At 72.5% G+C, this 57,336-nt stretch carries 48 protein-coding genes, 1 tRNA gene, 1 other RNA gene and 2 riboswitches (1 of these 52 only partly in view); of the genes, 28 read left to right on the top strand and 22 right to left on the bottom strand.

The window, feature by feature from the left end; all coding sequences use genetic code 11:
- The 5 genes from ndk to GB864_RS04420 form a co-directional block, all read right to left on the bottom strand.
- On the bottom strand, window positions 1-262 hold the 5' portion of the coding sequence (gene ndk / locus GB864_RS04440) for a nucleoside-diphosphate kinase (protein ID WP_160423142.1). 158 nt of this gene lie to the left of the window's left edge; the window shows 262 of its 420 coding nt (coding positions 1-262); its start codon is at window positions 260-262; the stop codon falls past the left edge of the window.
- Window positions 259-753 carry a DUF4233 domain-containing protein gene (locus GB864_RS04435; protein WP_160423141.1) on the bottom strand — a complete coding sequence of 165 codons (495 nt, stop codon included), beginning with the start codon at window positions 751-753 and terminating at the stop codon, window positions 259-261. The genes ndk and GB864_RS04435 overlap by 4 nt, the downstream gene beginning before the upstream one ends.
- Entirely contained in the window at window positions 750-2,129 is a 1,380-nt protein-coding gene (locus GB864_RS04430; RefSeq protein ID WP_160423140.1) for a bifunctional folylpolyglutamate synthase/dihydrofolate synthase, read from the bottom strand. The genes GB864_RS04435 and GB864_RS04430 overlap by 4 nt, the downstream gene beginning before the upstream one ends.
- Complete coding sequence (gene ileS, locus GB864_RS04425) at window positions 2,126-5,467, bottom strand: isoleucine--tRNA ligase (RefSeq protein ID WP_160423139.1); 3,342 nt, start codon at window positions 5,465-5,467, stop codon at window positions 2,126-2,128. Before ileS ends, GB864_RS04430 begins: the two co-directional genes overlap by 4 nt.
- 198 nt (window positions 5,468-5,665) lie before the next feature.
- Window positions 5,666-6,316, bottom strand: coding sequence for a TetR/AcrR family transcriptional regulator (locus tag GB864_RS04420; protein ID WP_160423138.1), 651 nt, complete (start codon window positions 6,314-6,316; stop codon window positions 5,666-5,668).
- Window positions 6,317-6,425: 109 nt separating this feature from the next.
- On the opposite strand from GB864_RS04420, the gene GB864_RS04415 reads away from it, so the two are divergent.
- The 6 genes from GB864_RS04415 to GB864_RS04390 all read left to right on the top strand — a co-directional run bounded on the left by GB864_RS04415 (window position 6,426) and on the right by GB864_RS04390 (window position 14,598).
- On the top strand, window positions 6,426-8,084 hold the full coding sequence (locus GB864_RS04415) for an ABC transporter substrate-binding protein (RefSeq protein ID WP_160423137.1): 1,659 nt from the start codon (window positions 6,426-6,428) through the stop codon (window positions 8,082-8,084).
- Window positions 8,085-8,254: 170 nt separating this feature from the next.
- A complete protein-coding gene (locus tag GB864_RS04410) occupies window positions 8,255-9,187 on the top strand; it encodes an ABC transporter permease (RefSeq protein ID WP_419672768.1) in 933 nt (310 codons plus the stop codon).
- The gene (locus GB864_RS04405) at window positions 9,184-10,038 is read left to right on the top strand and encodes an ABC transporter permease (protein ID WP_160423136.1); all 855 of its coding nucleotides are present in this window, start codon (window positions 9,184-9,186) and stop codon (window positions 10,036-10,038) included. The genes GB864_RS04410 and GB864_RS04405 overlap by 4 nt, the downstream gene beginning before the upstream one ends.
- Window positions 10,035-11,699, top strand: a complete 1,665-nt coding sequence (locus GB864_RS04400) for an ATP-binding cassette domain-containing protein (RefSeq protein WP_160423135.1) — start codon at window positions 10,035-10,037, stop codon at window positions 11,697-11,699. Before GB864_RS04405 ends, GB864_RS04400 begins: the two co-directional genes overlap by 4 nt.
- Window positions 11,700-11,779: 80 nt before the next feature.
- Entirely contained in the window at window positions 11,780-14,365 is a 2,586-nt protein-coding gene (gene valS / locus GB864_RS04395; RefSeq protein ID WP_160423134.1) for a valine--tRNA ligase, read from the top strand.
- Window positions 14,365-14,598, top strand: a complete 234-nt coding sequence (locus tag GB864_RS04390) for a hypothetical protein (RefSeq protein ID WP_160423133.1) — start codon at window positions 14,365-14,367, stop codon at window positions 14,596-14,598. The genes valS and GB864_RS04390 overlap by 1 nt, the downstream gene beginning before the upstream one ends.
- 97 nt (window positions 14,599-14,695) lie before the next feature.
- Here the strand turns inward: GB864_RS04390 and GB864_RS04385 are convergent, their stop codons facing one another.
- From GB864_RS04385 to GB864_RS04375, 3 genes are all read right to left on the bottom strand, one after another.
- The gene (locus GB864_RS04385) at window positions 14,696-14,929 is read right to left on the bottom strand and encodes a hypothetical protein (protein WP_160423132.1); all 234 of its coding nucleotides are present in this window, start codon (window positions 14,927-14,929) and stop codon (window positions 14,696-14,698) included.
- Window positions 14,926-15,525, bottom strand: coding sequence for an ArsR/SmtB family transcription factor (locus GB864_RS04380; protein WP_160423131.1), 600 nt, complete (start codon window positions 15,523-15,525; stop codon window positions 14,926-14,928). Before GB864_RS04380 ends, GB864_RS04385 begins: the two co-directional genes overlap by 4 nt.
- Window positions 15,526-15,608: 83 nt before the next feature.
- A complete protein-coding gene (locus GB864_RS04375; RefSeq protein WP_160423130.1) occupies window positions 15,609-15,839 on the bottom strand; it encodes a hypothetical protein in 231 nt (76 codons plus the stop codon).
- Window positions 15,840-16,104: 265 nt separating this feature from the next.
- Here GB864_RS04375 and GB864_RS04370 point away from each other — a divergent pair, with 265 nt between their 5' ends.
- Window positions 16,105-18,135 carry a M3 family metallopeptidase gene (locus tag GB864_RS04370; protein ID WP_160423129.1) on the top strand — a complete coding sequence of 677 codons (2,031 nt, stop codon included), beginning with the start codon at window positions 16,105-16,107 and terminating at the stop codon, window positions 18,133-18,135.
- A gap of 114 nt (window positions 18,136-18,249) precedes the next feature.
- Here GB864_RS04370 and GB864_RS04365 read toward each other — a convergent pair whose 3' ends face one another.
- Window positions 18,250-18,435, bottom strand: a complete 186-nt coding sequence (locus GB864_RS04365; RefSeq protein ID WP_160423128.1) for an SPOR domain-containing protein — start codon at window positions 18,433-18,435, stop codon at window positions 18,250-18,252.
- 12 nt (window positions 18,436-18,447) lie between these two features.
- Between GB864_RS04365 and map the strand changes: the two genes are divergently transcribed.
- Window positions 18,448-19,329: a type I methionyl aminopeptidase gene (gene map, locus GB864_RS04360; RefSeq protein WP_160423127.1), complete on the top strand. Its 882-nt coding sequence runs from the start codon at window positions 18,448-18,450 to the stop codon at window positions 19,327-19,329.
- A gap of 5 nt (window positions 19,330-19,334) precedes the next feature.
- Window positions 19,335-20,105, top strand: a complete 771-nt coding sequence (gene ppgK / locus GB864_RS04355; protein WP_160423126.1) for a polyphosphate--glucose phosphotransferase — start codon at window positions 19,335-19,337, stop codon at window positions 20,103-20,105.
- Between the two features lie 60 nt (window positions 20,106-20,165).
- Here the strand turns inward: ppgK and rnpB are convergent.
- The 3 genes from rnpB to GB864_RS04340 all read right to left on the bottom strand — a co-directional run bounded on the left by rnpB (window position 20,166) and on the right by GB864_RS04340 (window position 22,387).
- An RNA gene (gene rnpB, locus GB864_RS04350) (RNase P RNA component class A) lies at window positions 20,166-20,552 on the bottom strand.
- A gap of 237 nt (window positions 20,553-20,789) precedes the next feature.
- A complete protein-coding gene (locus tag GB864_RS04345; protein WP_160423125.1) occupies window positions 20,790-21,527 on the bottom strand; it encodes a zinc ribbon domain-containing protein in 738 nt (245 codons plus the stop codon).
- The gene (locus GB864_RS04340) at window positions 21,524-22,387 is read right to left on the bottom strand and encodes a Nif3-like dinuclear metal center hexameric protein (RefSeq protein WP_160423124.1); all 864 of its coding nucleotides are present in this window, start codon (window positions 22,385-22,387) and stop codon (window positions 21,524-21,526) included. The genes GB864_RS04345 and GB864_RS04340 overlap by 4 nt, the downstream gene beginning before the upstream one ends.
- A 125-nt stretch (window positions 22,388-22,512) precedes the next feature.
- Window positions 22,513-22,603: riboswitch (glycine riboswitch) on the top strand.
- A riboswitch (glycine riboswitch) is annotated at window positions 22,604-22,705 on the top strand. It begins immediately after the preceding riboswitch.
- A 40-nt stretch (window positions 22,706-22,745) separates the two neighbouring features.
- Here GB864_RS04340 and GB864_RS04335 point away from each other — a divergent pair.
- Window positions 22,746-24,158: an L-serine ammonia-lyase gene (locus GB864_RS04335; protein ID WP_160423123.1), complete on the top strand. Its 1,413-nt coding sequence runs from the start codon at window positions 22,746-22,748 to the stop codon at window positions 24,156-24,158.
- 73 nt (window positions 24,159-24,231) lie between these two features.
- Entirely contained in the window at window positions 24,232-24,849 is a 618-nt protein-coding gene (locus GB864_RS04330; protein WP_160423122.1) for a histidine phosphatase family protein, read from the top strand.
- A gap of 30 nt (window positions 24,850-24,879) precedes the next feature.
- Here the strand turns inward: GB864_RS04330 and hutH are convergent, their stop codons facing one another.
- Window positions 24,880-26,442, bottom strand: coding sequence for a histidine ammonia-lyase (gene hutH, locus GB864_RS04325; RefSeq protein WP_160423121.1), 1,563 nt, complete (start codon window positions 26,440-26,442; stop codon window positions 24,880-24,882).
- A gap of 243 nt (window positions 26,443-26,685) precedes the next feature.
- On the opposite strand from hutH, the gene GB864_RS04320 reads away from it, so the two are divergent.
- Window positions 26,686-27,462: an IclR family transcriptional regulator gene (locus tag GB864_RS04320; RefSeq protein ID WP_160423120.1), complete on the top strand. Its 777-nt coding sequence runs from the start codon at window positions 26,686-26,688 to the stop codon at window positions 27,460-27,462.
- A gap of 95 nt (window positions 27,463-27,557) precedes the next feature.
- Here the strand turns inward: GB864_RS04320 and GB864_RS04315 are convergent, their stop codons facing one another.
- Both GB864_RS04315 and GB864_RS04310 read right to left on the bottom strand, forming a co-directional pair.
- A complete protein-coding gene (locus GB864_RS04315; RefSeq protein ID WP_160423119.1) occupies window positions 27,558-30,044 on the bottom strand; it encodes a M1 family metallopeptidase in 2,487 nt (828 codons plus the stop codon).
- Between the two features lie 181 nt (window positions 30,045-30,225).
- Window positions 30,226-30,298, bottom strand: a tRNA-Val gene (locus GB864_RS04310).
- A gap of 54 nt (window positions 30,299-30,352) precedes the next feature.
- On the opposite strand from GB864_RS04310, the gene GB864_RS04305 reads away from it, so the two are divergent.
- Window positions 30,353-31,099 (top strand): hypothetical protein, encoded by a 747-nt coding sequence (locus GB864_RS04305; RefSeq protein WP_236778873.1) that lies wholly within the window; start codon window positions 30,353-30,355, stop codon window positions 31,097-31,099.
- Between the two features lie 73 nt (window positions 31,100-31,172).
- On the opposite strand, the gene GB864_RS04300 is transcribed toward GB864_RS04305, so the two are convergent.
- Entirely contained in the window at window positions 31,173-31,631 is a 459-nt protein-coding gene (locus tag GB864_RS04300; RefSeq protein WP_160423118.1) for a peroxiredoxin, read from the bottom strand.
- 215 nt (window positions 31,632-31,846) lie between these two features.
- On the opposite strand from GB864_RS04300, the gene aceE reads away from it, so the two are divergent.
- The 6 genes from aceE to GB864_RS04270 all read left to right on the top strand — a co-directional run bounded on the left by aceE (window position 31,847) and on the right by GB864_RS04270 (window position 39,622).
- Window positions 31,847-34,573 carry a pyruvate dehydrogenase (acetyl-transferring), homodimeric type gene (aceE, locus tag GB864_RS04295; protein WP_160423117.1) on the top strand — a complete coding sequence of 909 codons (2,727 nt, stop codon included), beginning with the start codon at window positions 31,847-31,849 and terminating at the stop codon, window positions 34,571-34,573.
- Between the two features lie 11 nt (window positions 34,574-34,584).
- Complete coding sequence (locus GB864_RS04290; protein ID WP_160423116.1) at window positions 34,585-35,787, top strand: PucR family transcriptional regulator; 1,203 nt, start codon at window positions 34,585-34,587, stop codon at window positions 35,785-35,787.
- A 176-nt stretch (window positions 35,788-35,963) separates the two neighbouring features.
- A complete protein-coding gene (locus GB864_RS04285; RefSeq protein ID WP_160423115.1) occupies window positions 35,964-36,884 on the top strand; it encodes an acyltransferase domain-containing protein in 921 nt (306 codons plus the stop codon).
- 25 nt (window positions 36,885-36,909) lie between these two features.
- Window positions 36,910-37,914 (top strand): beta-ketoacyl-ACP synthase III, encoded by a 1,005-nt coding sequence (locus tag GB864_RS04280; protein WP_160423114.1) that lies wholly within the window; start codon window positions 36,910-36,912, stop codon window positions 37,912-37,914.
- A 114-nt stretch (window positions 37,915-38,028) separates the two neighbouring features.
- Window positions 38,029-38,277 (top strand): acyl carrier protein, encoded by a 249-nt coding sequence (locus tag GB864_RS04275; protein ID WP_160423113.1) that lies wholly within the window; start codon window positions 38,029-38,031, stop codon window positions 38,275-38,277.
- Between the two features lie 109 nt (window positions 38,278-38,386).
- Entirely contained in the window at window positions 38,387-39,622 is a 1,236-nt protein-coding gene (locus tag GB864_RS04270) for a beta-ketoacyl-[acyl-carrier-protein] synthase family protein (protein WP_160423112.1), read from the top strand.
- Window positions 39,623-39,773: 151 nt separating this feature from the next.
- On the opposite strand, the gene GB864_RS04265 is transcribed toward GB864_RS04270, so the two are convergent.
- The gene (locus tag GB864_RS04265) at window positions 39,774-40,295 is read right to left on the bottom strand and encodes a DUF3145 domain-containing protein (protein ID WP_160423111.1); all 522 of its coding nucleotides are present in this window, start codon (window positions 40,293-40,295) and stop codon (window positions 39,774-39,776) included.
- Between the two features lie 158 nt (window positions 40,296-40,453).
- Window positions 40,454-42,232 carry a bifunctional 3'-5' exonuclease/DNA polymerase gene (locus GB864_RS04260; RefSeq protein ID WP_202106977.1) on the bottom strand — a complete coding sequence of 593 codons (1,779 nt, stop codon included), beginning with the start codon at window positions 42,230-42,232 and terminating at the stop codon, window positions 40,454-40,456.
- A gap of 185 nt (window positions 42,233-42,417) precedes the next feature.
- Here GB864_RS04260 and GB864_RS04255 point away from each other — a divergent pair, with 185 nt between their 5' ends.
- The 3 genes from GB864_RS04255 (at window position 42,418) to GB864_RS04245 (ending at window position 45,329) form a co-directional block, all read left to right on the top strand.
- Window positions 42,418-43,167 (top strand): hypothetical protein, encoded by a 750-nt coding sequence (locus tag GB864_RS04255; RefSeq protein ID WP_160423109.1) that lies wholly within the window; start codon window positions 42,418-42,420, stop codon window positions 43,165-43,167.
- Window positions 43,168-43,291: 124 nt separating this feature from the next.
- Entirely contained in the window at window positions 43,292-43,768 is a 477-nt protein-coding gene (locus GB864_RS04250; protein ID WP_336603870.1) for a hypothetical protein, read from the top strand.
- A gap of 100 nt (window positions 43,769-43,868) precedes the next feature.
- Window positions 43,869-45,329: a flotillin family protein gene (locus GB864_RS04245; RefSeq protein WP_160423108.1), complete on the top strand. Its 1,461-nt coding sequence runs from the start codon at window positions 43,869-43,871 to the stop codon at window positions 45,327-45,329.
- Between the two features lie 175 nt (window positions 45,330-45,504).
- Here the strand turns inward: GB864_RS04245 and GB864_RS04240 are convergent, their stop codons facing one another.
- Window positions 45,505-45,966: a MarR family winged helix-turn-helix transcriptional regulator gene (locus GB864_RS04240; RefSeq protein ID WP_419672767.1), complete on the bottom strand. Its 462-nt coding sequence runs from the start codon at window positions 45,964-45,966 to the stop codon at window positions 45,505-45,507.
- Window positions 45,967-46,005: 39 nt separating this feature from the next.
- Here GB864_RS04240 and GB864_RS04235 point away from each other — a divergent pair, with 39 nt between their 5' ends.
- The gene (locus GB864_RS04235) at window positions 46,006-46,290 is read left to right on the top strand and encodes a hypothetical protein (RefSeq protein WP_160423107.1); all 285 of its coding nucleotides are present in this window, start codon (window positions 46,006-46,008) and stop codon (window positions 46,288-46,290) included.
- The gene (locus GB864_RS04230) at window positions 46,287-47,588 is read left to right on the top strand and encodes an alpha/beta fold hydrolase (protein WP_160423106.1); all 1,302 of its coding nucleotides are present in this window, start codon (window positions 46,287-46,289) and stop codon (window positions 47,586-47,588) included. The genes GB864_RS04235 and GB864_RS04230 overlap by 4 nt, the downstream gene beginning before the upstream one ends.
- A gap of 32 nt (window positions 47,589-47,620) precedes the next feature.
- Here the strand turns inward: GB864_RS04230 and GB864_RS04225 are convergent, their stop codons facing one another.
- Window positions 47,621-48,244, bottom strand: a complete 624-nt coding sequence (locus GB864_RS04225; protein ID WP_160423105.1) for a TMEM175 family protein — start codon at window positions 48,242-48,244, stop codon at window positions 47,621-47,623.
- Between the two features lie 161 nt (window positions 48,245-48,405).
- Here GB864_RS04225 and GB864_RS04220 point away from each other — a divergent pair, with 161 nt between their 5' ends.
- From GB864_RS04220 to GB864_RS18365, 4 genes are all read left to right on the top strand, one after another.
- Window positions 48,406-49,104 (top strand): TetR/AcrR family transcriptional regulator, encoded by a 699-nt coding sequence (locus GB864_RS04220; RefSeq protein WP_160423104.1) that lies wholly within the window; start codon window positions 48,406-48,408, stop codon window positions 49,102-49,104.
- A gap of 44 nt (window positions 49,105-49,148) precedes the next feature.
- Entirely contained in the window at window positions 49,149-51,605 is a 2,457-nt protein-coding gene (locus GB864_RS04215; protein WP_160423103.1) for a glycoside hydrolase family 3 C-terminal domain-containing protein, read from the top strand.
- 80 nt (window positions 51,606-51,685) lie between these two features.
- On the top strand, window positions 51,686-54,436 hold the full coding sequence (locus GB864_RS04210) for a glycoside hydrolase family 3 N-terminal domain-containing protein (RefSeq protein ID WP_160423102.1): 2,751 nt from the start codon (window positions 51,686-51,688) through the stop codon (window positions 54,434-54,436).
- Window positions 54,437-54,576: 140 nt separating this feature from the next.
- Window positions 54,577-55,323: a phosphatase PAP2 family protein gene (locus GB864_RS18365; protein ID WP_160423101.1), complete on the top strand. Its 747-nt coding sequence runs from the start codon at window positions 54,577-54,579 to the stop codon at window positions 55,321-55,323.
- Window positions 55,324-55,426: 103 nt separating this feature from the next.
- Here GB864_RS18365 and GB864_RS04200 read toward each other — a convergent pair whose 3' ends face one another.
- Window positions 55,427-55,765: a cupin domain-containing protein gene (locus tag GB864_RS04200; RefSeq protein WP_160423100.1), complete on the bottom strand. Its 339-nt coding sequence runs from the start codon at window positions 55,763-55,765 to the stop codon at window positions 55,427-55,429.
- A 75-nt stretch (window positions 55,766-55,840) separates the two neighbouring features.
- On the bottom strand, window positions 55,841-57,336 hold a 1,496-nt coding region (locus tag GB864_RS04195; RefSeq protein WP_160423099.1), incomplete at its 5' end, for a glycoside hydrolase family 5 protein.

The following is a 57,336-nucleotide window of genomic DNA, read 5'->3' as shown; positions in this document are numbered from 1 at the left end:
AGCCCTCGATGACGCGGTTGCCGGCGACGCGGAGGGCGACGACGGGGCCCGACTGCATGAACTCGACGAGCGGCTCGTAGAAGGGCTTGCCCTCGTGCTCGGCGTAGTGCTTCGCCAGGAGCTCCCGGTCGGCCTGCACGAGCTTGATGTCGACGAGCGAGTAGCCCTTCGCCTCGATGCGACGCAGGATCTCGCCCGTGAGGTTGCGGGCGACGCCGTCCGGCTTCACCAGGACGAGGGTCTCTTCGATGGGGGTGCTCATGCGGGATCCTTCCGTGAATCGTCCGCCGGCGTCGGGTGCGACGCGGCGGGGTCGACCGCTCGCGCGGCCGGGTCGCCGGCTTCGGCGTCGGCGAGGGCGGCGAAGTACGCGGCCTTCTGCCGGTCGAGGCGGGTGCCCGTGACCATGCAGTAGAACCAGCCTGCCGCGAACACGCCGCCGACGACGAAGATGACGGGGTTGAGGAAGCCGCCCAGGACGAGCAGCACTTGGACGATGCCGCCGAGCCACACGCCGACCGGCTTGGACAGCAGCAGGACGGCGACGATCAGCAGCACGATGAGCACGCCGGCGCCCGCGAGGGCGACCCACGACGGGATGCCGCTGTCGCCGGCGACGTCGTGCCAGAGCCCCCAGACCACGAGGCCCGCGAGGAACAGCACGAAGATCTCGAACGCGCCGACGATCGCGCCGAGGCTCTCCCGGGCGCCGCGTTCGCGGCGGGCGCGCCGTGCGACGGGTTCGACGCTCATGCGCCGCCCCACTCGCGGTCCTCGGCGATGGCCATGGCTTCGCCGACGAGGACGATCGAGCCCGTGACGAGGATGCCGCGGGTGCGCTCGTCCTCCGCCGAGTCCGCCCAGCGCCGGGCGTCGTCGAGCGCGTCGTCGAGCGTCTCGTAGAGGTTGACGCGCTCGGGGCCGACGACGTCGGCGACGATCTCGCCGAGCTCCTCGGCGGGCAGCGCCCGCTCGGACTCGACCGGCGTGATGAGGAAGCGGGCGCCGGTCGGAGCGAGCGCCTCGACGATGCCGCGGGCGTCCTTGTCGGCGAGCGAGCCGAACACGATGACGAGGTCGTCGAAGCCGAACGACTCCGCGAGCGCCGCCACGAGCGCGCGGGCGCCGTGCGGGTTGTGAGCCGCGTCGACGACGATCGCGGGGTCGTTGCCGATGACCTGCAGCCGGCCCGGCGAGGCCGCGGCGGCGAGGCCCGCGGCGAGGACGGCGGGGTTCAGGGGCACCGTGCCGGCGCCGAGGAACGACTCGACCGCGGCGATTGCGACGGCGGCGTTCTCGGCCTGGTGGGCGCCGAAGAGCGGGAGGACGAGGTCGCGGTACTCCCCCGCGAGCCCCCGCACCGACACGAGCTGGCCGCCGACGGCGGGCTGCCGCTCGAGCACGGCGAACTCGTCGCCCTCGTAGGCGATCGTGCCCTCCATGCGGGCGGCGGCGTCGCGGAGGACGGCCTCGGCGACGGGCTGCTGGAGGGCCGAAACGACGGCGGAGCCCGGCTTCACGATGCCCGACTTGGTGCGCGCGATCTCCTCGACCGTGCGGCCGAGCCGCGACTGGTGGTCGAGGTCGATCGGCGTGAACACTGCGACGGCCGCGTCGGCGACGTTCGTCGAGTCCCACTCGCCGCCCATGCCGACCTCGAGCACGACGACGTCGACGGGCGCGTCGGCGAAGGCCGCGAAGGCCAGCACCGTGAGCACCTCGAAGAAGGTCAGCGTGCTCTCGCCGGCGGTCTCGAGCTCGGCGTCGACCATGCCGACGTAGGGCTCGATGTCGAGCCAGTTGCGCACGACCGCCTCGTCGGTGATCGGGGCGCCGTCGATGCGGATGCGCTCCGTGAAGCGCTCGAGATGCGGGCTCGTCAGCGTGCCGACGCGCAGGTCGTGCGCGGTCAGGATCGCCTCGACGAGACGGCTCGTCGAAGTCTTGCCGTTCGTGCCCGTCAGGTGGATGACGGGCGCGGCGCGGTGCGGGTCGCCGAGCAGCTCGACGACGCGGCGGGTGGGCTCGAGGCGGGGCCTCGGGCTGCCCTCGCCGACTCGCGCGAGCATCGCCTCGAAGACCCCGTCGGCCTCGGAACGGTACTGGTCGGGGCTGAGTTCGTCGCTCATGCGGCCTCCACTTCCACGAGCAGCCCGGAACCGTCGCCGAGCTTCTTGGCGTCCGCCGCATCCGACGTGCCGTCGGCCGCGACGACCTCGACCGCGAGCGCGAGCGTCTCGGCCGCGATGAGCTCCTCGTGGACGCGCGCGGCGTCCGCGGCGGCCGGGTCGGCCGTCAGGCGGAGCCGGATGCGGTCGCCGACCTCGAGTCCGGCCGCCTTGCGGGCGTCCTGGACGGCGCGCACGATGTCGCGTGCGACGCCCTCGGCCTCGAGCTCGGGCGTCGTGGCGGTGTCGAGGATCGCGAAACCGCCGTCGGCGAGCAGGCCGAGGGCGCTGTCGCCGGCGCCGCCGGCCGCCTCGAGCACGAGGTCGTACTCGCCGGTCTCGAGCGCGATGCCGCCCGCGACGACCGTGTCGCCGTCGAGCGACCAGTCGCCCGTCTTCGCGCCGACGATCGCCTGCTGCACCGTCTTGCCGAGGCGCGGGCCGGCCGCGCGGGCGTTGACCGTGAGCTTCTTCGTGACGCCGTACCGCTCGGCCGCGGTCTCGTCGAGCTCGACGACCTCGACGTGCTTGACGTTGAGCTCGTCGCGGAGGATGCCCGTGAAGGGCGTCAGCCCCGCCGCGTCGGCGGCGACGACCGTGAGGTTCGCGAGCGGCAGGCGCACGCGCTTGCCGGCCTGCTTGCGCAGCGCCTGCGCGACGCCGACGACCTCGCGCACCTGGTCCATGGCGGCGACGAGCTCGTGGTCGAGCGGGAAGGCGGCCGCGTCGGGCCAGTCCTCGAGGTGCACCGACCGTCCGCCGGTGAGGCCCTTCCAGACGTCCTCGGCGACGAGCGGCAGCATCGGGGCCGCGACGCGCGTGAACGTCTCGAGCACCGTGTAGAGCGTGTCGAAGGCCTCCGAACCGGCGCCGTCGGCATCCACGCCCGACCAGAAGCGATCGCGGGAACGGCGCACGTACCAGTTCGTCAGCACGTCGGCGAAGTCGCGCAGGTGCTGCGCGGCCGCGCCGGTGTCGAAGCCCTCGTAGTCGGCTTCGAGCGCGGCGACGAGCTCGCCCGTCTTGGCGAGCAGGTAGCGATCGAGCACGTCGGTCGAGTCGGTGCGCCACGACGCCTCGTAGCCGCCCTCGCGGGCGGTGTTGGCGTAGAGCGAGAAGAAGTACCAGGTGCTCCAGAGCGGCAGCATGACCTGGCGGACGCCCTCGCGGATGCCCTCCTCGGTCACGATGAGGTTGCCGCCGCGCAGCACGGGCGAGGCCATGAGGAACCAGCGCATCGCGTCGGCGCCGTCGCGCTCGAACACCTCGTTCACGTCGGGGTAGTTGCGCAGGCTCTTGGACATCTTCTGGCCGTCGTTGCCGAGCACGATGCCGTGGCTCAGCACGTTGCGGAACGCCGGGCGGTCGAAGATCGCCGTGGAGAGCACGTGCATGACGTAGAACCAGCCGCGCGTCTGCCCGATGTACTCGACGATGAAGTCGGCCGGGTGGTGCGCGTCGAAGAACGCCTCGTTCTCGAACGGGTAGTGCACCTGCGCGTAGGGCATCGAGCCGGAGTCGAACCAGACGTCGAAGATGTCGGGGATGCGCCGCATCGTCGACTTGCCGGTGGGGTCGTCGGGGTTCGGGCGGGTGAGCTCGTCGATGTACGGGCGGTGCAGGTCGACCTCGCCGGCGCCGTTGACGGGCAGCCGGCCGAAGTCGCGCTCCATCTCGGCGAGCGAGCCGTAGACGTCGAGGCGCGGGTACTCGGGGTCGTCGCTCTTCCACACCGGGATGGGCGAGCCGAAGTAGCGGTTGCGGCTGATCGACCACTCGCGGGCGTTGCCGACCCACTTGCCGAACTGGCCGTGCTTGACGTTCTCGGGCACCCAGTTGATGTCCTCGTTGAGCTCGGACATGCGGTCGCGGAACTCGGGCACGCGCACGAACCAGCTCGAGACGGCCTTGTAGATCAGGGGGTTCCGGCAGCGCCAGCAGTGGGGGTACGGGTGCTCGTAGCTCGCCTGGCGGAGCAGTCGCCCCTCGGCCTTGAGCAGCTGCGTGAGCGGCTTGTTGGCGTCGCTCCAGAGCATCCCGGCGACGTCGGTCACCTCGGGCAGGAACTTGCCGCCGTCGTCGACGGAGATGACGACGGGGATGCCCGCCGCCTCGCACACGCGCTGGTCGTCCTCGCCGTAGGCGGGCGACTGGTGCACGATGCCCGTGCCATCCTCGGTCGTGACGTAGTCGTCGACGAGGATGCGCCACGCCCGCTCGAGGCCCTCGCGACCGGCGTAGTAGTCGAACAGCCGGTCGTAGGTCACGTCGGCGAGGTCGGCGCCGCGGTACGACGCGGTGACGGCGGCGAGCGCCTCGTCGGCCGACTCGTAGCCGAGTTCCTTGGCGTAGCCGCCGACGAGCGGGCGGGCCAGCAGGTACTGGCCGGCGAGCACCTCGACGTCGCCGCCGGCGCCCTCGGCACGCTCGCGGAGCACCGTCGCGTCGGGCGTGCCGAGCGGGCCCGCGGGCACGACGACGTACTCGATGTCGGGTCCGACCGCGAGGGCCGAGTTCGTCGGCAGGGTCCACGGCGTCGTCGTCCAGGCGAGGGCGCGCACGCCGGTGAGGCCGAGCGTCTCGGCCTTCGGACCGGTCAGCGGGAACGTGACGGTCACGGTCTGGTCCTGGCGCGACTTGTAGACGTCGTCATCCATGCGCAGTTCGTGGTTGGAGAGCGGCGTCTGGTCGCGCCAGCAGTAGGGCAGCACGCGGTAGCCCTCGTACGCGAGGCCTTTGTCGTGGAGCTGCGAGAAGGCCCAGAGCACCGACTCCATGAACGTCACGTCGAGCGTCTTGTAGTCGTTCTCGAAGTCGACCCAGCGCGCCATGCGCGTGACGTACTCCTGCCACTCGTCGGTGTAGCGGAGCACGGCGGCCTTGGCGGCCTCGTTGAACTCGCCGATGCCCATCTGCTCGATCTGGGACTTGTCGGTGATGCCGAGCTGGCGCTCGGCCTCGAGCTCGGCGGGCAGGCCGTGCGTGTCCCAGCCGAAGCGCCGGTGCACCTGCTTGCCGCGCATGGTCTGGAAGCGCGGGAAGACGTCCTTCGCGTAGCCCGTCAGGAGGTGGCCGTAGTGCGGCAGGCCGTTGGCGAACGGCGGGCCGTCGTAGAACACCCACTCCGGCGCGCCCTCGCGCTGGTCGATGGATGCCTGGAAGGTGTCGTCGCCCTTCCAGAAGGCGAGCACGCCCTCCTCGACGGACGGGAAGCTCGGCGACGGAACGACGCCGGACGGCTGCTCGGGATCCTGGCCCTTGGGGTACAACGCGCTCTCCTGGTCTGATGCGTTTCGCATGGACTCCACGAGGACGGTCGGCTGCTTCGCAGCTCCACCGCGGTACCACCCCGCTTGCCGCCCGATCGCTCGGACGGCCGCTCGTTCTTCGGCTGTGACGGGCCGGCCCCGTTCGGTTCTACTGGGCCGCCAGCGGGCTGTCGGCCGTTCTTCCGAAGACTCCCCGGTGATGGCCGGATCGATGTCGGTCCTGGCATCCTACCGCGCGTTCAGGAGCGAGGCGAAGCCCCCGAGCACCGGCGCGACCGCGAGGTCGACGGCATCGGCCAACGGTCCCCGCTCGGAACCCGCGAGCGCCCAGTCGCCCGCCCCCGTGGCGACCGCTGCGGTGATCGCGGCCGCGGCGGCCCGCACGATCGGATCGGCGGCCGTTCTGCCGGACCGGTCGGCGAGGAACTCCGCGATCGCGCTGCGGACGGCGAGGAACCGCGGCAGGCCCGCCCGGAGGAACTCGTCGAGCGTCGCCATCGACTCGCGCTGGCTGAGGGCGATCGGCAGGGCCGAGTGCGGATGCCTCGAGGCGAGTTCGTGCAGGGCGGCGGCCAGCGCGGCCGTCGGCGGCAGGTCGGCCGGTGCGGCGGCGAGCTCGGCGGGGAGCAGCTCGAGCGTGGGGTCGGCGTCGAGCCAGAGCAGGTCGGACTTCGCGCCGAAGTAGCTGAAGAACGTGTTGCGGCCGACGCCGGCGCGCTGGGCGATCTGGTCGATCGTCGTCGCCGCATAGCCCTGTTCGAGGAAGAGCTCGCTCGCGGCGTCCTCGAGCGTGGCCCGGGAGGAGCGTCGGGGGCGACCGCCGACGTTGCGGCTCGACGCGTTCGGGGCCGGCGTGCCGGGGGCCTTCGGAACTGGCATACACTCCAGTATGGTCCGGAGGTTTTCGGACCCGGTATCGAAACCGGCGAGACGCCCATCGGCGCCCCGGGACCACGGACCGCACCCACGAACTGGAGCCCGATTCCGCATGCCTTCCGAACCCGCCGGCACGACCGGCGCCCGGCGCATCCTCCCCATTGCCGCCGTGCTCGCCGTCGGCGTGCTCGCGCTCGCCGGCTGCACGTCCGGCGACGCCGAGCCGACGACCGACGCGTCCCGCACGACGCTCGTGTACGCCTCGGGCGACGCCGAGCCGACGTGCCTCGACCCGCACGTCGGCGGCAACTATCCGCAGGCGCTCGCGGCGACGCAGTTCCTCGAGTCGCTCGTCTCCCGCGACGAGGACGGCGAGATCATCCCGTGGCTCGCGACGGGGTGGGAGGTCTCCGAGGACGGCCTGACCTGGGACCTGACGCTGCGCGACGACGTCGCCTTCACCGACGGCACCCCGTTCGACGCCGAGGCGGTCAAGGCCAACATCGAGCACCTGCAGGACCCGGCGACGGGCTCCTCGACCGGCTACCTCGCCGCCGCCAAGATCACCGAGGTCGAGGTCGTCGACGACGCCCACGCCCGTTTCCACCTCAGCGCGCCCGACAGCGCACTGCTCGAGTCGCTCAGCCAACCGTGGCTGGCCATCGAGTCGCCCGTCGGCCTCTCCCGGGGCACCGACGAGAACTGCCTCGCCCCGATCGGCACCGGGCCGTTCGCGGTGCAGTCGTGGACCCCGCAGGACCGCATCGTCTTCACCCGCAACGACGACTACTCCTCGCCGCCGGCCGACGCCGGCCACGAGGGCCCCGCCTACCTCGAGACGATCGAGTGGCGTTTCATCCCCGATCCGGCCACGCGCTACGCGGCGCTCGAGGCCGGCCAGGTCGATGTCATCGACAACGCGCAGCCCGACGCGATCAGCCGGGCGGGCGAGGCCTCCGGCATCGTCGAACTGGATGCCCCGCGCCCCGGCGCCTCGAACCGCATCGAGTTCAACGGCTCGAAGGCGCCGTTCGACGACGAGCGCGTCCGCGAGGCGTTCGTCCGCGCCGTCGACCCGGATGCGGGCATCCAGGCGCTCTTCTTCGACACCGCGGAACGCTCCTATTCGCCGCTCTCGAGCGTCGAGCCGACGAGCGTCGGCGACGCCGACCTGTTCACCGTCGACCCGGACGAGGCGGACGCGCTGCTCGACGAGGCCGGTTGGACCGACCGGGACGACGACGGCGTGCGCACCAAGGGCGGCGTGCGCCTGACCGCGGTCTTCCCGATCTCCACGAACCAGTCCACGGCGGCCGAGCAGTCGCTCTTCGAGCAGTTCGCCGCCTCCGCCGGCGAGGTCGGGTTCGACGTGCAGCTCCAGCCGCTCGACCTCTCGAGCTGGTACGGCGCGCTCGCGGCCCACGAGTACGACCTCGTCAGCGCCCCGTACACGAAGGTCGGCCCCGACGTGCTCCGCATCGTCTACCACTCCGACTCGATGACCCCGGCGCCCTCGGGCTACTTCGCGAACCTCGCGCAGGTGGACGACCCCGAGATCGACGCGCTCCTCGACGAGGCCTCGGCCTCGCAGGACGCCGACGCGCGCGCCGCCGCCTACGCGGACGTGCAGGAGCGCCTGCTCGAGACGTACCGGCTGCTGCCGCTCTACGATCAGCAGAACCATTTCCTGCTGACCGCGGACCTCGAGGGAGTACGGGCGATGCCGACCGTGTCGACGCCGACGTTCCTCGACGCGCGCTTCACCTCGTGAACCATCGCTGGTCGAGTCGGCGCGCCGGCGCCGTCTCGAGACCCCGTGCGGCGTCTCACGGGGTCTCGATACGCTTCGCTACTCGACCAGCGGGGGGCGGCTCCGCTCCTCGACCAGCGATCTCCCGCACCGTCCTGCGTCTGACGACGCGGCTCCTGGGCGCTGCGCTCGTGCTGTGGGCCGTCGCGACCATCGTCTTCGTCGGCATCCGGCTCGTGCCGGGCGACCCGGCGCTCGCGATCCTCGGGGGTCCCGGCTCGCAGGCGAGCGCGGAGGCCCTCGCCGCCGTGCGCGCCGAGTACGGGCTCGATCAGCCGGTGCTCGTGCAGTACGGCGCCTTCCTCGGCCGGCTCGTCACCGGCGACTTCGGCGAATCGTACGTGCTGCGCCGTCCCGTCGCCGACGTCATCGGCGCCCAGATCGGCGCAACGCTCGCGCTCGCGGCGGCTTCGCTCGTCGTCGCCTGGGCGATCGCGATCGGCCTCGCGCTCGTCTCGACCGGTCGCTCGCGCTGGGCGCGCTCGATCGGCGGCGGCATCGAGACCGTCGCGGCCGCGCTCCCCCAGTTCTGGCTCGCCTCGATCCTCGTGATCGTCTTCGCGACGGGCCTCGGGTGGCTTCCCGCCGTCGCGGACGGGACGCCGGCGGGCGTCGTCCTCCCCGTGCTCACGCTCGCCATCCCCGTCGCGGGCTTCCTCGCGCAGATCATGCGCGAATCGATGCTGGATGCCCTTGCTGCGCCGTTCTCGCTCGCCGCCCGTTCGCGCGGCGAATCCGAGACCGGCCTGCGCCTGCGGCACGCGCTCCGGCACGCGGCCGTGCCCGGGGTCGAGCTCTCCGCGTGGGCGTTCGGCTACCTCGTCTCGGGGGCGGTCGTCGTCGAGACGATGTTCGCGATGCCCGGGCTCGGGCGCACGCTGCTGCAAGCCGTCACCCTGCGCGACGTGCCGCTGGTGACGGCCGTCGTGCTCGTCGTGGCGCTCGCCTATCTCGTCGTGACCTTCCTCGCCGACGTCGCCGCGACGCTCATCGACCCGCGTCGGCGCGACGCCGAGACCGGCGATCGACCCGCACCGACCCCGCGGGCGGAGGTCGCCGCATGACGGCGCTCCGCCTCCCCACCGCCCGCGAGACGCGACGTCGCGCCGACCTGCTCTCCCGGCTCCCCCTCGTCCTGGCCGCGGTCTTCGCCGTGCTGCTCGCGGTCGCGGCCGTGGCGCCCGGCATCCTCGCTCCCGGTTCGCCGACCGCGATCGACCCGGCGCAGGCATTCGCGCCGCCGTCGACCGAGCACGTCTTCGGCACCGACGAGTCCGGACGGGACGTCTACACGCGCATCGTGCACGGCGCCGGACCGTCGTTGCTCATCGGCGTCGCCGCGACCGCCATCGGGCTCGGCCTCGGCACCCTCCTCGGCCTCCTCGCCGGGCTCGGCGGCCGCGTCGCCGACTACGCCGTCGGCCGCACCGTCGAGGTGCTCTTCGCCCTGCCCGGGCTGCTGCTCGCCCTGCTCGTCATCGTGCTCGTCGGACCGGGTCCCGTGCCGGCGACGATCGCGGTCGGACTCTCGAGCGCCCCGGGCTACGCGCGACTCGTGCGCGGCCAGGTCATCGGCATCCGCGCCACCGGCTACGTCGAGGCCGCCCGCGTCCTCGGACACGGGCGCACCCGCATCCTCGCCCGCACGATCGTGCCGAACACGGCACGCCAACTCCTCGTCCTCGCGACCCTCGGCATCGGCCAGGCGATCGTGTGGGCCTCGACGCTGTCCTTCCTCGGACTCGGCACCGAACCTCCCGCGCCCGAATGGGGCGCGATGCTCAACGCGGGCCGCACCTACCTGCAGGTCGCGTGGTGGATGACCGTCTTCCCCGGCCTCGCGATCGTCGGCACGATCCTCGCCGCGACGGTGCTCGGCCGCGCCCTCGAACGCCGTGCGGGAGGGCTGCGATGAGCCTCCGGGTGCAGGATCTCGCGGTGTCGTTCGGCGGCGTCGAGGCGGTCGCCGGGGTCTCGTTCGACCTCGCGGCCGGCCAGTGCGTCGCCCTCGTCGGCGAGTCCGGATCGGGCAAGTCGGTGACCGCCCGTGCGCTGCTCGGGCTCGCCGGGGCCGACGCCCGGGTGTCGGCTGCGGCCCTCGAGCTCGACGGTGCGCCGCTCCCCGCAGCCGGGGCACCCGCGTGGCGGCGCATCCGCGGCGCCCGGATCGGGCTCGTGCTGCAGGACGCGCTCGGCGCCCTCGATCCGCTGCGACCCGTCGGACGGGAGATCGGCGACGGGCTCCGGCTGCACGCCCGTGCGTCCGGGAGCGAGCGCGCCGGCCGCGTGCACGACGCCCTCCTCCGGGCCGGTATCGAGAACCCGGTGCTCCGCGCCCGCCAGCGCAGCGGCGAACTCTCGGGCGGCCTGCGCCAGCGCGCGCTCATCGCCGCAGCCATCGCGCTCGATCCGCCGTACCTCGTCGCCGACGAACCGACCACCGCATTGGATGCCGGCATCGGCCGCCAGGTGCTCGCCGAACTCGGCCGGCTCAAGGCCGCCGGCACGGGCATCCTGCTGATCTCGCACGACCTCGACGCCGTGGCGGGGCTCGCCGACCACGTGCTCGTGCTCGCGGGCGGGCGGGTCGTGGAGTCCGGGCCGACGACGCAACTCCTCGCCGCTCCCGAGGCCCCGGAGACCCGGGCGCTCCTCGCGGCGAACCCCGCCGGCCGTCCGCGCGGGACGCGGCTCTCGATCGAGGACCGGCCGCCGAGACACGGTCGAGCGACCCGGGAACCGCCGATCGAACCCGCGCGGGGGGTCGGAGGCCCACCCGTCCTCGAGCTGCGCGACGTCGGCGTCGTGCACCGCACACCCGACGGACCGTTCTCCGCGCTCGACGGCGCATCGCTCGAACTGCGCCGCGGCGAGACGCTCGGCGTGGTCGGCGCTTCCGGGTCGGGGAAGACGACCCTCGCGCGCGTCGCGATCGGGCTCGACGCCCCCACGAGCGGGCAGGTGCGCCGGTTCGGGAAGCCCGGCGGGTCGGGACCCGGCGCGCTCCGCGCCGCGCGCGGCCGCATCGGACTCGTCGGCCAGGACGCCGGGGGCGGGTTCGATCCCCGCTGGAGCGTCGAGCGCACCCTCGCCGACGCGCTCGCCGCGGAACCCGGCGGTCGCCGGCGCACGCGGACCGCTCGTCGCCGTGCCGTCGCCGCGCTCCTCGACGCCGTCGGGCTGAGCGGTTCGCTCGCCGGACGCGCCCCCGCCTCGCTGTCCGGCGGGCAGCGCCAGCGCGTCGCGATCGCCCGCGCGCTCGCCGCCGGGCCCGAGCTCCTCGTGCTCGACGAGCCGGTCTCGGCGCTCGACCTCACCGTGCAGGCGCGCGTGCTCGACCTGCTCGACGACCTGCAGCGCGAGCGCGGGCTCGGCTACCTCCTCATCTCGCACGACCTCGACGTCGTCGCCCACGCGAGCGACCGGATCGCGGTCGTCGAGGCCGGCCGCATCGTCGAGCAGGGCGACGCCGCGCGCGTGCTCGCCGCCCCGGAGCATCCGGCCACACGGCGCCTGCTCGGCGCCCGCCGCCCGCTCGGCGGCGCAGCACGGGCGCAGACCGACCCGGTATCCTGAGACGTCGGCAATCCGACGAATCCCACACACTCAGGCACACCTCGACGCAGTGCCGTCTATACCGAAGCGGAGCAGCATCCATGACCGACGCGCCTCGAATCCCCGACAAGCCCGCACTCGAAGGACTCGAAGAGCGCTGGGGCGGCGTCTGGGAGACCGCCGGCACCTACCGCTTCGACCGTGCGAACGCGACGCGCGAGTGCATCTACTCGATCGACACCCCGCCGCCCACGGCTTCCGGCTCGCTCCACATCGGCCACGTGTTCTCGTACACGCACACCGACGTGATCGCCCGCTACCGCCGCATGCTCGGCAAGCAGGTCTTCTACCCGATGGGCTGGGACGACAACGGCCTGCCCACCGAGCGTCGCGTGCAGAACTACTACGGCGTGCGCTGCGACCCGAAGCTGCCCTACGACCCCGAGTTCGTGCCGCCGTTCGAAGGCGGCGAGGGCAAGAGCTCCAAGGCCGCCGACCAGGTGCCCGTGAGCCGACGCAACTTCATCGAACTCTGCGAGCGGCTCACCGCCGAAGACGAGCAGCAGTTCGAAGCGCTCTGGCGCAAGCTCGGCCTCTCGGTCGATTGGACGCAGACCTACCGCACGATCGGCGACGAGGCGCTCTTCACGTCGCAGCTCGCCTTCGTCAAGCAGGTCGAGCGCGGCGAGGCCTACCAGGCCATGGCGCCGACCCTGTGGGACGTCGACTTCCGGTCGGCCATCGCCCAGGCCGAGCTCGAGGACCGCGACCAGCCGGCCACCTACCACCGCGTCGCGTTCCACCAGCCGGACGGCGGCACGATCGAGATCGAGACGACCCGCCCCGAGCTGCTGCCGGCGTGCGTCGCCCTCGTCGCGCACCCCGATGACGAGCGCTACAAGCCCTTCTTCGGCACGACCGTGACCACGCCGATCTTCGGCGTCGAGGTCCCGATCCTCGCCCACCACCTCGCCCAGCAGGACAAGGGCTCCGGCATCGCCATGATCTGCACCTTCGGCGACGTGACCGACGTCATCTGGTGGCGCGAGCTCGACCTGCCGAACCGCGCGATCATCGGCTTCGACGGCCGTGTGCTCGCCGAGGCGCCCGAGGCGATCACGAGCGAGGCCGGCCTGGCCGCCTACGCCGAGCTCGCCGGCAAGACCGTCTTCTCGGCCAAGAAGGCCGTCGTCGACCTCCTGCGCGAGTCGGGCGAGCTCATCGGCGAGCCCCGCAACATCACCCACCCCGTCAAGTTCTTCGAGAAGGGCGACCGCCCGCTCGAGATCGTCTCGACGCGCCAGTGGTACATCGTCAACGGCGCCAAGGACGAGACGCTGCGCGCCGAGCTCCTCGAGCGCGGCCGCGAGATCGCCTGGCACCCCGAGTTCATGCGCGTGCGCTACGAGAACTGGGTCGGCGGCCTCACGGGCGACTGGCTCATCTCGCGCCAGCGCTTCTTCGGCGTGCCGATCCCCGTCTGGTACCCGCTCGACGCCGAGGGCAACCCGGTGCACGAGCAGCCGATCGTCGCGACCCGCGAACTCCTCCCCGTCGACCCGTCCTCGCAGCCGGCCCCCGGCTACGACGAGTCGCAGCGCGGCGTGCCCGGCGGCTTCATCGGCGAACTCGACATCATGGACACCTGGGCGACCTCCTCCCTCACCCCGCAGCTCGCGGGCGGCTGGGAGCGCGACCCCGAGCTGTTCGACCTCGTCTTCCCCTACGACCTGCGCCCGCAGGGCCAGGACATCATCCGCACGTGGCTGTTCTCCTCGACGCTGCGCGCGCAGCTCGAGGCGGGCGTCGCGCCGTGGAAGAACGCCGCGATCTCCGGCTTCATCGTCGACCCCGACCGCAAGAAGATGTCGAAGTCGAAGGGCAACGTCGTCACCCCGGCGGGTCTGCTCGACCAGCACGGCTCCGACGCCGTGCGCTACTGGGCTGCCTCGGCGCGACTCGGCACCGACGCGTCCTTCGACATGAACAACCCGACCCAGATGAAGATCGGCCGTCGCCTCGCGATCAAGGTCCTCAACGCGGCGAAGTTCATCCTGAGCTTCGAGGGTTCGGCCGATGCGTCCGTCACGGTGCCGCTCGACCGGTCGATGCTCGCGGAGCTCTCCGAGGTCGTGCTCCAGGCCGGCACGGCCTACGAGCACTACGACCACGCCCGCGCGCTCGAGGTCGCCGAGACGTTCTTCTGGACGTTCTGCGACGACTACCTCGAGCTCGTCAAGGAGCGCGCCTACGGCGGCGAGGAGGGCGAGAAGGCCTCCGCCGTCGCCGCGCTGAAGACCGCGCTCGACGTGCTGCTGCGCCTCTTCGCGCCGGTCATCTCCTTCGCCGCGGAGGAGGCGTGGTCCTGGTCGCACGAGGGCTCGGTGCACGTGGCCGCCTGGCCGACGACCGCCGAGCTCGACGAGGTGAAGGGCGAGGCCGACGGCGAGCTGCTGCGGCTCACGAGCCTCGCGCTCACGGGCATCCGCCGCGCGAAGACCGAGGCGAAGGCCTCCCAGAAGACGCCGGTCGACTCCGCCGTCATCGCGGGCCCCGCCGACGCGACCGAGCGCCTCGTGCACGCCGCCGCCGACCTCCGGGCCGTCGGCCGCATCGCCGACCTGCGCTTCGAGGCCGCCGACGAGCTGTCGGTGCGCGACATCGTCCTCACCCCCGCGGAGGCGTGATGCAGCTCGGCACCCGCTGGAACCGCGGCGCGACGCCGCCAGCGGCCGTGCCCGCCCCGCTCTGCGCGGGCGTGGCGGCGCACGACGCGGACGCGGGTGCCGGGTTCGCGAGCTGGACGCTCACGTTCCTCGAGGGCCGCGGCATCGCCACGGCCGACGACGGCTTCGTCGTCGACGAGTTCGGCACGACGGGCGCCGCGGCGCTCGAGGACGACGCCGACGACGACTGGTGAACGAACCGGTCGCACCGACCGAGGATGCGAGGGGCCGCGCCGTCACGGACGACGCGGCCCCTCGCGGCATCCGAGAGCGTGGAGTCGGGATCGGCGCTCAGCGGGCCTGGAGCAGCACGCCGTACTCGGCGCGGCAGCGCTCGCGCTCGGCCTGCACGCGTTCGGCGACGAGGCGCCGTGCCGGGTCGATCGCCGGGCTGCCGACGGCACGATGTGCGACGCGGCGTACGGCCCAGGCTTCGAGTCGGGCGGCCGCGATGATCGCGACGCGCTCGAGGGGCGTGTAGGCGGGCGCCTCGAGGCGGTCGAGGGAGAGGAGCGGCGTGCTCACGGCGTCGCCTCCAGCAACGGGATGAGATTGACCTGGAGCTGCACCCGGCGGGCATCCGGCGCGGGGTTCTCGCGGTGGCGCTCGACGAAGTCGGCCACGAGCACCTCGATCGCGGCGCCGAGCTCGGCGAGTTCCGCCGCGGTCGCGGTGGCGTTGCCGGCCTGCACGAGCGCGGCGCGCATCCATTCGTCGGACAGCTCGTCGGCGCCGCGGGCCATGAAGCGCTCCAGCGCCCCGGTGCGCAGCTCGTGCCAGTGGGCGACGAGCGTGTCGGCGGCGACCCGCGCGGATTCGTCGCCGCCGAGATCGGTGTAGTCGACGGTCACGGCGCCGGGCACCCGCTCCCACCACCGCTCGCGCGCGGTGCCCTTGCCCTCGACCTCCCGCACGAGGCCGTGCCCCTCGAGGCGGCGCAGGTGGTAGCTCGTGACGCCGCTCGACTCCCCCAGCGCGGCCGCGAGGCTCGAGGCCGTCTCGGGCCCGTACTGCACGAGCCGGTCGAAGATCTCCATGCGGACGGGGTGCGAGAGCGCCTTCAACGTGGCCACGCCCGTGGGCGTATGCCGCGGGGCGGGCGCGGCGTGCTCGGTGTCCATGCCGCCGACGATAGCGATGCAAAGAACGCTTTGCAACCATTCCTTTGCATTCGGCTGCCGCGCCGTCGCGGCATCCGAGCCGATCACAGCGGATGGAAGTTCTGGAAGGTCTTGAAGTACACGTCGGACTTCAGCGCCTCCTGCTGCCGCTCCAGTTCGGCGATGTTCGGATGCGGGTCGTGCCAGATCTCGGAACGGATGCGCGCGTGGTGCGCAGCCCAGCGTTCGAGGGCCATGCCGACGCGCATGGCCATGCGCTCGGGCATGGTGAAGGACAGGCCGGCGACGCCCGGCGATGGCGTGTAGGCGGTCATGGGGAATGCTCCGTCCGCGGTTCTGGGGACTCGTGGGGAATGGTCCCCGACGAGGCGTCGACGACGACGTGCGTCCACCTCGCTCGCCCTGCGCCGCCGGGGGTGCCCGATGCTACGGCCGCCCCACGCGCGCGGTGGCCGGGCACGGACGAATGCCCCGCCTCGGCACTGCTTCGCGGGACGGCCGGTCGCCCCGCCTCGGCCCCGCGAACGGCGCCCCCCGGAGACGGCCGCTGCCGCCGCACGCGCCTCTAGGGTGGAGCCCATGCCGAACCCGTTCGCCGCCCCGAGCCCCCTGCCCTACCGACTGCCCCCGTTCGCCGAGCTCGCCGAGTCCGATTACGAGCCCGCGCTCCGCGCCGCGATCGCGGAGCACGAAGCCGAGGTCGCCGCGATCACCGCCGACGAGTCCGCCCCGACGTTCGAGAACACGATGCTCCCGCTCGAGCGGAGCGGCCAGTACCTCGGCCGGGTGCTGCGGGTCTTCTACAACCAGAGCTCGTCCGACTCCAGCGAGGAGACGAACCGTCTCGAGGCCGAGTTCGCGCCGATCCTCGCGGCGCACAGCGACCGCATCCGACTCGACCCCGTGCTCTACGCCCGCATCGACGCACTGCACGCGAACCGCGGCGCGCTCGGCCTCGACGCCGAGTCCGTCTACCTCATCGAGCGCCGGCACACCGAGATGACGCTCGCCGGCGCCGCCCTCGCCGAGTCCGACAAGGACCGCCTGCGCGAGCTCAACGCCGAGCTGTCGACGCTCACGACCCGCTTCGAGAAGCAACTCCTCGCCGACACGAACGAGCTCGCGGTGCTCGTCGCCGACGAGGCCGAGCTCGACGGGTTGAGCGAGGGCGAGCGCTCCGCCGCGCGCGAGGCCGCGAAGTCGCGCGGGCTCGACGGCTGGCTCGTCACCCTCGTGCTGCCGACCGGGCATCCGTGGCTCGCCGCCCTCACCTCGCCGGCGACGCGCGACCGCATCATGACGGCCTCGCGCTCGCGCGGCGGCCGCGGCGGCGACCACGACAACCGCGAGCTCGTGCTGCGGATCTCGCGACTGCGCGCCGAACGCGCCCGGCTCCTCGGCTTCCCGAACCACGCGGCGGCCGTCACGGCCGACCAGACCGCGCGCACGCCCGAGGCCGTGGCCGCGATGCTCGGCCGGCTCGCTCCGGCGGCGGCCCGCAACGCCCGCGCCGAGCTCGCGCTCCTGCAGGAGCGGGCGGATGCCGTCGGCGGCCGCGCCATCGAGGCATCCGATTGGTCGTTCTACGCCGAGCAGGTGCGCACCGAGCGCTACGACGTCGACCTCGCCGCCATGCGCCCCTACTTCGAGCTCGATCGCGTGCTCGTGGACGGCGTCTTCCACGCCGCGACCCGCCTCTACGGCATCACGTTCACCCCGCGCCCCGACCTCGTCGGCTACCACCCCGAAGTGCGCATCTGGGAGGTCCACGACGAGGACGGCTCCCCCGTCGGCCTCTTCCTCGGCGACTTCTTCACGCGCGACTCCAAACGCGGCGGCGCGTGGATGAACTCGCTCGTCGAGCAATCCGACCTCCTCGGCGGGCTGCCGGTCGTCGTGAACAACCTCAACGTGCCGAAGCCCGCCGCCGGCGAGCCCACGCTGCTCACCTACGACGAGACCGAGACCCTCTTCCACGAGTTCGGCCACGCCTTGCACGGGCTCTTCGCGCGCACGACCTACCCGTCCTTCTCCGGCACGAACGTCTACCGCGACTTCGTCGAGTTCCCGAGCCAGGTCAACGAGATGTGGATGCTCCACCCCGAGATCCTCGCCAACTACGCGGTGCACCACGAGACGGGCGAGCCCATGCCCGCCGAGCTCGTCGAGAAGCTCCTCGCGGCCCGGGCGTTCAACGAGGGCTTCCAAACGAGCGAGTACCTCGCCGCCGCACTGCTCGACCAGGCCTGGCACACGATCGACGCGGATGCCGACGTGCACGACGTCGCCGCGTTCGAGGCCGCGGCGCTCGCCGCCGTCGGCCTCGACGACCCGGCCGTGCCGCCGCGCTACTCGAGCACGTACTTCGCGCACGTGTTCGCGGGCGGCTACGACGCGGGCTACTACTCCTACATCTGGAGCGAGGTGCTCGACGCCGACACCGGCGCCTGGTTCGACGAGCACGGCGGGCTGCTGCGGGCGAACGGGGACCGTTTCCGCGAGTTCGTGCTCGGCATCGGCGGCTCGCGCGACCCGCTCGAGGCGTACCGCGCGTTCCGCGGCCGCGATGCGGCCATCGAGCCGCTCCTGGAGCGCCGCGGGCTCGCCTGAGCCGGCGTCGCCGGTCGAGTGCGAAGCGTATCGAGACCCTGCAAAGGGGTCTCGATACGCTCCTTCGTCGCTACTCGACCGGCGAGGTCAGTTGTCGCTACCCGACCGGCGGGGTCAGTCCTCGGCGGCGTCCTCCTCGGCCCACTTGGCCGAGTTCGCGCGGAGGATCTCGAGCGCCTGCTCGGCCTCCGCGTGCGTGTCGAACGGCCCGACGCGATCGGCCGACGCCGACTGGAACCCGTGCTCCACCGCGCCGGTCTTGAGGTTGTACCAGAACTTCTGCTCGATATCCGCAGTCATAGGCTTGATCGTATGCCCAAGGATTCCGCCGGACATCTGATCCCCGGCCGACTGTCGCCCGCGCGCGCCGTGCCGGCCTCGATCGCCCGCCCCGAGTACGTCGGCCGCGCCGAGCCGCGCCCCAACACCGGGGGCGACCGCTACGCCCCCGACGAGGTCGAGCGCATCCGCGCCGCCGGCACGATCGCCGCCGGCGCCATCGAGGCCGCGGCCGCGGCGATCCGACCGGGCGTCACGACCGACGAGCTCGACCGCATCGTGCACGAGTACGTCGTCGGCCACGGCGCCTACCCCTCGACCCTCGGCTACCGGGGCTACCCGAAGTCGAGCTGCACCTCGGTCAACGAAGTGATCTGCCACGGCATCCCCGACGACACCGTGCTCGAGGACGGCGACCTGATCAACCTCGACGTGACCGCCTACCTCGACGGCTATCACGGCGACCTCAACCGCACCTTCGTCGTCGGCGAGGGCGCCGAGGAGACCCGACTGGTCGTCGAGCGCACCGAGGAGGCGCTGCGCCGCGGCATGAAGGCCGTCGCGCCCGGGCGTCAGGTCAACGTCATCGGCCGTGCGATCGAGGCGTACGCGAAGCGCTTCGACTACGGCGTGGTCCGGGAGTACACGGGGCACGGCGTCGGCCGCGCGTTCCACACCGGGCTGATCATCCCCCACTACGACACCGAGCAGTACGACGACATCATCGAGGTCGGCATGGTCTTCACGATCGAGCCCATGCTCACCCTCGGCACGACCGAGTGGGACGTGTGGGACGACGACTGGACCGTGACGACGCGGGACCGGAAGCTCACCGCGCAGTTCGAGCACACGATGGTCGTGACCGAGCGCGGCGTCGAAATCCTGACGCTGCCTCCGGCGACCTCGGTAGGGTGAAGGCCATGGGGAACTCGCACCACCACGCGATCGGCATCGACATCGGCGGAACGGGCATCAAGGGGGCCGTGGTCGACCTCCGCACCGGCAAACTCGTCACCGAACGCATCAAGATCTTCACACCCGACGGCGGCGAACCGGACGACATCCTCGAAGCGACGGCGGAGTTGCTCGACAAGATCGCCGAGGCCGACGACGCTCCGAAGCTCGACAAGCTCCCGCTCGGCGTGTGCTTCCCGGCGATCGTCAAGGACGGGCGCACGCTGTCGGCGGCGAACGTCTCGAAGAAGTGGATCGGCCTCCCGGCCGAGCGCCTCTTCGAGCAGCGTCTCGATCGCGACATCCGATTCGTCAACGACGCGGATGCCGCCGGCGTCGCAGAACTCCGCAACGGCGCTGCGAAGGGCGTCGACGGGCTCGTCATCCTGACGACCCTCGGCACCGGCATCGGCTCCGCGATGCTCCACAACGGCGTGCTCGTGCCCAACAGCGAGCTCGGACACCTCGAGATCGACGGTCACGACGCCGAGTCGCGGGCCGCCTACTCCGCCATGGAACGCGAAGAGCTCTCGTGGGACCAGTGGGCCGAACGGCTCCAGAAGTACTACTCGACGCTCGAGTTCCTCTTCTCCCCCGACCTGTTCGTCGTCGGCGGCGGCGTCTCGAAGCACCCCGAGAAGTTCCTGCCGAAGCTGCACCTGTCCGTGCCGATCATCGCCGCCGTGCACCGCAACAACGCGGGCATCATCGGCGCGGCGGGCCTCGCCGCCGGCTGAGGGTTCGGAACGACGAACGGCGCCCGCCCCGTTTCCGGGGCGGGCGCCGTTCGCGTCGTATGAGCGGGCCGGCCGATACGCCGGGTTCTGTTCCCCGCGCGCTCTCGCGACGCGGTTCGACGGCCATCTCTCTCGGGGACGCGTTGCCGCGGCCCTCCAGCGGCCTACCCGAGCACGGGACGGGCAGCCCCATAGTGCTCTGTCTGGCCTTGCTCCGAACGAGGTTTACCGAGCCGACCGCGTCACCGCGGCCGCTGGTGGGCTCTTACCCCACCGTTTCACCCTCACCGCGGGCCGGAGCCCGTGGCGGTCTGTTCTCTGTGGCACTGTCTCGCGGGTTGCCCCGGGTGGGTGTTACCCACCGTCCTGCCCTGCGGAGCCCGGACGTTCCTCGGCACGGACCGCGGCCGAAGCCGTTGTCCGCGACGCGACCGTCTGGCCGACCCGATCCGGAACAGCCTACCGGGTCGGAGCCCGGAGCCCTCCGTACGGACGAGGTCTCGATACGCGCTTCGCGCTACTCGACCAGCGGACGACCGAGGCCAGAGGCCGGAGCCCTCCGTACGGACGAGGTCTCGAGACGCGCTTCGCGCTACTCGACCAGCGGACCGGGGCCAGAGCCCGGAGTCCTCCGCACGGACGAGGTCTCGAGACCCGCTTCGCGCTTCTCGACCGGCGGACGCGTCAGAGCCCGGACTCCTCCGTGCGCACGAGGATGCGGTCGCACTCCGGGCACAGCACCACTTCGTCGGCTGCGGCCTTGCGAACGCGGTCGAGGTCGGTGCCGGTGAGGGTCATCGTGCAGCCGCCGCACGCACGCTGGCGGAGCAGCGCCGCGCCGATGCCGCCGCCGGCGGCGCGGTGGCGCTCGTAGAGGGCGAGCAGGTCGGCGTCGATGCCGCTCGCGACGATGCCGCGATCGCGCTCGGCGTTCTCCTGCTCGACCGCGAGCACGCCGGCGGCCTGGTCGCGCTCCTCGGCGAGGGCCGTGCGCTGGGCGGCGAGTTCGGCGCGCTTCGCCTCGATGGCGGCGACGCCCGCCTCGCCCTCCTCGATGCGTTCCATGACGACGAGTTCGTTGTCCTCGAGCTCGGAGAGCCGTCGACGGAGGGATTCGAGCTCGGACTCGAGGCCGACGGCGTCCTTCGGGTTGGTGACGAGCTGGAGGCGGCTCTCGTCGCGCGTGATGCGGGCTTCGACCACCGCGACGTCGGACTCGATGCGGCCGAGTTCGGCGCGCGCGTCGTCGAGCTCGCCGAGCGGGGCGGTCGTCTCGCGGCGCAGCACGTCGTCGGCCGCGGCGAGGTCGGCGAGCGCCTTGGTCTGCGGCAGCGCGCGGAGTTTGTGGGCGAGCTGCGTGAGCGCGATGTCGCGGTCCTGCAGACGCAGCAGCTCCTGCTGCTGGGCGGGGGCGGCCTTCATGCGGGCTCCTTCCGGCGATGTCGCCGTGGTTCGGTGGGGTTCGGCGCTCGGACGAGCGCGAAGTCCCAGGGATCGGTGTTGAGTTCGGAGACGTCGACCTGGGCGTCGGGCAGTGCGTCGCGGAGCGCGGTGGCCGCGGCGTCGAGCCACAGCCATTCGCTCGCCCAGTGGGAGACGTCGACGAGGGCGGGGCCGCCGCCGAGGCGGGCCTGCTCGCGCGCCTCCTGCGCGGGGTGGTGGCGGAGGTCGGCGGTGACGTAGACGTCGGCGGCTCGCACGCCGGCATCGCCGAGCAGGGAGTCGCCGGCACCGCCGCAGACGGCGACCGTGGTCACGAGCTGCTCGGGGTCGCCGGCGATGCGCACCCCGCCGGCGGTGGCGGGCAGGAGGTCGGCGACGCGACGGGCGAAGTCGAGCAGGCGCACCGGTTCGGCGAGCGTGCCGATGCGGCCGAGGCCGCGGCTGCCGCTCGCGTCGGGCACGATCGGGCGAGAACTCTGCAGGCCGAGCCCGACGGCGAGGACGCCCGAGGTGCCGTCCTCGACGACGTCGGCGTTCGTGTGCGCGGCGAGCAGCGCGGTGCCGCCGCGGATGAGCCGGGCGAGCAGTGCGCCCTTGTAGCGGTCCTCCGCCACGCTCGTCACGCCGCGCAGCAGCAGCGGGTGGTGCGTGAGCAGGAGGTCGTAGCCGCCGTCGACGGCTTCGTCGACCGTGGCGGCCACGGCGTCGACGGCGAGCAGGATGCGCGCCACGCCCGCCTGCGGGTCGCCCGCGAGGAGGCCGGGGGCGTCCCACGGTTCGGCGCCGGAAAGCGGCCACCGCCCGTGGGCGACGGACACGACTTCGGCGAGGGTTGGCACCCGTCGAGCCTACCCGCCCGGCCTGCCGCCGGGCCGGTCGACGCCACCGGACTTCCCCGGCGTCGCGCGGCCGGCCCGGCCGGGTGGCGCCGCTGCCGCGATGCTGCGAGAATCGAGCACGCTGCGACGTCGATGCAGGAGAGCGCACCCCCGGGTGCCGCCGTAGGAGCAAGCCCTCCCCGGGAATCTCTCAGGCCCCTGTACTGCATCGACCGGCGACTCTGGAAAGCCGGCCCCCACGGGCCGCACCGACGGTGCAACGTCCACTCCGACGAGGGAGCGGGCGGAATCTCTCAGGTCCGATACAGAGCGGGGAGGAACCGAACACCCGCGCGCTGCGGGTCCATGAGGAGCCTCCATGCACGATCTCGCGAACATCGGCCCGACGATCAGCGTCTTCGAGCTCTTCTCGGTCGGCATCGGCCCGTCGAGCTCGCACACGGTCGGTCCCATGCGCGCCGCCGCGGGGTTCGCCGCCCGCGTCGCCGATGCCGGGTTGCTCCCCCGCGTCGCGCGGGTGCGGGTCGACCTCTACGGCTCGCTCGCCGCGACCGGCCGGGGGCACGGCACCTTCGACGCCGTCGCCATCGGCCTCGAGGGCGACCTGCCCGATCGCGTCGACCCCGCAGGCGCGTCGATCCGGCTCGCGGAACAGCACACGACCGGCATCCTCCGCTTCGGCGGCGCCCGCGAGGTCCCGTTCTCGATCGAGGACGACGTGATCCTGCACCCGTTGACGATGCTGCCGAAGCATCCGAACGGCATGCGCTTCGCCGCATTCGACGAGACCGGCGCCGAACTGTTCGGCGAGACGTCGTACTCGGTCGGCGGCGGATTCGTGGAGCGCGAGGACGAACCCGCGGGCGCCGCGGCCCCCGGCGCGGCGCTCCCGCTCCCGTTCTCCACCGCCGCCGAGCTGCTCGCGCAGTGCCGCGCCGAAGGGCTCTCGTTCTCCGGAGTGATGCTGCGCAACGAAGCCGCACGCCGGCCCGAAGCCGAGACCCGTGCCGGCCTCCTCGAGCGGGCCGCCGTCATGCGGGCATCCGTGTGGTCGAGCGCCGATCGCGAAGGCGAGCTGCCCGGCGGCCTGCACGTGCGCCGCCGCGCGGCGCGCTGGCTCGAGCGCCTGCGGGCCGAGGACCCGGACCGCGACCCCGCCCGCTGGCAGGAGTGGGTGAACTTCGTCGCCCTCGCCGTCAACGAGGAGAACGCCTCGGGCGGGCGCATCGTCACGGCGCCCACCAACGGCGCCGCCGGGATCATCCCCGCGGTGCTCGATTACGCCCTCGAGTACCTGCCCGCGTACCGCGGGGCCGACGATGCCGTCCGCGACGATGCGACGGCCCGGTTCCTGCTCGCGGCCGGCGCGGTGGGCATCCTCTACAAGACGCGCGCCTCGATCTCGGGGGCGGAGGTCGGCTGCCAGGGCGAGGTCGGCTCGGCCGCCTCGATGGCCGCCGCCGGGCTCGCCGAGCTCATGGGCGGCACGCCGGAGCAGGTCGAGAACGCCGCCGAGATCGCGATGGAGCACAACCTCGGGCTCACCTGCGACCCCATCGGCGGCCTCGTGCAGATCCCGTGCATCGAGCGCAACGCGATCGCCGCAGCGCGTGCCGTCAACGCCGCGCAGATGGCGCTGTGGGGCGACGGCTCGCACCACGTCACGCTCGACCAGGTCATCGACACGATGCGCGAGACGGGTCGCGACATGAGCCACAAGTACAAGGAGACGGCGCTCGGCGGGCTCGCCGTGAACGTCATCGAGTGCTGATTCCGAGGTTCCCGCGGCGGCTTCGCGCGCGGCCCCGTCGGGTTCGTGGCCACGGCAGGGCAGAATCAGGGCCATGGATGCCACGGGGGACGGCGCGCAGCGGCTGTATCTGATCCGCCACGGACAGACCGCGTTGAACGCCGCCGGGCGTCTCCGCGGGCTCGCCGATCCACCGCTCGACGCGCACGGGCACGCCCAGGCGGCACGGCTCGGCGAGCGGTTCGCCGGTTCGGGCGCCGTCGCCGTCTACTCGAGTCCGCTGCAGCGGGCGGTGCAGACCGCCGAGGCGGTCGCCGGGCCGCTCGGCCTCGCGCCGATCGTGGATGCGGACTTCAACGACCGCGACTACGGCCAATGGACGGGCCAGGTGCGTCTCGAGGTCGTCGCCGCGTTCGGCCGCGTCGACGACGCCCCCGGCGTGGAAAAGAAGGCCACGGTGCTCGTGCGGGCGCGGCCCGCGGTCGAGCGGGTGCTCGACGCGCATCCCGGCGGCGACGTCGTCGTCGTGACGCACGACGTGGTCATCCGCCAGGTCGTGCACGCGATCGACCCGCGCGCACCGCACGGCCACCTGCGGACGGCCACCTGGACGCTGCTCGAGCGGGACGCCGACGGCGCCTGGACCGTGCACGAGGTCGGCCGACGCGGCGCACTGCCCGGGGCGGGCGACAGTCCCCCCAGCGACGCGTAGGACGACCGATCCGCTCCGGCGCCGCTAGGCTCAGCCGCGCGCGGGCGCGATGAGGCCGACGACGGCCTCGATCTCCGGCGCGAGGTAGCGGTCGGCGCCGGGGCCGTCGACGAGCTCGCGGATGCGCGAGCGCATCCCCGCGATCACCGGGCTCGACGCGAGCGGCGCCCGGAAGTCGGCCGCGCGGGCCGCCGTCAGCAGTTCGATCGCGAGCACACGCGTGAGGCCGTCGACCGCCCGCCGCAGCTTCCGCGCGCCGGCCCAGCCCATCGAGACGTGGTCCTCCTGCATCGCCGAGGACGGGATCGAGTCGACCGAGGCGGGCACCGCGAGACGCTTGAGCTCGGAGACGATGCCGGCCGCCGTGTACTGGGCGATCATGTGGCCCGAGTCGACGCCCGGTTCGCCCGCGAGGAACGCGGGCAGGCCGTGCGAGCGGGCCGGATCGAGCATCCGGTCAGTGCGGCGCTCGGAGATCGAGGCGAGATCGGCGACGGCGATCGCGAGGAAGTCGAGCACGTAGGCGATCGGCGCCCCGTGGAAGTTGCCGTTGGACTCCACGCGGCCGTCGGCCGTGACGACGGGGTTGTCGATCGCGGCGGCGAGTTCGGCGCTCGCGACCGAGGCGGCGTGCGCCATCGTGTCGCGCACCGCGCCGTGCACCTGCGGCGCGCAGCGCAGCGAGTAGGCGTCCTGCACCCGCCCGTCGCCGGGGCCGGCATGGCTCGCGACGATCTCCGAACCGTCGAGGGCGGCGAGGATGTTCCCGGCCGAGCGGCGCTGACCGGCGTGGGGACGCAGGGCCTGGAGGTCGTCGGCGAAGACGCGGTCGGTGCCGAGCAGCGCCTCGACGCTCATCGCGGCCGCGAGGTCGGCGGTGTCGACGAGCGAACCGAGGTCGTGCAGGGCGATCGCGAGCTGTCCGAGCATCCCGTCGGTGCCGTTGACGAGCGCGAGGCCCTCCTTCTCGGCGAGCACGACCGGGGCGAGGCCCGCGGCCGGGAGCGCGCCTGCGGCGGGCATCCGGATGCCCTGCGCGTCGCGCACGTCGCCCTCGCCCATGACCGCGAGCGCGATGTGGGAGAGCGGGGCGAGGTCGCCCGAGCAGCCGAGCGAGCCGTACTCGTGCACGATCGGCGTGATGCCGGCGTTCAGCAGGTCGGCGTACGCCTGCACGACGAGCGGACGCACGCCCGTGCGGCCGGTGAGCAGCGTGCGCAGGCGCAGCAGCATCGTCGCGCGCACGACCTCCCGCTCGACCTCGGGGCCGGAGCCGGCGGCGTGCGAGCGGATGAGGCTCGCCTGCAGCTGGGTGCGGCGCTCGGGCGCGATGAAGGTCGTCGCGAGCGCGCCGAACCCGGTCGAGACGCCGTAGTGCGGATGCGGGTCGGCGGCGAGCGCCTCGATGACCGCACGCGTGCGTTCGACCTCGGCGAGCGAGGCGGCGTCGAGCTCCACGGGTGCACGATGACGGGCGACCGCGACGACGTCGGCGATCGTGAGCTCGCCGGCGCCGAGGCGAACGGCGGCACGCTCGACGCGGCGGGCGGGCGAGGGCTGGGTGCGGGCGGAGTCGGGCGCGGTCGTCGTCATGCATCCATCTCAGCTGGTCAGGCCGGGGCGACCACGGCGTTCCGGGCGGAGCTGTCTCACATGCCAGACTTCTTTCGAGGAGGCACGCCCGCCATACCTTCCCGAGTGGGTAGGTGCTGCGGGTGCTCGGCGCAGCCGACCCGCAGCACCTACCCACTCGCGAAACGGGAGTGCCCACTCGCGAACTGGGAGTGCCCCGCTCGCGAAACCGGAGTGCGGAGTGCGGGTGAGGGAGGAGTCGGGATGACCGGACGCGGACAGGTGCCCGCCGCCCGTGCGACCGCGCGGCTGCTGCGCCACCTCGCCGCCCAGCGCGGTCCCGTGCCGGCCGCGGCGCTCGCGCGCGAGCTCGGCCTGCCGCGGTCCTCGACGTACCACCTGCTCGCGGCCCTCGTCGAGGAGGGCCTGCTGCTGCACTACCCCGAGGAGCAGCGCTACGGCCTCGGCGTCGCGGCCTCAGAACTCGGCTCGGGCTACCTCCGGCAGGCCCCGCTCGCCCGGCTCGGCGCCCCGTTGCTCGCCGCCGCCGTCGACCGGCTCGGCGAGAGCCTCCAGCTCGCCGTCCTGCAGGGCCGCGAGGTCGTCTACGTCGTCGAGGAGCGCGCCCGCCACAGGCCGGCCCTCGTCTCCGAGGTGGGGGTGCGGCTGCCCGCGCAGTTCACCGCGAGCGGTCGTGCGATGCTCGCCGCGCTCGATCGTCCGCAGGTGCGGGCGCTCTATCCGGATGCCGGCGCGTTCGCGCACCGCGGCGACGCCGCCCCGACGTCGCCGGGCGAGCTGCGGTCGCTGCTCGCGAGCATCCGAGCCGCCGGGTACGCCTGGGAGGACGGCGAGGTCTCCCCCGGACTCGCGTCGGTGGCATCGGCCATCCGGGATGCCGCGGGGTGGCCGATCGCGGCCGTCGCGATCACGTTCCGCTCCGACGAGCATCCGCGCGACTCGTGGCCGGATCTCGCCGAGGCGATCCGGCCCACGGCGACCGAACTGCAGCGGCGGCTCGGCCGCCAGGTCGGCGCCTGAGCCGCCGTTTCCGGCACCCTGCCGCACGTGCCGCACACCGGAACGGCGCCTCCCCGGAATCCCGGGGAGGCGCCGTCCGATCGAGGGACGCCGGGTCAGCGCAGCTCGAAGACCACCGTGGAGACGTTGCCCGCGACGTCGTGCACGACGAGGGTGTTCGTGCCGCGGACGGCGCCGAAGACGCCGGGCTTCACGAAGTTCACGTCGGACCACGCGTTGTCGCTGAGGTCCTTCACGGTGCCGTTGAGCACGACCTTGTCGATCTTGCCCGCGTCGTAGAGCTTGAAGCTCACGACGTCGTACGGACCGGCGGCCGGGGACGTGAACGACGTCCCGTCCTTGACGGTCGCGGTCGGCTTCGTCGAGTCGAGCGTCACGGCGAAGGTGCTCGTCGCCGAGATGTTGCCCGCGAGGTCCTGCGAGTTGTACTTGATCGTGTACGACCCGTCGGGCAGCGACACCGTGGCGGTGTGCGTGCCGCTCGTCGCCCCGTCGGCCACCTTGGTCTGGGTGCTCTTGACGAGCGTCGAACCCTGGTAGACGTTCGCGACGATCCGGGCGAGCCCGAGGTTGTCCGTAGCGTCCACGCGGAGCGAGAGCGCCGAGAACGGACCGGCCGTCGTCGGCGAGACGAGGCTCGCCGTGGGGCGCTGGGTGTCGGGCACCGAGAGGGTCGACGTGCAGGCGACGCACGTGCCGCCGAGCGTCGCGACCTTCGCGACGGCCGTCAGCGGGCCGCCGGTCGCCGTCGACTTCACCGTCGCGGTGAAGGTCGCGGTGGCGCTCTGCGGCGCGGCCGGGCTCGCCGCGACCGCCGGGACGGCCCAGGTGAGCGTCGTGCCGTCGAGCGTGAGCCCGGCGGGCAGCCCGGCCGGATCGATGCTCGCCTGCCCGAGGAGCCCGGCGACGTCGACCGTCGCGACGGAGGTCCCGAGCGGCACGCGGCCGGTGTTCGTGGCCGTGAGCGTGTACGAGACCGTCTGTCCGGCCGGGACGAATCCCTCGGCGGGCGAGGACGCGAGCGAGAGGCTCAGCTTCTCGGGCCAGGCGGGCTTGCCGGACTCGAGGATCCAGTCCTGCCAGAGCGCCGTGAGATCGCGGCCGGAGAGCTCCTCGGCGAGCGCCTTGAGGTCGGCGCCCGTCTTGCTCGTGCCGCCGTAGCGCACCTGCCACTCGCGGATGAGGTCGAAGAACGCGTCGTCGCCGATCGCCACCCGGAGTGCCGCCCAGAACTGCGCGCCGCGCGTGTACGTCTGGTACTCGTACAGCTCGGCGGAGTCCGTCTGCAGACCGGGCGCGATGCTCCAGTTCGGGCTCGTGGCCGCGAGGTTGTTCCAGGAGTTGAAATAGGTGAGCTCTGTCGGGTTGGCGGCCGTGCCGAAGCCTTCGCTCGAGTTGTAGTAGGCCGGACCCCACGTGGCCATGCCCTCGCCGATCCAGATGTCGGTCCAGGTCGTCGGCGCCACGTTGTTGCCGTACCACTGGTGCACGAGCTCGTGGATGAGCGTGCTGCCCGCGACCGAGTTCGTCGACGGGAAGAACGAGCGATCCTGCGTCTCGAGGGCGTAACTGATGCCGCCGGGCACGGTGTCCACGATCACGCCGGCGCTCTTGCCCGGGTAGGGGCCGTAGAGCGACTCGAGGTTGCGGATGATCGGTCCGAGCTGGCCGACGCGGGTCGTGATGGTCGCCTTGTTCGTCGCCGAGAGCGCCGAGTCCATGAACGACCACGCCGGGATGCTCGAGCCGTCGGAGAGCGCGACCTGCGACTCGATGACGTCGTACTTGCCGATCGAGACGACCGCGAGCTCCGAGGCCATGGGCTTCGTCTGCTCCCAGACCCAGGTCGTGCGCGTGCCGTCCGCCGAGGCGGTCTTCGACACGAGCTCGCCGTTGCTGACCGCGGCGCCCGCACCGGGCGCGTTGCCGGCGACGTTGTTCAACGTCGTCGGGATGTCGATGCCGAACGTGTAGGTCGCCTTGTCGGACGGGGTGTTGTTGTGCGGGTATCCCGTCATGTTGCCGATCGGCTGTCCGAGCATCGTCGCGCCGTCGGCCGTGCGGTTCCAGCCTTCGGAGGAGCCGTCGAGGTCGGTGTGGGAGCTCGGGACGCCGTGGTAGGCCACCGCGACGGTGAACTCGCCGCTCACCGGGGTCGCCGGGGTCACGACGAGCTTGAACTTGATCGCTGCGGCGTCGACGTCGCGCTCCCACGCGGCGGGGACGCCGTTCACGAGCACGGAGTCGACCTGCAGCCCCTCGAAGTCGAGCGAGAAGCTCTTGAGGGGCTGCAGCGCCTTCGCCGTCATCGTCGACGTCGCGACGATCGAACCGGCGATGTACTGACCCGACTGGGCGGCGTCGGGCGTCCAGGCGAGCCGGACGTCGTAGTCGAGCGCGTCGTAGCCGCCGTTGCCGACGTTCGGGAACATCGGATCGGTGGACGTGCGGGCGCCGTCGACGGGGTCGTCGGCGGCGAACGCTGCGGCCGGCGCGGCGATCACGCCGGCGGCCAGGACGAGTGGAACGGCGAGGCCGAGGAGCCGCCGTCGCGGCGAGCGTGCCTGCGCGATCGGTGTCATAGCTGTCTCTCTTCGTGTACGGGACGCATCCGGGGACGGACGCTGTGCTCAAGCTATGAGTCAGGTGTTACCCGCGAGTGACAGCGGCGTTCGCATGGCGTGTCGTGCGCCGGGATGACACCCCGTGTTCGGGGGGCACTGCACGGCGACCCGCCCGCGCAGCTGGGGACGTGAGACGAAGTGGGCCCGGCCGGGCTCGAACCGACGACATCCACGGTGTAAACGTGGCGCTCTACCAACTGAGCTACAGGCCCGCGGAGCGCGGGGCGCACCCTCGATGCTAGCGGCCGCGGTCGTAGACTCGCGCCATGAGCGAGGGCGGTGCGGGGGCGGCCGATCCCGGCCGCGTGCCGGGCGATCCGCCCGCGGGGGCGGCCTCCGGCGAACCGCGCCGGGCGGAGCACCGCTGGCCCGTCGTCGTCGCCCTCTGCTCGGCGCTCGCCCTCTACGCGTTCCTGCCCGGCGACCTCCTGGGCATCCAGCGCTGGATCGTCGTCGCGGTGGGGATCGCGTGCCTCGTCCCACTGATCGTCGTGAACCCGCTCCGCTTCACCCGTGAGACCGCGTGGTCGAGGCCCCTCTCCGTCGGCCTGACGAGCGTGCTCGTCGTCACGAACCAGGTCTCGCTCGTGCAGATCATCGTGGCGCTCGTCGAGGGCGGTCATCAGGGTTCGGTGCTGCTGCTCTCGGCGCTGCAGGTGTGGGTCGCCAACGTCATCGGGTTCGCGATCCTGTACTGGGACCTCGACCGCGGCGGCGCGGTCAGCCGATCGATGCTGCCCCGGCACGAGCTGCCGGCGGCGGACTTCCGCTTCCCCCAGGACGAGGACGACGACGCCGTCGTCGAGGTCGCGGCCCGCTCGTCCGCCCTCGTCGGATGGACGCCGCGGTTCATCGACTACTTCTACACGAGCCTGTCGAACTCGATGGCGTACTCCGCGACCGACGCGATGCCGCTCTCGCCCCGGTTCAAGTCGCTCATGGCGCTGCAGGCGTTCGGCTGCTTCGTGCTGCTCGCGCTCGTCATCGCCCGCGCCGTGAACATCCTCGGCTGAGCGGGGCGAGCCAGCTGCAACGGCAGGATGCCTCGCGCGCACGGTCGTGGCACGAGGCATCCGGTCGCTCTGCTCAGAGGGCCGCGAGCGCCTCGCGGTACGCGTCGAGCGGCCGGGACTCGCCCGGCGCCGTGCGGAAGGCGGCCTTGATCAGACCGTCGGTGCCGATGACGAAGGTCGCCCGGTCGGCGATGCCGGCGCCGTCGAGGAAGACGCCGTACTGCGCGGCGACCTCGCCGTGCGGCCAGAAGTCGGCGAGGAGGCGGAAGCCGTATCCCTGCGCCTCGGCCCACGCGCGGAGCGTGTGCTTGGAGTCGACGGAGATCGCCAGCAGCTCGGCGCCCTGCCCGTCGAAGAGGTCGAAGTTGTCGCGCAGCTCGCACAGCTCGCCCTCGCAGCGACTCGAGAAGGCCAGCGGGTAGAAGACGAGCGTCACGGGCTTGACGCCGCGGAAGTCGGAGAGGCGCACGGTCTGGCCGTGCTGGTCGGAGAGGGCGAAATCGGGGGCGGCATCGCCGATCTGGAGGGTCATGCAGCCCAGCCTACGGGCGCTCGCACAGGGCTCGCCCCGACCGTTCCTGCAGGCTTTCGGTGAGCCCGCCGCACCCCCGCTGAGCACTCCCGCCCCGCGTGCGAGACCCTCTCGTTTAGGGAATAGGCTGGTGCTGTTTGTCCGACGTAGACAACATGGCGCGGCCACGCGCCCCCGCTGCTTGGCACGATCTGCCGAAGAGAGAAAGGTCGACTGTGACTGTCAACGACCAGGACCCGTACAGCGTCGAAGCACTCGACTCCGATCCCGAAGAGACCGCCGAATGGTCCGAATCCCTCGACGCGGTCGTCGAGGGAGCGGGCCACCAGCGCGGCCGGGAGATCATGCTCGGCCTGCTGAAGCGCTCGAAGGAGCTGCACCTCGGCGTCCCGATGGTGCCCACCACCGACTACCTGAACACCATCGCGCCCGAGAACGAGCCCGAGTTCCCCGGCGACGAAGACCTCGAGCGCCGCTACCGCGCCTGGCTGCGCTGGAACGCCGCGGTGCTCGTGCACCGCGCACAGCGCCCCGACATCGCGGTCGGCGGCCACATCTCGACGTACGCGGGCGCCGCCTCGCTCTACGAGGTGGGCCTCAACCACTTCTTCCGAGGCCAGGACCACCCCGGCGGCGGCGACCAGGTCTTCTTCCAGGGCCACGCCTCCCCCGGCATGTACGCCCGCGGCTTCCTCGAGGGCCGACTGAGCGACGCCGACCTCGACGGCTTCCGCCAGGAGAAGTCCCGCGCCCCGCACGCGCTCTCCTCCTACCCGCACCCGCGCCTCATGCCGGAGTTCTGGCAGTTCCCGACGGTGTCGATGGGCCTCGGCCCGATCAACGCGATCTACCAGGCGCAGCTCAACAAGTACCTCACCAACCGCGGCATCAAGGACGCGTCCGACCAGCAGGTCTGGGCGTTCCTCGGCGACGGCGAGATGGACGAGGTCGAGAGCCGCGGCCAGCTCCAGGTCGCCGCGAACGAGGGTCTCGACAACCTCAACTTCGTGATCAACTGCAACCTGCAGCGCCTCGACGGCCCGGTCCGCGGCAACGGCAAGATCATCCAGGAGCTCGAGAGCTTCTTCCGCGGTGCCGGCTGGAACGTCATCAAGGTCGTCTGGGGCCGCGAGTGGGACGACCTGCTCGCCCGCGACCACGACGGCGCCCTGCGCAACCTCATGAACGTCACGCCCGACGGCGACTACCAGACGTACAAGACGGAGTCCGGCGCCTACGTCCGCGAGAACTTCTTCGGCCGCGACCCGCGCGCCCTCGAGCTCGTCAAGGACCTCACCGACGACCAGGTCTGGGGCCTCAAGCGCGGCGGCCACGACTACCGCAAGATCTACGCCGCCTTCAAGGCCGCGACCGAGCACAAGGGCCAGCCCACGGTCATCCTGGCGAAGACGATCAAGGGCTACGGCCTCGGCAAGTCCTTCGAGGGCCGCAACGCGACCCACCAGATGAAGAAGCTGACGCTCGACAACCTCAAGGGCTTCCGCGACGAGATGCGCATCCCGATCTCCGACGCGCAGCTCGAGGAGAACCCCTACCTGCCGCCGTACTACCACCCCGGTCAGGACGACGAGGCGATCCAGTACCTGCAGGAGCGTCGTCGCGAACTCGGCGGCTACGTGCCCGAGCGCCGTTCGAAGTACACCCAGATCCCGCTGCCCGAGGACTCGGCGTACCAGGTCGCCAAGCGCGGTTCGGGCACGCAGGAGATCGCCTCGACGATGGCCTTCGTGCGTCTGCTCAAGGACCTGATGCGCTCGAAGGACTTCGGTCACCGCATCGTGCCGATCATCCCCGACGAGGCCCGCACCTTCGGCATCGACGCGTTCTTCCCGACGGCGAAGATCTACAACCCGAACGGCCAGCACTACACGTCGGTCGACCGCGAACTGCTGCTCGCGTACAAGGAGAGCCCGCAGGGCCAGCTCGTGCACGTCGGCATCAACGAGGCCGGCGCGTTCGCGGCGTTCACGAACATCGGCACGTCGTACGCGACGCACGGCGAGCCGCTGATCCCGGTCTACGTCTTCTACTCGATGTTCGGCTTCCAGCGCACGGGCGACGCCATGTGGGCGGCGGGCGACCAGATGGCGCGCGGCTTCATCATCGGCGCGACCGCGGGCCGCACGACGCTGACGGGCGAAGGCCTGCAGCACGCCGACGGCCACTCGCCGCTGCTCGCCGCGACCAACCCGGCCGTCGTCACGTACGACCCCGCCTACGGCTACGAGATCGCGCACATCGTGAAGTCGGGCCTCGACCGCATGTACGGCGGCACCCACGCCGACCCGAACGTCATGTACTACCTGACCGTCTACAACGAGCCCATGGTGCAGCCGGCCGAGCCGGCGGACGTGGACGTCGACGGCATCGTGCACGGCATCCACCGCGTGTCGGTCGGCGAGGGCACGGGCCCGAAGGCCCAGCTGCTCGCCTCCGGCGTGGCTGTGCCGTGGGCGCACGAGGCGCAGCAGCTCCTCGCCGCCGACTGGGGCGTCTCGGCCGACGTGTGGTCGGTCACGAGCTGGAGCGAACTGCGCCGCGACGGCCTCGCCGCCGACGAGCACAACTGGCTCCACCCCGACGAGGAGCCTCGCACGGCGTACCTCACGCAGAAGCTGCAGGACGCCGAGGGACCGTTCGTCGCGACGAGCGACTACAACCACGAGGTCGCGGACCAGATCCGCGCGTGGGTCCCCGGTGACTTCGCGACGCTCGGAGCGGACGGCTTCGGCTTCTCCGACACGCGTGCCGCCGCCCGCCGCTTCTTCAAGATCGACGGCCCCTCGCTCGTCGTGCGCACGCTCGACCAGCTCGCGCGGCGCGGCGAGATCGACCGCTCGGTCGTGGCCCTCGCCATCGCGAAGTACGAACTGTTCGACGTGAACGCCGGCACCACCGGCAACGCCGGCGGGGAGAGCTGACCCGAGGGCGGATGACGGTGGCGAAGCCGAAAACCAAGCCGGAGACGCTGGGCTGGCTGCGGACGATCTCCGGCGAGCTCTCGACGGCGACGTTGAAGCGGCTCGAGGACACCCTCCCCTGGTACGGGGAGATGCCCCCGAGCCGCCGCTCCGCCGTCGGGCTCGTCGCCCAGGCCGGCATCTCCTCGTTCATCTCCTGGTACGAGGACCCGAGGTCGACGCCGTGGATCGCGGCGGACGTCTTCGGGGCCGCGCCCCGCGAGCTGCTCCGTTCGGTGAGCCTGCAGCAGACGCTGCAGCTCATCCGGGTGACCGTCGAGGTCGTCGAGGACCGCATCAAGGACTCCGGCGGCGCCGAGCTCCACGAGGCGATCCTGCTCTACTCGCGCGAGATCGCGTTCTCGGCCGCCGACGTCTACGCGCGGGCGGCCGAGGCGCGCGGCCTCTGGGATGCGCGCCTCGAGGCGCTCGTCGTCGACTCGATCCTCTCGGGCGAGTACGACGACGAACTCCCGAGCCGCATCGCCGCCCTCGGCTGGCACGGCCACGGCGAGGTCGCGGTGCTCGTGGGCACCGCGCCGAAGCAGCTCGACGTCGACCAGGTGCGCCGCTCCGCGCGGCACCTGCACGCCGACGTGCTCATCGGCGTGCAGGGCAACCGTCTCGTGCTCGTCATCGGGCGCGCCGAGGCGGCGGCCGAGGAGGAGCAGCCCGCCACCACGTTCATCGAGATCGCGGGCAAGCTCGAGCCGCACTTCGGCGCCGGTCACCTCGTGCTCGGCCACGAGGTGCCGAATCTCGTGGATGCCTCCAAGAGCGCGAAGGCGGCCCTCGCCGGCTTCGCCGTCGCGCGGTCGTGGCGTCACGCGCCGCGGCCGGTGCACGCCGACGACCTGCTGCCGGAGCGCGCGCTCGCGGGCGACCCGCTCGCGCGGGCGACCCTCGTGCACCGCATCTACCGGCCGCTGCAGGCGCACTCGACCGAGCTGTTGACGACGCTCTGGAGCTACCTCGACAACGGCCGCTCCCTCGAGGCGACGGCGCGCGAGCTGTTCGTGCACCCCAACACGGTGCGTTACCGCCTGAAGCGCGTCTCCGACGTCATCGGGTGGGATGCCACCGGCGCGCGCGAGGCGCTCATCCTGCAGTCGGCGCTCATCATCGGGTCGATGAGCGATCACGAACAGGCCCCGCGGCGGCGGCCGAGCCGCTGAGCCCCGCGACCGCGAAGCGCGCGTCGCCCCGGACGATCGGGGCGACGCGCGCTTCGGCGTTCCGAGCGCGGGTCGCGATCGGGCCGCGTCGCACTGTGAAACACGCACAAGGGTTTCGCCGAGGTCTTGTTCCGAGCGGACACACGAGGGGTCCACGCCTTCGGCAGACTGAAACGGTGATCGTCGTCGTCTGCCCTGGTCAGGGCTCCCAGACCCCCGGATTCCTCGCACCCTGGCTCGAGCGGCCCGGCATCGCCGAGCGCCTCGGGCAGCTCTCCGACGCGGCCGGCCTCGACCTCGCGCACTTCGGCACCGCCGCGGACGCCGACGAGATCCGCAACACCGCCGTCGCCCAGCCGCTCATCGTCGCGGCGGGCATCCTGACCCTCGGCGAGCTCTTCGCGGACGGCCGCGTCGAGCGCATCGGCGGCATCGCCGGCCACTCCGTCGGCGAACTCACCGCGGCCGCGGGCGCGGGCATCCTGAGCGACGCCGACGCCGTCTCGCTCGTCGCCGTGCGCGGCGCGGCGATGGCCGAGGCCGCCGGCCTCGTGCGCACCGGCATGAGCGCCGTCCTCGGCGCCGACGAGGCGACGCTCGCCCCGAAGCTCGCCGCGCTCGGCCTCGAGCCCGCCAACTTCAACGGCGGCGGCCAGATCGTCGTCGCGGGCGACCTCGACGCCCTCGACGCGCTGAAGGCCGACCCGCTGCCCGGCACGCGGGTCATGCCGCTGCAGGTGGCCGGCGCGTTCCACACGAGCTTCATGACCCCCGCCGTCGAGCGGGTCGCCGCCGCGGCCGCAGCCCTCGACCCGGCCGACCCGAGCCTGCCGCTCTGGACGAACCGCGACGGCTCGGCCGTCGCCTCCGGCCGCGAGTACCTCGACCTCATCGTCGGCCAGGTCTCTTCCCCCGTCCGCTGGGACGCCTGCATGGCCTCGTTCGAGGCCGCCGGCGTCACCGGCATCATCGAGGTCGCGCCGGCCGGCGCCCTCGTCGGCCTCGCCAAGCGCGCGCTCAAGGGCGTGCCGACCGTGGCCGTGAAGACCCCCGACGACCTGGACGCGGCGATCGACCTGATCGCCCAGGCCGCCTGACGAACGCCCGAAGGAGCGAAACCCGATGACTCAGCCCGTCCTCGTCCAGTCGCACGGCCCCGCCGCGACCCGCATCTACGCGCTCGGAGCCGCCCGCGGCGCGAACGCCGTGCCGAACGACGACCTCGTCGGCCCGATCGACTCGTCGGACGAGTGGATCCGCCAGCGCACCGGCATCATCACCCGTGCACGCGCGGGCGCCGATGTGCTCGCGGTCGACCTCGCGACGGAGGCGGCCGAGGAGGCCGTCGCGAAGTCGGGCGTCGCCCCGGCCGACATCGACCTCGTCATCGTCGCGACGATCTCGAACGTGCAGCAGACCCCGTCGATCGCAGCCGTCGTCGCCGACCGCGTGGGTGCGAACCCCGCCGCCGCGTACGACCAGAACGCCGCCTGCGCGGGCTACGCCTACGCGGTCGCGCAGGCCGACGCCCTCATCCGCGCCGGCGCCGCGCACTACGCGCTCGTCATCGGCGCCGAGAAGCTCTCCGACGTCGTCGACCCGACCGACCGCAGCATCTCGTTCCTCCTGGGCGACGGCGCCGGCGCCGCCGTGATCGGGCCGAGCGAGACCCCGGGCATCTCGGCGACGGTCTGGGGCTCCGACGGCTCCAAGGCCGGCGCGGTCGGCATGAACCGCACGCTCGTCGACTTCCGCGACGGCGCCGGCGAGTGGCCGACGCTGCGCCAAGAGGGCCAGACGGTCTTCCGCTGGGCGGTGTGGGACATGGCCAAGGTCGCCAAGCAGGCGCTCGAGACCGCGGGCGTCGAGGCGTCCGACCTCGCTGCGTTCATCCCCCACCAGGCGAACATGCGCATCATCGACGAGTTCGCCAAGCAGCTCGGGCTCCCCGAGTCCGTGGTCATCGCACGCGACATCGCGACGACCGGCAACACGTCGGCGGCGTCGATCCCGCTCGCCGCGCACCGGCTGCTCGAGGAGCATCCGGAACTCTCGGGGGGCCTCGCCCTCCAGATCGGCTTCGGCGCCGGGCTCGTGTTCGGCGCCCAAGTGGTGGTCCTGCCCTAGGACCGCCGGACCCCGTCCGCGGGGACCGGACGCCGGGCTCGGTCCGCTGCGCCCCGACCCGTCCCCCTAAACTGTCTCTCGGTCACGAGAGACCCCAACTGAGGAGAAGAACCCATGGCGCTGTCCACCGAAGAAGTGCTCGCCGGCCTGGCCGAGCTCATCAACGACGAGACCGGGATCGCCGTCGACACCGTCGAACTGGACAAGTCGTTCACGGACGACCTCGACATCGACTCCATCTCGATGATGACGATCGTCGTCACCGCGGAGGAGAAGTTCGACGTGAAGATCCCCGACGAAGAGGTCAAGAACCTCAAGACCGTCGGCGACGCCGTCACCTTCATCGTCAACGCCTCGGCGTAAGACGTCACCGGTGCGGACCGCCCAGCGGTCCGCACCGGGTCCGGCGACGCCGGACCGTCCTCCGATCCAGTACTCCGTCTCTCGCCAGTCCGAAAGGGCTTCTCTCACCATGACCAAGAAGATCGTCGTCACCGGCATCGGCGCCACGTCGCCCATCGGCGGCACGGCCCCCGAGAGCTGGAGCGCGCTGCTGAACGGCGCCTCCGGCGCCCGCACCCTCGAGCACGACTGGGTCGAGCAGTACCAGCTCCCCGTCACCTTCGCCGCCGAGGCCCTCGTGCGCCCCGACACCGTGCTCGAACGTCCGGTCGCCAAGCGGCTCGACCCCTCCTCGCAGCTCGCGCTCGTCGCGGCCATGGAGGCATGGGCCGACGCCGGCAGCCCGACCGTCGACCCCGACCGCCTGGGCGTCGACTTCGCCACCGGCATCGGCGGCGTCTGGACGCTCCTCGACGCGTGGGACACTCTCCGCGAGAAGGGTCCGCGCCGCGTGCTGCCCATGACGGTGCCCATGCTCATGCCGAACGCGGCGGCCGGCAACCTCTCCCTCCACTTCGAGGCCCGCGCCTTCGCCCGCACGGTCGCGAGCGCCTGCGCGTCGAGCACCGAGTCGATCGTGAACGCCGTGCAGCACCTCCGCGACGGCCTCGCGGACGTCGTCATCGCCGGCGGCACCGAGTCGGCCATCCACCCGGTCACGATCGCCTCCTTCGCGTCGATGCAGGCGCTCTCCAAGCGCAACGACGACCCGGCCCACGCGTCGCGTCCCGGCAGCATCGACCGCGACGGCTTCGTCATGGGCGAGGGCGCGGGCGTCCTCATCCTCGAGACCGAGGAGCACGCGCTCGCGCGCGGCGCGAAGATCTACGCCGAGGTCGCGGGCGGCGGCGTGACCGCCGACTCGTACCACATCACGGCCAACGACCCCGAGGGCCGCGGCGCCGCACGTGCGGTGAAGCTCGCGCTCGAGATGGCGGGCGCCACGCCCGACGAGGTCACCCACATCAACGCCCACGCCACCTCGACGCCCGTCGGCGACCCCAACGAGTACCAGGCCCTCAAGGCCGTCTTCGGCGAGCGCATCGACGAGATCCCCGTCTCGGCGACGAAGGCCTCCACGGGCCACCTGCTCGGCGGCACCGGCGCGCTCGAGGCGATCTTCACGATCCTCGCGATCCAGAACCGCGTGGCGCCCCCGACGATCAACCTCACCGAGCAGGACCCGGAGGTGCCGTTCCGCCTCTCCGGCGAGCCGACGCCGCTCGGCGACGGCCCGCAGTTCGCGATCTCGAACTCGTTCGGCTTCGGCGGCCACAACGCGGTCGCCGCGTTCCGCACGGTCTGACGCCGGGGCCGCTCCGGCCCGATGATGCGACGAAGGGGTCCCGCTCACGCGGGGCCCCTTCGTCATGGGCGGCCGGATGCTTCGCTGCAACGCTCCCCGGGATGGACGTCCGAGTCTCGCCTGCGCCGCGGTCCGGCCGCGGTCTCGCCGCCTACCCCACCTGGTGCAGCCAGATGACGGGGGCGAAGTCGGAGGCGTGCCGGAAGGGCTCGAGCTCGTCGTCCCAGTCCTGCCCGAGCGCTGCGCGGAGTTCGGCGTGCAGCGCGATCGCGTCGCCGCCGGCCGACTCCATGGCGGCCCGGAGCCGGTCCTCCGGGACGACGAGGTTGCCCGCGGCGTCGGCGTGCGCGTGGAAGACGCCGAGGCGCGGCGTATGGAGCCACCGCCCGCCGTCGCAGCCGGGCGAGGGGTCTTCGGACACCTCGAAGCGCAGCTGCTCCCAGCCGAGGAGCGAGGAGGCGATCCGCGCCGCCGTGCCCTGCGGGCCCTCCCAGTAGAACTCGGCGCGCTGCGTGCCGGGCAGCACGGGCTGCTCGGTCCAATCGAAGTTCACGGGCTCGCCGAGGACGCGACCGACCGCCCACTCGACATGCGGGCCCAGGGCCGCGAGCGACGAGTGCACGAACAGCACACCGCGCGCGGCGTGCAGACGTCGCGTGAAGTGTTCAGCCATCTCCGTCTCCGTTCGTTCGAGGTGCGTCTTCCCCTACGACCTCGTGCACGGGCGGTGCGGCGTTCGTGTTCGGTTGTGAGCGACGGACACGGCCGTCGCGGCCGATTCTGCCCGAGAACGCCCGGTCTGGCAAGGGTGCGCCGGGCGGACGGCCCGCCTCAGTCGGTCTCGGCGTAGCTGTCGACGACCGCGAGATCGAGCGGGAAGTCGACCGGGAACGTGCCGAAGAGCCGGCGCCCGGCGACCTCGGCGGACTCGGCGACGGCGTCCGCGACCTCCGGCGCGAGCGCCGCCGGCGTGTGCACGATGAGCTCGTCGTGGAGGAAGAAGACGAGATGCGGCGCCAGCTCGAACGCCGGGCCCGACGCGCCCGCCCGTCGCGCGCCGAGCGGCGAGGGCGCGATGCCGGCGAGCCGGTGCCGCAGTTCGGCCATCCAGCAGAGGGCCCACTCGGCGGCGGTGCCCTGCACGACGAAGTTGCGGGTGAAGCGGCCCCACTCGCGTGCGGCCGACCGTGCGCGCCGTTCCTCGGCCGCCACGGCTCCCGGCTCGCTGGCACGGGCCTGCACGGCCCGCCAGCCCTCGGGCGGCAGCGGTGACGAGCGGCCGAGGAGCGTCGTGACGACGCCGCCCCGCTCTCCCTCGCGCGCGGCGCCGTCGACGAGCGCCATCGCGGCCGGGTAGGCGCGGGCGAGCCGCGGCACGAGCCGCCCGGCATCCCCGCTCGTCGCTCCGTACATCGCCCCGAGGATCGCGATCTTCGCCTCGTCGCGACTGGCCACGACGCCGCGCTCGACGAGGCCGGCGTAGAGGTCCCGGCCGCGCGCGGCATCCGCCATCGCCTCGTCGCGGGCCATCGCCGCGAGCACGCGGGGCTCCAGTTGCGCGGCGTCGGCGACGACGAGCTTCCACCCGGAGTCGGCGACCACGGCGCTGCGCACCTGTTTCGGCAGCTGAAGCGCTCCGCCGCCGTTCGTCGCCCAGCGGCCCGTCGCGGTGCCGCCCGGCACGTACTCCGCGCGGAAGCGGCCGCCGACGATCCACTCGTCGAGCCACGTCCACCCGTTCGCGGAGAGCAGCCGGGCGAGCTTCTTGTACGCCAGGAGCGGGGCGACGGCCGGATGGGCGTGATCGGCGAGCTCCCACCGGCTCGTCGAGGCCACCGCGATGCCGGCGCGCTGGAGCGCCTTCAGCAGCTCCGTCTGCGAGTCGAGGTTCAGCGCCGGCGCTTCGAGCGCGTCGCGCACTTCGCCCGCGAGCACCGCCATCTTCGCCGGCTTGCGCCCCGGCGAGGGCTTCGGCCCGAGCGCCCGCTCGAGCACGGACTCGTGCACGTCGCGCCGCCACGGCAGGCCCGCGTGCTGGAGCTCCACGCCGATGAGCGTGCCCGCCGATTCGGCGGCGAGGAGCAGGCGGAGGCGGCCGGGGGCGTCGGATGCGGCGACGAGCGACTGCTGCCGTGCGAACTCGGCGACGGTGGCGGCGACCGGGTCGGCGACGACCGTCTCGGCGTCGGGCGCGGGCGGCGCGGGCGCGTCGAACTCGTCGAAGTCGAAGAGGGCCGTCCCGGCAGCGGCAACGGGCACCCCCCGGGGCGCGGATGCCTCGGCGGCGAGCGCCGCGGCCCAGTCCGGGCTCGGCGGGTGGTCGACTCGGGCGCGGGCCGCGAACGTCGACCCCGCCAGGATCGCCCCGGCCGCCCGGAGGTCGTGGACGCGTTCGATGCGCACCCCGGCATCGAGGAGCGCCGGGTACCAGGTGCGCGAATCGGACCAGATCCAGCGGGGCCGATCCTGCTCGCGCTCCGCCACGACGGCGGGAAGCCGCTCGACGGGCACGGTCTCCGCGTCGCCGATCGCCGCCCCGGCGTCGTCGACGGACTGGAGCCCGACGAACCCGGGAGCGGAGCGGGCGAGGACGACGTGCACGTCGTCCATCCTCCCCCGCATCGGCGACATCGCCGGATCGGCCGACGGGTCCGAGCCTCGGACCGTCGGGACGCCCGCCTCGAGCCGCAGGAGCCCACGAGCACGGCGCCCGGCGCATCCGTCGCCGTTCGGCATCCTGTCGGCGGTGGCGGCGACACTGGTCGCATGCCCGACTCGAACCGTTGGACCCCGCGGTGACCGCCGTCGCATTCGCCTGCGGCCACGGCGCGGTTGACGCCGCACTCCGGCTTCGGCGCGCGTGCCCCGTCTGCATGCTCATCGCCGAGACCCACCGCTCGCGATCGGAACTGCTCGGCCGCGTCGTGCCGCTCGAACGGGCCGCGCTCGCGATCGAGACCCGCATCGGCGCCACCTACACATGGCGCTGCACGCGCGGGCACGACCGCTACGAGGCGAGCATCCGCGAGGCGCTCACAGGCACCGGCTGCCGCAAGTGCCGGGCGAACGCGGCAGGTCCCTCCGTCCGCCGGGAGGCCGGGGTTCCGTTCATGAACCCGGGGCTGCGCACGCGCACGTCCATGACCGAGCAGCGACTGAAGACCCTGCTCGGGGAGCGGATCCGGCTCCAGCACCGCGTCAACGCGGTGCACGTCGCCCGGCCCTTCTACGGCCGCCTCGAAGTGTGGCCCGACATCGTCATCCCCGAACTCCGCGTGGCCGTGGAGTACGACTCCCCCGGTCGCAGCGGCGGCGCCCACCGCGGGCTGAAGGCCGGCTCCGACCTCGAGAAGGACGACCTGCTGCGGGAGGTCGGCTGGGACGTGATCCGCATCCGCTCCGAAGGGCTCGAGGCGCTCGGTCCCAACAGCGTCGTCTGCCGGGGACTCACCGTCGCCGCGGTCGACGAAGTCGTGGTGCTCCTGCGTCGTCTCCGGGGCGACGACGCCGTCGACGCGCTGCTGGTGCGCGCCGAGGCGTCCTGAGCGCCCACGGGCCGCGAGTTCTCCACAGCCGCAGGTCTGCGGGTCCGAGCAGCGGGTCCGGCCGATAGGTTGGCGGCACCCGAGCCGTGCGACACGATGCGCGGCGCCAGCAGAGAGGCTCTCGGTGCTCCTCCCCTTCCTCATCATCGGCGGCATCGGTCTCGTCGTCCTCCTGATCTCGATGATCCTCGGCGACGTCTTCGACCACCTCGAGATCGGCGACGGCGCCATCTCGGGCAACGCCCTCGGCATCGCGCTCGTCGTCTTCGGCGCCTCCGGCGCGCTCGCGTTCAGCTTCGACCTCGGGATCGGGTGGGCCTACGGCATCGCCGCGGTCCTCGGCGTCCTCGCCTACCTCGTCGCCGTGCAGGCGGTGCGATCGCTCGCCGCCTCCTCCGACGGCGAGCAGGCGTCCGTGGTCGGCGCCCCCGGCGTGACGACCGCGCCGACCGGTCCCGCCGGCGGCGAAGTCGCCCTCGACGCCCCGGGCGAGATCGAGCGACGGCTCGCCTACGCCGACAGCCCGCTCGACTCGGGCATCCGCATCCGCGTCGTCGAGCACTCCGGCGGCCGCGTGAAGGTCGCCGCCGCCGAGGGCTGAGCGCCCCGACGAACTCGATCCCGGCCGCCTACGGCCGTGCGACTCCCCCGCCCCGCAGTCCCGCACCTCCTGCCCCGAACCCGAGAGGAACCCCGCCCGCATGCCCGCAGTGTTCATCCAGATCGCCGCGATCGCCGCCCTCGCGATCGCCTTCTTCGCGTTGGTCGGCTTCATCGCCAGCCGCATCCGCCGCGTCCCGCCGAACGAGGCGCTCGTCGTCGTCGGCCGCGGCGCGGGCCGCCCGAAGGAGGGCGAGTACTCCGGCGGCCAGCGCGTCGTCATCGGCGGGCGCACGTTCGTGTGGCCGGTGCTCCAGCAGGGCTACGCCATCTCCCTCGAGCAGCGTCAGATCGGCATCACGGTCGAGGGCGTCGACAAGAACCGCATCAAGATCGCCATCAAGGCGTCCATCAACTTCAAGGTCTCCGGCACGGAGGACGGCGTGCGCCGCGCCGCGCAGCGCTTCCTCTCGCAGCAGGACCTCCTGACCGAGATCATCAAGGAATCGCTCGAGGGCTCGCTCCGTTCGATCGTCGGCGACCTGCCGATCGAGCAGATCATCTCCGACCGCAAGAGCCTCTCCGACCGCGTCGTCACCGAGACGAAGACCGACCTCGCCGAGCAGGGGCTCCAGGTCGACCTGCTGAACATCTCCGACATCTCGACGCCGGGCAGCGACTACCTCGCGAACCTCGGCCGCGCCGAGGCCGCCCGCGCCCGCCAGGTCGCCGAGATCAGCGAGTCCGAGGCCGCCCGCGCGAGCGAGTTCGCCCGCATCGAGGCCGCCGAGCAGATCGCCGAGCGTCAGAAGGCGCTCTCGCTGAAGCAGGCGACGATCAAGGCCGAGACCGACCGGGCCAACGCCGAGGCGGAGGCCGCGGGCCAGCTCGCGAACGCCGAGCAGTCGCGCCTCGTCGCCGTGCAGGAGCGCGAGTCGCTCGCCGAGCAGGCGCGCGTGACCCAGGAGCGCCTCGACATCGAGGTCCGCAAGCCCGCCGAGGCGCAGGCGTACGCCGAGGTGCAGCGCGCGACGGCCTCGCGCGACGCCGCGAACGCCGCGACCGAGGCCGACGCGTTCAAGCGCACGCGCATCGCCGAGGCGAACAAGATCGCCGCCGTGCAGGACGCCGAGGCGTCGGCAGCCGCCGTGCGCGCCGCGGGTCTGGCCGAGCGCGACCGCCAGGTCGCCCTCGCCGAGGGTGTGCGTGCCGACGGCGAGGCGCGCGCCTCGGCGATCCAGGCCGCGGGTCTCGCAGAGGCCACGGCGACCGACGCCAAGGCCCTCGCGCTCAAGAAGTACGGCGAGGCCGCGCTCGCGCAGGAGATCATCTCCCGCCTGCCGGAGATCGTGCGCGCCGCGGCCGAGCCGATCGCCGCGATCGACAAGCTCACCGTCGTCTCGACGGACGGCGCGTCCGCCCTCACGAAGACCGTCGGCCAGGTGCTCGGCGAGGGCACCGAGGTCGTCAAATCGCTGACCGGGCTCGACGTGTCCGCGATCCTCGCGGGACTCGCGGGCGGTCAGCTCGCCAAGGGCGCCCCGGCGGTCACGCGCGACTGATCGGTCCGGATGCCGGCGCGGGTCGGGCGGGATGCTCCCGCCCGGCCCGCGCTGCGTCCACCGCCGAGCGACCGCCGGCGCGCCTCCCCGACGCGATGTCCCGCGGCGCCGCGTCCGCCGACTTCGCGTCGGGCTCGGTGTGATGTCCAGGCAGGTTGTCGAGTCTGCTGATCAGCTAGTGCGCCGAAGCCGTGCCGATGCGGACCGTGAAGTCGGCCAGCGTCGCGCGCAGCGCCTCGACGTCGCCGGCGGTCATCCCGAGCCGCTCGAGCATCGTCGGCGGCACGTCGAGGGCCCGTTCTCGGAGGGCGGCGCCCGCATCGGTGAGCCCGACCTCGACGACCCGCTCGTCGCCGGCACGTCGGGCGCGCCGCACGAGCCCCGCCTGCTCCAAGCGCTTCACGAGCGGAGTGGCCGTGGCCGGCTCGAGGCGGATCGCTCCGGCGATCTCGCTCATCGGGCGGGGCGAGGACTCCCAGAGCGCGAGCATCACGAGGTACTGCGGATGGGTCAGTCCGAGCGGTTCGAGCACGGGCTTGTACGCCGCGACGACCGCGCGGGCGGCGGCGACCATGGCGAAGCAGAGCTGCGCGTCGAGCTGGAGCGCGTCCAGGCGCTCGGTCGAATCGGATGCCACCGCATTCCCCTCTCGGAATTACTCAGTACACTCAGCATTGTGACACGACGTGATCTGCGCTCGGAAGTCCGCGATGCGGGCGGCTTCTACCACTGGTGGAATCGATGGCTCGTCCGGTTCGCCGGGCCGCCGCAAGTCGGCCCCTACGAGACGACTCCCCCGCCGCCGGTCGCCCAGGTCTGCCCGGTCTGCGGCGCCCCGCTCGCCGCGCACGAGATCGACCGCACCGGCGCGCGCACCTTCATGCGCTGCCCGGCCGCCCCCGCCCGCGCTGTCGCGTCGACGGAGCAGGGCACCGCTGCTCCGCCGGAGGAACCCGCATGATCCGCGCCGAGTACACGATCCCCGGACTCCACGTGCGCGAGCACGAAGTCCAGGCGCCGCTCGACTGGGCCGACAGTTCCGACCCGGCGCGCATCACGGTCTTCGCGCGCGAGGTCGTCGACCCCGTTCGCCGCAACGACGACCTCCCGCTCCTGCTCTTCCTGCAGGGCGGACCCGGCGGCAAGAGCCCGCGTCCGACCGGCCCCGAGGGCTGGATCGGCGAGGCGATTCGGACGCATCGCGTCATCCTGCTCGACCAGCGCGGCACCGGGCGCTCGAGCCGGATCGAAGGGCGCCGGCTCGAAGGGATCGGCGACGCCGCCGCACAGGCGGCATTCCTCGCGTGCTTCCGCGCCGACTCGATCGTGGCCGACGCCGAGCTGCTGCGCACGAGCGTCTTCGGCGGCCGGCGCTGGTCGACGCTCGGGCAGAGCTACGGCGGCTTCGTGACGCTCGCCTACCTCTCTCGCGCGCCGGAGGGACTCGCGGCCTGCTACGTCACGGGCGGCCTGCCGAGCATCCGCCCGGACGCGGCCGAGGTCTACCGGCGCACGTTCCCGCGCATCGCGGGCAAGAACCGCGCCTTCGCCGAGCGGTACCCGCAGCACGTCGAGTCGCTCGCGCGCATCGCCGACCGTCTCGCCGCCGGCGACGTGCGGCTGCCCTCCGGGGACGCGTTGACGGTGCGGCGTCTGCAGCACGTCGGCCTCGACCTCGGCATGGGCGCGGGGTTCGAGCGGCTGCACTACCTCTTCGACGAGGCGTTCGCCGACGACGGCGAACTCACGACGACCTTCCTCGCGCAGGTCGAGACTGCGACCGCTTACAGCGACAATCCGCTGTTCGCGGCCCTGCACGAGTCGATCTACGCGTCCGGCCCGGACGCCACGGCGTGGGCCGCGCAGGCGGAGCTCGAACGGCGGCCGGAGTTCGCCGACGACGCGCGCCCGCTCCTGCTCACGGGCGAGAGCATCCACCCCTGGATGTTCGAGGAGATCCGGGCGTTGCGGCCGTTCCGCGGTGCGGTCGAGCACCTCGCGGCGCGGGCCGACTGGCCCGAGCTCTACGACGCCGCCCGCCTCGCGGCCAACGAGGTGCCGGTCGTCGCGGCGGTCTACGTCGACGACATGTACGTCGACGCGGACCTCCAGCACGATACCCTCGCCGCGCTCGGCAACGCCCGGCACCTCGAGACGAACGAGTTCGAGCACGACGGACTCCGGGTGGGCGACGTCTTCGCGCGACTGCGCCGGCTGCTCGACGCGCACGGCGGTGCACGCGCATCATCCACGATCTGACCCGAGCCGGCCCGTCGAGCCGGGCCGGCCGATCAGCGTCGACGGAGGCGACGGACCACGGCCTCGACCGGCCCTGAGAGCACGAGGATGAGCAGCGCCCAGATCCCGACGTGCGGCACGAGCACCCCGACGAGCAGCGCGACGACGAGCAGGCCGACGAACACGTACGAGGGCTCGAGGTCGAAGCCGGCGCCGCCGTCGTCTCGCAGGAGTCCGGGCGAGCGGCGCAGGTAGCGCTCGATCCCGAGCATCGCGAGCGCGATCCACAGCAGGGTCGCGATGTAGAACCCGCTGACGCCCGGATCGGTCGCATCGTCGTAGGTGAGCAGGTTCGCCGAGAACGGCACGGCGACGATGCCGAACAACCAGACGAAGTTCCACCGGATGAGCGCGGGCGAGTAGTCGACGAGCCATTCGAAGACGTGGTGGTGCACGAGCCAGAAGCGTGCCGTGACGACGAAGGTGACGACGAAGGCCACGAGTTCGCCGACGTGCTCGCCGAGGAACCCGAAGAGATCGGCGCCGTCCAGCCGCGTGGCGAGGTCGACGAGCGGCAGCACGAGCAGCGTCATGGCGATCGCGACCGTGGCATCGGAGAAGTTCACGAGTCGATCGAGCCCGCGCTCCGTGCGGAGCGGCCGTTCCCCCTGCGCCATCCGCTCATTCTGCCCGCCGGATACCGTCCGGCGACAGAGCGAGGCGGTCCCGAGCCCGATCGTCCGACGCGAATTCGAAGCTTCGAGGGTTCTGTGCGACACTCTTTTCACCCCACCCGGGAAAAAGGCCGACGACGATGTCAGAGGAGTGATCGACGAGGATGCCCGACGCCGCCTCCACGAGCCGCCGCGGCCGCCCGCCGCGCGTCGATCGCGACCGCATCATCGCGGCCGCGCGCCGCCTCGACCCGGACTCCATCACGATGCAGGCCGTCGCCGACGCGCTCGGAGTGGACCGGAAGACCGTGCACTACCACGTGCGCAGTCGCGACGAACTCCTCGCCCTCGTCGCCGCGGACGCCTTCGCCTCGGAACTCGCCGCCGCCGCAGCCCCCGACGACGACGCCTCGTGGGAGGGCGCGTTGCGCGGCTTCGCGAGGATCATCCACGATGTCTCGCTCGTCGCACCGCTGAGTCACGGCATCCAGTTCGAGCCGAACCCGCAGGACCTCCAGGCGATCCTTCCCGCGGAGCGCGCCGTGCGGGCCCTGCTCGATGCCGGCCTCGACGCCGACCGCATCAGCGCAGTCCTCCGCACCGCCGCGATCATCGGCATCGGGTACGCCCGCGACGAGACGATGGAACGCCGTCACGGCACGACGGTGCAGCGGGACGGCATGCGCGACTACTTCGCCTCCGGCGACGAGGAGCACACCTCATTCGAGGCGCTGCGCACCATGACGGCCGCCGAGACCTGGTCGAGCGCGGCCGCCGCCTTCGATCTCGCCCTCGACCTGCTCGTCGTCGGCGTGCGCGGGCTCCTGCCCGATACCGCCCGGACTCCCGCCGAAGCCGGCTGAACCGCCCCCGCACCCCTGCACCCCCACCGCCGACCGGAAGCAGCATGACCGCACGACACGACCCCGACACGACGGCCTCCGCCACCGAGGCCGACCGCCGCGACCTCATCGCCCGCATGACGCTCGCCGAAAAGGCCTCGCTCATGTCCGGCGCGAACTTCTGGAACACGAAAGCCGTCGAACGCCTCGGCATCCCCTCGATGATGCTCACCGACGGGCCGCACGGCCTGCGGAAGCAAGGCGGCGCCGCCGACCACCTCGGGCTCAACGCCTCGATCCCGGCGACCTGCTTCCCGACCGCGGCGACGCTCGCGAACTCGTGGGACGTCGCGCTGCTCGAACGCGTCGGTGCGGCGCTCGGCGCCGAAGCGGCGGCCGAGGACGTGAGCGTCGTGCTCGGCCCGGGCCTCAACCTCAAGCGCAACCCGCTCGGCGGCCGCAGCTTCGAGTACTTCTCGGAGGACCCGCAGGTCTCGGGCAAGCTCGCCGGTGCGTTCATCCGCGGTATCCAGTCGAGCGGCGTGGGCGCGTCGATGAAGCACTTCGCGGTGAACAGCCAGGAGACCCACCGCATGTCGATCGACGAGATCGTCGACGAGCGCGCCCTGCACGAGCTCTACCTCGAGGGGTTCCGGATCGCCGTCGCCGAGGGCGACCCCTGGACGGTGATGTCCTCGTACAACAAGATCAACGGCGTCTACGCGAACGAGAACCAGGACGTCCTCATCGGCATCCTCCGCGAGCGCTGGGGCTACGAGGGCCTCGTCGTGACCGACTGGGGCGGCAACAACGACCGCGTCGCCGGCCTGCTCGCCGGCAACGCCCTCGAGATGCCCTCGACCGACGGCGTGACCGACGCCGAGATCGTCGCGGCCGTCGAAGCCGGGACGCTCGATGAAGCGGTGCTGGACGCCCGCGTCGCGGAGGTCCTCGCGCTCGTCGAGCGCACCCGTCGGCCGGCGGGCACGCCCGCGCCGACGGTCGACCACGAGTCCGCCCACGAGCTCGCCGTCGAGGCGGCCCGCCAGGCGATCGTGCTGCTGGCGAACCCGACCGGCGTGCTGCCGCTCGGCCCCTCGGCGGGCCGGATCGCCGTCATCGGCGACTTCGCGGAGACGCCGCGCTACCAGGGCGCGGGCTCCTCGCTCGTGAACCCGACGCGGGTGGATGCTCCGCTCGCCGCGCTGCGCGCCTCCGGCCTCGACGTGGTCGGGTACGAGTCCGGCTTCACCCGCCGCGACTCCGCGGCCCGCGGCCGTCAGCGTCGCGCGCTCGAGCTCGCCGCGAAGGCTGACACCGTGCTGCTCTTCCTCGGCCTCGACGAGTCCGCAGAGGCGGAGGCGGTCGACCGCCAGCACCTGCGACTCGCGCAGAACCAGCTCGACCTCGCCGACGCGGTGCTCGCGCTCGGCAAGCGCGTCGTCGTCATACTCGCCGGGGGCGCCCCCGTCGAACTGCCTTTCGCCGACCGGGTCGACGCCATCGTGCACGGCTACCTCGCCGGCCAGGGCGGCGGCCGCGCCGTCGCCGACGTGCTCACCGGCGCGGTCAACCCGAGCGGCAAGCTCGCCGAGACCTACCCGCTCGCCTACGCCGACGTCCCCTCCGCTGCGGCGTTCGGCCGCACCGAGGCGACGAGCGAGCACCGCGAGAGCCTCTACCTCGGCTACCGCTACTACGACAAGACCGGCACCGACGTGCGGTATCCATTCGGCCACGGTCTCAGCTACACGACCTTCGCGTACACCGACCTCGAGGCCGACGCCGAGCGGGCGGGCGTGACCGTCACGAACACCGGCGACCGCGTGGGCGCCGAGATCGTGCAGGTCTACGTCGAGGCTCCGGATGCCGCAGCGGATGCGTTCCGCGCCGCCCGCGAGCTGCGCGGCTTCGCGAAGGTGCGCCTGGAGGCCGGCGCCTCGGCGCGCGTCGAGATCGAGCTCGCCGAGCACGCGTTCGACGTGTTCGACACGGACCTCGGCGACTGGCGCACCGTGCCCGGCGCGTACCGCGTGCTCGTCGGCGCCTCCTCGCGCGACTTCCGTCTGGATGCGACCGTCACCGTCGAAGGCGAGCCGTGGGCGGGTGCGACGCCCGCGGACCTGCCCCGTTACCGCTCCGGCCGGGTGGCGGACGTCGATGCCGCCGAGTTCGAGCGGCTCCTGGGCCGCCCGCTGCCGTCGCCGACGTGGCCGGTCGGTGCTCCCCTGACCCGCGCCGACATCATCGCGCAGACCCGGGGACGCGGCGGCTTCGCCGGATTCCTCCACGGTCTCATCGAGTCCGCGTACACCGTGCTCATGCGGCTCGGTCGCCCGCACGCCGCCAACAACACGCGCTTCGCCCTCGACATGCCCTTCCGATCGCTGCCCCGGCTCTCCGGTGGCAAGTTCGACGAGGCGATGCTCGACGGATTCCTGCTCATGGTCAACGGCCGCTTCTGGCGAGGCGTCCGCGACCTGATCCGGGCCGCCCGCCGCCGGCGCCGCGACCCGCGCTGACCGCGACCGACTCCCCCGGTCGCACCCAGCACCCGCCCCCGATACCGATCCGTTCCCCGGATCCCGACCGAAACACCGAGATGGCAACCCGAAAAGAACTGAAGCAAGCCGCGAAGGTGCGACTCGCCGCCGAGAAGGCCGCGAAGCTCCAGCGGAAGAACGAACTCGCGGCGATGTCGCCCGACGACCGGAAGGCGGCCAAGGCCGCCGACCGCGAGGCGGCGAAGTCGGCGAAGACGGCCCGCACTGCCGAGCGGAAGGCCGCGCGAGCATCCTCGAGCCGCGCCGAGCGACGCGAGGCCAAGCGAGCCGAACGCGCCTACCGGCGGCTCAAGGCGCGCCCGCGCCGCATCGCCGGCTGGGGCGTCGGGGCGGTCGCCGTCGTCGGCATCGTGGCGCTGGCCGCGCCGTACGCGAGCGGCATCGGCCGTCTCACCTCGATCGCCTTCACCGACGACACCCCCGAGGCCGCAGCGGCCCGCGCGGCGGCGGCGCCGGTGTCGGAAGCCATCTCCGACGAGGGCATCGTGCTGCTCGAGAACGAGGACGGCGTGCTCCCGCTGACGGACGGCGCCGTGAACGTCTTCTCGTTCGCCTCGTTCAACCTCCAGATGGGCGGCGGCGGATCGGGCGGCGCGGCGAACGCCGACGCCCCCACGCTCTTCGAGGCCCTCCAGGCGCAGGGCGTCGCCTACAACGAGGACCTCTACGCGACGATGGAGGAAGCGGGCGCGAAGCACGAGGCCGGCGCCTCGAACGCCTTCGTGCAGATCGCCGGCGGCCTGCTCGGTGCCGGCGGGAGCGGCGAGCCGGCTCCCGACTACCTCACCGACGTCGTGATGGCGCAGGCTGCGGAGTACTCCGACACCGCGATCGTCGTCGTCGGCGACATCGGCTCGGAGGGCTCGGACTTCACCGCGGACCGCCTCCGTCTCTCCGACACGCAGACGGCGCTGCTCGACCGCGTGAGCGCGAGCATCCCGAACGTCGTCGTGATCGTCAACTCCGGCAACCAGATGGAGCTCGGCTTCCTCCAGGACTACCCGGCGATCAAGGCCGCCCTCTGGATCGGCGCGCCCGGCCCGGCCGGCACGACCTCCCTCGCCAAGGTGCTCACCGGCGCCGTGAACCCGTCCGGCCGCCTCACCGACACCTACGCGTACGACGTGGAATCCGCACCCGCGACCGAGAACCTCGGCAACCACACCTACGACAACGTCGCGCGCTCGTTCCTCGACTACGAAGAGGGCATCTACGTCGGCTACCGCTACTACGAGACCCGATACGAGGGCGACGGGGCCGGCTACGCGGCCGCCGTGCAGTACCCCTTCGGCCACGGCCTCAGCTACACGACGTTCGACTGGCAGGCCGCCGAGCCCGTCGTCACCGACGAGACCGCGACCCTCGACGTCACGGTCTCCAACACCGGCGACACCGCCGGCAAGGACGTCGTGCAGGCCTACTTCTCCGCTCCGTACACGCCGGGCGGCATCGAGAAGTCCGCGATCGAGCTCGCCGGCTTCGCCAAGACGTCGCTGCTCGAGCCCGGCGCCTCCGAGACCGTGACCATCACGTTCGACGTCCGCGACATGTCGTCGTGGTCGGAGGAGGCCGGCGCGTACGTGCTCGAGCCCGGCACCTACGGCATCGACGTGTCGCGCAACGTGCACGAGCCCGTCGCCTCCTTCGAGACGGTCGTCGCCGACGAGGTCGTGTACACGACCGACGACGCCACCGGCACCGAGCTCGCGAACCAGTTCGCGGATGCCTCGGGCGAGCTCACCACCCTCTCGCGGGACGACTGGGAGGGCACCTGGCCCGCCGCGCCCGAGGCGGGCACGGTCGCGAGCGACGAACTGCTCGCGTTCATGGACCCCGCGCTCGAGCCGGTCACGACCGGTGCGGCACCGACCTACGGCGCCGAGAACGGCCTGCAGCTCGAGGACCTCGAGGGCCTGGGCTACGACGACCCGAAGTGGGGCGAGTTCCTCGACCAGCTCACGCTCGACGAGCAGATCGACCTCTTCTCGTACGGCGCCTACCGCACCGTCGCCGTCGAGCGGCTCGGCATCCCCGCGATCACGCTGCTCGACAGCCCGGCGGGCCTCAACTCGCTGTTCAGCCCGCTGGACTCCGCGCGCTACCCGGCCGAGATCGTCATCGCCGCCACCTGGAACGACGAACTCGCCTACGCCGTCGGCGAGTCCGTCGCGGCCGAGGCGAAGGCCGTCGGCGTCGACGTCTGGTACGCGCCCGGCATGAACCTGCACCGCACCCCGATGGGCGGCCGCGACTTCGAGTACTTCTCCGAAGACCCGCTGCTCAGCGGCAAGATGGGCGCCGCGATGGTCTCCGGCTCGGAGGACAACGGCGTGCCCACCACGATGAAGCACTTCGCGCTCAACGACCAGGAGGTCGCCGCGCGCTCGGGCATCAACGTGTTCGCCTCCGAGCAGACGCTGCGCGAGCTGTACCTGCGCCCGTTCGAGATCACGGTCAAGGAGTCCCCGGTCTCCGGCGTCATGTCCTCGTTCATCAACATCGGCGGCAACTGGGCCGGCGGCTACGACAACCTGCTGATCGGCGTGCTCCGCGACGAGTGGGGCTTCGAGGGCTTCGTCAGCACCGACGCCGTGCTCGGCAGCTGGATGGATCCCGTGCAGGCCGTGCTCGGCGGCAACGATCTCTTCCTCTCCGCGCTGAACCCCAGCTCGTCGGTGTCCGCCCTGCGCGACGCCGCCGAGACGGACCCGATCGGCATCGGCGACGGTCTGCGCGACCGGGTGCACGCCGTGCTGTTCACCATGCTGAAGACGAACCAGTTCGACTGACGCTCCGCACGACGCGCTCCGGTCCAGGCCTCGTGCCCGGGCCGGGGCGCCTCCGGCAGTCCCCGCCGGCGCCCGTCTCCGGACGCGCGCCGGCGGCTTCCACAACGATCCGCTCGACCCATCCCGAAAGGCCCCTGCCCGTGACGACGACGTCCTCGCTCGAGACCGCGCGCCCGACCCGTTCCCCGAAACTGCTCGCGTGGGGCCTCGGCCTCCTCGCCCTGCTCCTCGTGATGGCCGCCCTGGTCTTCATGAACCCCGCCGCACCCTTCACCCAGTCGGTCGACGACTGGTGGCGCTCGGTGAACGGCGCCGCGCCGGACGGCACGGCCCACACCTGGCTGCTGCCGATGTTCTTCCAGCACCTCGGGGAGCTCGCCGGTCCCGTCACCGTGCTGAGCATCATCCTCGTGCTGATCGTCATCGGTCGCTGGCGCTCCTCGCTCTACCTCCTCGCGTCCTACCTGCTCGCGATGGGGGTCTTCTCGACCGGCCTGAAGAACCTCGTCGACCGCCCCCGCCCGGCGCTCGATGAGGCCGCCGGCCTCTACGGCCCGCTGTTCTCGGTCGACCACGGCTCGTTCCCCTCGGGGCACGCCACCACCGCCGCGGTGCTCGTCGTCGCGATCGCCGCGCTGCTGCAGGGCGCGCCCGTGCTCGTGCAGCGCATCTGGTGGGTCCTCGCGGCGCTCATCATGGTCGGCATGGTCTGGCAGCGCACGCTCATCAACGCCCACTGGCTCTCGGATGCCCTGAGCGGCCTCGTCGCCGGCTCCGCCGCCGCCCTGCTCATGTGGTGGGCGTTCCAGCCGTGGCTCGAGCGCGACGCGGCCCGCCGGCCGTGGTTCCTGCGCGACCGCGAGCTCGCTGCCGCCGCGGCGGTCTGACCCGCACCCGAACCGCGCCCCCGGCCGCCACGCGACCGGGGGCGCAGTGCATGCGGCTCCCCCGACGACTCGCCGACGTACGACGACGACCGGCGCCGTTCCCTCAGTGCACGACCTCGATCCAGACCGCCGGCTCCTCGCCGACCGTCCATCCGTCGTGGCCGGGCGGGATGTGCCCCCACTCGCCGGCGGCGAACTCGACCTCGTCGCCGGAATCGGCTCGGGCCGCCATCCGGCCCGAGAGCATGTACACGAGGTGGTCCACCTGGCAGCTCTCGGTCTGCACGATCGGCCGCACGTGCTCGGACCATCGCCACCCGGGCTGCACGGTCACCCGGGTGAACTGCGCACCGCCGATGCCGACGTCCTCACGGAGCATCCGCTCGATCGCGTCGCTCGTCGCATCGGGTTCGTCGAACACGCGCTTCTCGATCGCGGCCATCTCGGACTCCCTCGCTCGATGCGCCGGATGCTACTCCCGCGCCGTACGAACCGGACCGGTCGAGGGGCGTTCGGCTCAGCCGGCCGTCAGCGAGTACTCGCCCTCGGCGCAGCCGGTGACGCGCCAGCCGCCCTCGACGGCCGCGACCTCGAGGTCGTCGACGTGCTCGACTTCCACGTCCGGCTCGGCATCGCCCGGGATCCAGACGTCGAGGCCGCAGGTGCGCTCATCGGTCGTGCCGGTGAGCGCGATCGATGCGCCGTCCGCGGTGAGCGAGGTCAGCCGGCCCGGCGCCGAGCGCGGGTAGGCGCGGCTCAGGATGTCGAGCAGCGCGTCGTTCGGCGCGAACTCGTCGGTCGCGCAGTCCTGCACCATGAGGCCGTCGCCGATGTCCTGGGCGCCGTTCTGCGGGTCGCCGCACGCCTGCTTCCACACCCAGTACGCGCTGCCGATGCGGTGCTCGTCCTCGAGCGCGGCGTACCGCTCGAGCCGCTCGACGCGGTCGGCCGTGTCGCCCCAGTAGCCGTACTCGCCCGACCACAGCGGCGCGTCGTACGCATCGGCCGCGCGCTCGGCGAGCAGGAACTGGCGCTCCATGTCGGCGATCGGCGGGATGCCGAGCGAGCGGTCCATGGTGATCGACTCCGCGTAGAGGTGCGGCGCGAAGACGATGTTCGCGTCGTCCGTGAAGTCGGCCGCAGGCCCGGAGTCGAACCCGAGCCCCGACCACAGGATGCTCGGCTCGATGAACACGATCTGCGGCGCTCCGGCCACCCGGATCGACTCGATCGCGCGATCCGTGTAGCGACCGAGCAGGAGCGAGGTGGTCACCGGCGCCGTCTCGCCGAAGCCCGGCTCGTTGAGCAGGTCGTAGCCGGCGACGGCGGGCTCGTCGGCGAAGACCGCCGCGAGCTCGCCCCAGGTCTCGACGAGGGCGCTCTGGATGCCGTCGGTGTCGAAGTAGAAGTTCTGGAAGGCGCGGTCCGACGCGGGCGAGATGTCCCGGCCCTCGAACTGGCATCGGGGTGCGCCGTCGGTGATCGTCGCCCAGTCGGGGGCGCCGTCGTAGCCCCACATCGGCGAGGTGCCCGCACGGCACTCCGTGCCCTCCGGGGTGCCCTCGTTCCACCAGGAGTCCTGGTGGAGGTCGAGCACGACGCGGATGTCGTGCGCGTCGGCCCACTCGACCGCCTGCTCGATCTCGCCCAGGTAGTCATCGTCGAGTTCGCCCCGGGTCGGTTCGAGCGCCGACCACGACATCCCGAGGCGCACGACGTCGAAGCCCTGCTCGGCCATGCCGGCGAAGTCGTCCTCGGTGAGCGGCGTCACCGCGGGGACGGCAGAGTCGGGGACGGAGAAGTCGACGAGGTTGTTGACGTTCGGACCGCGCAGCAGCACCTGGTTGCCCCGACCGTCGGTGATGACGTCGCCGTCGGCGCGGAGGAAGCCCGCGGGCACGTCGGCGGCGGTCGGCTCGGCGCGGGTCGCGTCGGCCGCGACGGGGGCGGCCACCCCGACGACGAGCGCGAGCACGCCGAAGGCCGCGACGCCGATCGCCGGGGCGCGACGCG

The organism is Agromyces seonyuensis, assembly GCF_009789225.1.
Classification (GTDB): Bacteria; Actinomycetota; Actinomycetes; order Actinomycetales; family Microbacteriaceae; genus Agromyces; species Agromyces seonyuensis.
This window is presented reverse-complemented; position numbering and strand designations above follow the sequence as displayed.

Bases quoted from the DNA above. Each gene is read 5' to 3' on its own strand.
- GB864_RS04435 (WP_160423141.1), bottom strand. From the start codon at position 753: ATGAGCGTCGAACCCGTCGCACGGCGCGCCCGCCGCGAACGCGGCGCC.
- GB864_RS04430 (WP_160423140.1), bottom strand. From the start codon at position 2,129: ATGAGCGACGAACTCAGCCCCGACCAGTACCGTTCCGAGGCCGACGGG.
- ileS (WP_160423139.1), bottom strand. From the start codon at position 5,467: ATGCGAAACGCATCAGACCAGGAGAGCGCGTTGTACCCCAAGGGCCAG.
- GB864_RS04420 (WP_160423138.1), bottom strand. From the start codon at position 6,316: ATGCCAGTTCCGAAGGCCCCCGGCACGCCGGCCCCGAACGCGTCGAGC.
- GB864_RS04415 (WP_160423137.1), top strand. From the start codon at position 6,426: ATGCCTTCCGAACCCGCCGGCACGACCGGCGCCCGGCGCATCCTCCCC.
- GB864_RS04405 (WP_160423136.1), top strand. From the start codon at position 9,184: ATGACGGCGCTCCGCCTCCCCACCGCCCGCGAGACGCGACGTCGCGCC.
- GB864_RS04400 (WP_160423135.1), top strand. From the start codon at position 10,035: ATGAGCCTCCGGGTGCAGGATCTCGCGGTGTCGTTCGGCGGCGTCGAG.
- valS (WP_160423134.1), top strand. From the start codon at position 11,780: ATGACCGACGCGCCTCGAATCCCCGACAAGCCCGCACTCGAAGGACTC.
- GB864_RS04390 (WP_160423133.1), top strand. From the start codon at position 14,365: ATGCAGCTCGGCACCCGCTGGAACCGCGGCGCGACGCCGCCAGCGGCC.
- GB864_RS04380 (WP_160423131.1), bottom strand. From the start codon at position 15,525: ATGGACACCGAGCACGCCGCGCCCGCCCCGCGGCATACGCCCACGGGC.
- GB864_RS04375 (WP_160423130.1), bottom strand. From the start codon at position 15,839: ATGACCGCCTACACGCCATCGCCGGGCGTCGCCGGCCTGTCCTTCACC.
- GB864_RS04370 (WP_160423129.1), top strand. From the start codon at position 16,105: ATGCCGAACCCGTTCGCCGCCCCGAGCCCCCTGCCCTACCGACTGCCC.
- GB864_RS04365 (WP_160423128.1), bottom strand. From the start codon at position 18,435: ATGACTGCGGATATCGAGCAGAAGTTCTGGTACAACCTCAAGACCGGC.
- map (WP_160423127.1), top strand. From the start codon at position 18,448: ATGCCCAAGGATTCCGCCGGACATCTGATCCCCGGCCGACTGTCGCCC.
- ppgK (WP_160423126.1), top strand. From the start codon at position 19,335: ATGGGGAACTCGCACCACCACGCGATCGGCATCGACATCGGCGGAACG.
- GB864_RS04345 (WP_160423125.1), bottom strand. From the start codon at position 21,527: ATGAAGGCCGCCCCCGCCCAGCAGCAGGAGCTGCTGCGTCTGCAGGAC.
- GB864_RS04335 (WP_160423123.1), top strand. From the start codon at position 22,746: ATGCACGATCTCGCGAACATCGGCCCGACGATCAGCGTCTTCGAGCTC.
- GB864_RS04330 (WP_160423122.1), top strand. From the start codon at position 24,232: ATGGATGCCACGGGGGACGGCGCGCAGCGGCTGTATCTGATCCGCCAC.
- hutH (WP_160423121.1), bottom strand. From the start codon at position 26,442: ATGACGACGACCGCGCCCGACTCCGCCCGCACCCAGCCCTCGCCCGCC.
- GB864_RS04320 (WP_160423120.1), top strand. From the start codon at position 26,686: ATGACCGGACGCGGACAGGTGCCCGCCGCCCGTGCGACCGCGCGGCTG.
- GB864_RS04315 (WP_160423119.1), bottom strand. From the start codon at position 30,044: ATGACACCGATCGCGCAGGCACGCTCGCCGCGACGGCGGCTCCTCGGC.
- GB864_RS04305 (WP_236778873.1), top strand. From the start codon at position 30,353: ATGAGCGAGGGCGGTGCGGGGGCGGCCGATCCCGGCCGCGTGCCGGGC.
- GB864_RS04300 (WP_160423118.1), bottom strand. From the start codon at position 31,631: ATGACCCTCCAGATCGGCGATGCCGCCCCCGATTTCGCCCTCTCCGAC.
- GB864_RS04290 (WP_160423116.1), top strand. From the start codon at position 34,585: ATGACGGTGGCGAAGCCGAAAACCAAGCCGGAGACGCTGGGCTGGCTG.
- GB864_RS04280 (WP_160423114.1), top strand. From the start codon at position 36,910: ATGACTCAGCCCGTCCTCGTCCAGTCGCACGGCCCCGCCGCGACCCGC.
- GB864_RS04275 (WP_160423113.1), top strand. From the start codon at position 38,029: ATGGCGCTGTCCACCGAAGAAGTGCTCGCCGGCCTGGCCGAGCTCATC.
- GB864_RS04270 (WP_160423112.1), top strand. From the start codon at position 38,387: ATGACCAAGAAGATCGTCGTCACCGGCATCGGCGCCACGTCGCCCATC.
- GB864_RS04265 (WP_160423111.1), bottom strand. From the start codon at position 40,295: ATGGCTGAACACTTCACGCGACGTCTGCACGCCGCGCGCGGTGTGCTG.
- GB864_RS04260 (WP_202106977.1), bottom strand. From the start codon at position 42,232: ATGGACGACGTGCACGTCGTCCTCGCCCGCTCCGCTCCCGGGTTCGTC.
- GB864_RS04245 (WP_160423108.1), top strand. From the start codon at position 43,869: ATGCCCGCAGTGTTCATCCAGATCGCCGCGATCGCCGCCCTCGCGATC.
- GB864_RS04230 (WP_160423106.1), top strand. From the start codon at position 46,287: ATGATCCGCGCCGAGTACACGATCCCCGGACTCCACGTGCGCGAGCAC.
- GB864_RS04225 (WP_160423105.1), bottom strand. From the start codon at position 48,244: ATGGCGCAGGGGGAACGGCCGCTCCGCACGGAGCGCGGGCTCGATCGA.
- GB864_RS04220 (WP_160423104.1), top strand. From the start codon at position 48,406: ATGCCCGACGCCGCCTCCACGAGCCGCCGCGGCCGCCCGCCGCGCGTC.
- GB864_RS04215 (WP_160423103.1), top strand. From the start codon at position 49,149: ATGACCGCACGACACGACCCCGACACGACGGCCTCCGCCACCGAGGCC.
- GB864_RS04210 (WP_160423102.1), top strand. From the start codon at position 51,686: ATGGCAACCCGAAAAGAACTGAAGCAAGCCGCGAAGGTGCGACTCGCC.
- GB864_RS04200 (WP_160423100.1), bottom strand. From the start codon at position 55,765: ATGGCCGCGATCGAGAAGCGCGTGTTCGACGAACCCGATGCGACGAGC.